The following is a 57,671-nucleotide window of genomic DNA, read 5'->3' as shown; positions in this document are numbered from 1 at the left end:
CGCAAAATTACCTTCCACGACCCCTGCTACCTCGGAAGGGCCAATGGCGTATATGAGGCGCCCCGTGAGGTACTGGAGGCGCTGGACGCCGAGCTCGTAGAGATGAAACGCATCCGCTCCAAGGGACTGTGCTGCGGAGCCGGTGGCGCTCAGATGTTCAAAGAACCCGAGCCGGGCTGGAAAGAGGTGAATATAGAGCGTACCGAAGAGGCCCTCAATACCGGAGCCGATACCATAGCCGTGGCTTGTCCGTTTTGTATGGTGATGATGTCCGACGGAATAAAGAATAAGGAGCGCGAAAACTCCGTAAAAGTACTGGACCTGGCCGAGCTGGTAGCCCAGGGGCAGGGTCTCTAAAAACATACTACTTCATTGGCAAACTGCAAGGCGGGTACCTTAGGGTACCCGCTCTTGTTTTAGAGGTACTTACGCATAAGGTCGTCGGTCTGCGGATCAGTACCGAGCAGGAAGGTGGCTTCGCCTACTTTTTCAAATCCCATCTTCTGGTAAAAGCGCACCGCCCGTGGGTTCTGCGGCCATACGCCCAGCCATACCAGCTCAAAGCCCTGGGCCCGCATCCAGCCCAGACAATGCTGCATAAGCTCCCGCGCCAGGCCGGCTCCTTGGTAAGGGTGGTCTACATAGAAGCGACTGATCTCTACGCCCTTTCGTTCCGGCTCCGGCGGTAGTTGGCTCCCCAGCACCATCTTCATATAGGCCACGATGGTACCCTCATCCACTGCCAGCCAGTACCGCACCTGCGGCCTATGAAAATCAGTTATGAAAGAGAGTTCGGCAAAAGCCTGCTCCACGTACAGCGCCATATCTTCCGGCGTGTTTAGTGCCTGGTAGGTATCAATGAATAGTCGCTGGCTGAAATGGCGTAGGGGTTCTATATCTTCGGGTGAGGCTAATCGGTACTGGATCATTGGTACTATTTTTTCCACAAAATACTTCCATGGCTAAAAAAGCGTACAGCTTAAAGCCTACTGCTTAAAGCTCAATAAGTAGCCCGTCAGGTCAGCCAGAGCCTGCTCGTCCAGCCCCAGTACCGTAGGCTCGGGCATCAGGGACCGGGGCATTTTAGTCCTTTCTTTGATTTGATTGGCTTTGATGGCGTGCTGCTTGCCAGCGGCATCTTTAAGTACCACCGTAGCGCCATCACTGAGCAGAAAGCCAAAGTAGCTATCGCCCTTCTTGGTAGTAACAGTATATGCTTCGTAGCCGAACACCATGCTGGCCGAAGGGTTCACGATGGCATCCAGCAAGGCCAGCTTGTCGAACTTCTGGTGAATCTGCGTCAGGTCAGGGCCTACTTCGGCCCCATTTTCGCCGTGGCGGTGGCAGGTTGCGCAGTTAGTCGCAAATAAAGTTTTTCCTTTCTCAATGTTCCCGTTCATCCGGGCAATGAAGTCTACCTTCAGTACCTTTCCATTCCGGGGGAAGAACTGGCTGGCTAGTACCCGCACGTTCTGGTCAGGATTGGCGAAGATCTGCTCACTCACGGCTCTGGCAATGGTATCCGGTAGCTGCCACTGGGCTTTAAGGTCTACGAGCATATTGCCTCCGTCGGCATCTGACGCCATATTTCGGGCCGCCTCGATACGCGCTGCCAGGGGCTGATTCTTATCCTGTACCTGCTTTTTGAGCTCCAGCATCTGCCGGTAGGCGGGCGTGATGGCCTGCGCCGTGGCCGCCTGCCAGTCGAGCAGCTCGGCCCAGTCGTTGGTCCGGCGGAAGTTGAGCCACCAGCCCGCGCCCGCCGCTACGTCGGGTAGTGGGGAGGATGACAGCGCCATCATGGCCTCCACTGCCTTCCTGTCTTTCACAAAACCCAGTGCCGTCAGGGCCTTCCGCCGCTCCCTAGTAGGTACTTTAGCTGAAGCTGCGCGTACCCTCAGCTCCTCTACAGCCTGTACAGGGTGCAGTCGCCAGGTCAGCCCTACCCGCTGCGGCGACCAGCCCTCCGGCGCCTCTTTGTATAGCTCCTGTACCAGCTGGTATACCTGGCCCTCCTTGCCTTCGGCGGCAGTACCCAGCGCTTCCAAGTACCAGGGGTCCTTTCCGTCGTACTGCCGCAGCAGCTCTGTAAGTACCTGTCCGGATTTCTCGAAAGGTATATCCCGCAGTGCAATAGCGACTTCCCGTCGCACGGCGGCATCCGCATCTGCTGCCACTTGACGGGCATAGGGAAGTACATCCGACGTAGTGGCCCGCAGGGCCCGGAAGGCGGTCAGGCGTAGGTCCGTATCCGGGCTTTGCAGTAGCTTTTCGGTTTCTATTCTCCCTAGTTTCCCCAGTTGTGGCAGCAGCCACACCGCCCGCGCCCGGTGGTAGGGGTTCTCAGCAGTTAGTAGTGCTTTTACTTCACCCACTACGGCTTCGCCCCTACGACGTAGTGCTTCAAAGCCCAGCAGCCGCACGTTCACCGCCGGGCTCTTGAGAGCCTCTACCATACCCGCCGTCGTGGTCAGGTCCAGTCGGGGCGTAGTGAGCTTCCTGCCTTTGGGCGTAACGCGGTAGATGCGGCCGTAGCCCTTGCGATCGTGCATGGCGTGACCACCCACTATCGGATCGTACCAGTCGGCGATGTAGAGGGCACCGTCGGGTCCGGCAGCGATGTCTGAGGGCCGGAACCACTTACGGGTATCTTTATCCGTCTCGAACCACTCGTAGCGCTCCGATGCCTGCGGAAAGGAACTGATCAGGTCGCGGCGCGGCAAGGTAAATCCCGCACCTTCTTTCTGCGGCTGGTAGGCGAATATCACATTACGGCCAGCCTCGCAACTCAGCAACGTACCCCGGTACTGCGGCCCCAGCGCGTCGCCTTCGTAGTAGAGCACGCCGGTAGGGGAGCCCGCGCCGGTGTTATCACCGGCAGGCATGACACCGGGGTCCTCCTGGTGCCAATGCGACGTAAATATATCCTGACCCGGCCGACGGTCTGCCTGCCAGTAGCGGGTACCATCGGCGGAAAAGTACCCGGCGTTTCCATTTTCGGGCAAGAAGGACGTGCGGCAGGTAATGACCTGGTCGTCGTTGTCGTTCTGCCACATGTTGCCGTAGCTGTCCAGCGCCAGTTCGTAGCTGTTCCGGAAGTTGTGCCCCAGTACCTTCAGACCGGTACCATCAGGATTGACCCGCAGGGCCAGTCCACCTACCCATACGCGTCCGTCGTCCGACTTCATGTTGCCCCCATTCTCCTTGTTGTACGGAGTACCGCCCGTGTAGAGACTGCCACTGCGGAGCGTCCAGCCACTACGGTCGGTCACTACATGAGGGCCGGCGTTGCCGGTGTTGAAGTACCAGCGGCCATCCGGCCCGGCCACCACCGCGTGCAGTGAATGGTCGTGGTCGTAGCCTCCAAAGCCAGTCAGCAGTACCTCGCGGCGGTCGGGACGATCGTCGCCGTCCTCGTCGGTATATACCAGCAGATTAGGCGCGCAGGAAACAATGACTTTATTGCCAATCACCGCAATACCTAGCGGCGCCGTCAGCAGCGAGTCCTCTACGAATACTTTGGAGCTTTCGGCCTTACCGTCCCCGTCCTTATCTTCCAGGATTACCACCCGATCCCCCTTGGGCCGGTGCGACAGTCGCTCACCCGGCTTGGTATTGAAATCCCGGTAATTAACCGCCTCCGTCACCCACACCCGGCCCCGGGCGTCGATGTCCATGTTGGTAGGATTGTAGAAGAGCGGTGCCTCGGCCCACAGCGTCACATCCAGGTCTGCGGGTGCGTAGAGGCGGGTGGAGTCTTCCGCTACCACCGGTAAGAAGGCCCGCTGTGGGGCAGAAGGGGGCAGCAGAGTCGTAAAGGCCAGAGCCGTAAGGATAGTAGCCAAGGCAAAGGTGGTACGGGTGCCGGATGGACGGGTGAGGGCGATATACATGACCTGGTTTGGTATAATCAGTTATGAAGTGTCGCCCCTATGGGGGCTTCTGGTAAACTTTGTCTGCTGCTGCTACTAAAGTATCGCCCCTACGGGGCTTTCCTGAGCCCTACTAGTATAGTAGCAACCTAAAACCTAAACAGCTTCTCAAGGTACTGGCGGTTGTGGCGGTAGCATTTTACTATGTCGGCTCCTTTGGGGCTGGCCCATTCAATCTGCATCCAACCCTGGTAGCCCATGTCGTCCAGGACACGGGCAATGCGGGGCCAGTCGAGAGTACCTTCGCCGAGGCGGAAGCCGTTTTCCTTCATGTGTATCTCACAGATCTGCTCCCGGCCCAGCATCGGCAGCTCCTGGTAGATGTCGTAGCCCGCGTCGGTGGCGTTGCGGAAGTCGTAGTATACTTTTACGGCGGGTGAGCCTACGGCTTGAATGATATCCAGATGTTCCTGCGCACTCAGATACGACTCTATCCCCAGCGTCACACCCTGCTTCTCGGCCTGCGGAGCTACTTTTCTGAGTCGCTCTATAACCGCCTTCTTACCCGCTTCGTCCTGCCGCAGATCGCCTTGTGTGAAAAACGCCAGCAGTACCACCGGTGCACCCAGCGCTTTGGCGGCATCCACACTATTCCAGACCCACTCCTCCGTTCGTACCTCCGACTTATAGGGCACCCGGTTGAGCTCACCTATGGCCAGGCTGGATACCCGCACTCCCGTACGTCCGGCGGCTTCACGGATGGTCTGTAGCGTAGCCGGATTGGAGAGCCCAGCCTCATCCTTACCTGTATTATAGCTTACCTGTAGCCCCTGCAGGCCTATTTGCCGGGCCAGGTCAAAAGCCTCCGCACTCATGGCTTTACCCAATGACCAATCACAGGCACCCAGTTGGTAGTGGGCCTTCAGCAGAGATTTGCTATTCAACGTAGCCAGTGCGCCCAATCCCAGGGCAGCTTTCCGGATGGCATCACGACGACTAAGCATATTTTACGTTCTTTTACATCTTAAAAAGGACAGCCGAGCTAACCTTTTACTGCAAACGAACCCGGAGCAGGACCTGCTTGTTAAAATACTAAGAGCCGACAGCCTCTGGCTAGCTTTTTTCTTGTAAATTAGTAGTATTCAAAATCTAACACAGTATGTACATTCCGTTTGACAAGATAGATTTTAATGCCCGCATCTGGATTTACCAGGCTTCGCGCGAGCTGACCCAACAGGAGGCAGACGCTATCACCGAAACCCTGAAAGCTGCACTTGATGGATGGGCTGCCCATAACAAACCGTTGCTATCATCAGGGAAAGTGTTCTATAACCGATTTATCGTCATTGCCGTGGATGAATCGCACGAGCTCCCCAGTGGCTGCTCCATCGACAAAACCACTCACTGGCTACAGGAAATCGGCCAGCAGTTAGGCGTGGATTTCTTTGATCGTTCGGTTGCTTATCTGGACGCGACTAAGAAAGTCAGAACCTTATCTATCAATGAAGTGAAGCAGGCTATCGCTGACGAACAAATCACTCCATCTACTACGGTGTTCGATAACCTGGTCAGTACCAAGGCCCAGTGGATGAATCGGTGGAAAGTACCCGCCGACCGTACCTGGCTCAAACGCTACTTTAAGCAGCAAACGGCCTGAGCGTTTTGAAAGGTGACCATTCGGAATTAGATTTGTCCTGTACTTTATCTGATTCCGAATGAAACTTTTGAAGATTCTGGGAGTAGTAGGGCTAGGCCTGTGGCTGACCGGCTGTAATGACCCGAATACCGTATACAAAGCCTACGAAGACATTGAAGATGGCCTTTGGTACGTCAAGAATACTCCTACTTTCAAGATCGAAATCACGGATACGACTCAGACCTACAACCTGTACTACCTGGTACGTAACAGCCTGCAGTACCCTTACTACAACCTGTACCTGACCCGCAAGATCACCGGGCCCGATGGCCAGATAGTAGCTGCCCGCCTGGAGGAACTGTACCTCTCTAACGAAACTACGGGCAAGCCCTACGGAAGCGGACTGGGTGACCTGTTCGACCACAAGATTTCTTTTCTGCGCAACTACCGCTTTCCCCGATCAGGTACCTATACGCTCACCATTGAGCAGTCTATGCGTCAGAATCCGCTGCCCTTTGTACTGGGCGTAGGCGTAAGTGTTGAAAAAGCTACCGTCGGCAATCCATAAACCATTAATCACTCTGGGATGACTCCAATGCTACCTCTATTCCCCCTGAACCTGGTAGTGTACCCGGGGGAAAAACTCAACCTGCATATTTTTGAGCTCCGCTACCAACAGCTTATCAACGAATGTCTGGAGGAGAAGAAAACGTTTGGGATCCCTGCCTTCCTGAACGACCGGTTGCCCGGCTTTGGTACCGAAGTAGAGGTAGTGGCCCTGCACAAGCGCTACGAGGATGGCCGGATGGACATTTCGACCAGAGGTCTGCGCGTATTTGAGATCGACACCTTCAAGAACCCCCTAAAAGGTAAGCTTTATGCGGGCGGAGTAGTCATGTACCCCGCCGAGTCTATCGACCTGGACCAGCCTTTACCCGAGCTTCTGCGTTTAGTGGATCAGCTCTACGACCTGCTTTCAATTACGGTGGAGTATCAGATAGAGGTAGCTCCGTTTTCCTTTCAGATAGCTCATAAGGTAGGTATGTCAGTGGATGATGAGTACCAACTGCTTACCATACCTCAGGAAAGCCAGAGGCAGCAGTTCCTGATCCGGCACTTACGCAAAGTACTACCCGTAGTGGCCGATATGGAGCAGACCAAGGCCCGCATCCGGCTAAACGGCCATTTCAGGAATCTGGACCCCCTGGATTTTTAGGTCTGGTAGGACGAGGCGGGGGCGGCGGAGTACCCTCAGGTCTGTTATTGGCGTCCGGCTTCTTACGATTCCGGTGGCGGGGTGGCCGACGACGTCTTTGCGGATCTGCTGCACTCTCCTCTTGCTTCACTTCTTTTGCTTTTTCTTCAGCTACTTCCCGCTCCGGCTCGCCCAGCAGGTACCCGTAGGGCTCAAGACCAGGACTGGAATCCAGTACTACTTTTATGATCGCCGTCAGTGGTAAGGCCAGGATCAGGCCCGACAGGCCCCATAGCTGCCCGCCCAGGAACAGAGCTACAATGGCGGCCAGCGGATTGATGCTTATCTTGGAGCCTACAATATTGGGAGTGATAAAATTACCTTCCAGAAACTGCACAAAGGCCATAATACCAATGACTCCTAAGGCATAAATGGGTGAGTCTTCGGTAACAATACTCATCAGGGCTGGTAGTATAGAGCCAATAAGAATACCGATGTAAGGAATAAGAATCAGGAAAGCAGCCAGAAAGCCGAAAAAGATAGCATTGTCAATCCCCAGCAGAAGCAGACCGACGGTATTCAACACCCCCACGATAGCAATTACCAGTACCAGCCCCGCCAGGTAGCTTTTGATCACCTCATATATCTTCATGAGAATACGGTCCAGCTTGTGCCGGGGCACCTGCTTGAACGCCTTGTGCAGAAAGCGCCGGAAAAAGTCGCGGTACAGCAGAAAAAAGAATACGTAGATAGGTACTAATATAGCCGTTGTAAGGGTACCGGTGGTAGCGACTACAGTGCTAAGCAGCATGGCCCGGCTTTCACCCAGGGCGTTCAGCAGGTATCTTTTTCCTTCGGTCACCTGCTGGGTCCGGCTTAGATTAAACTGGCGCTCACCCAACGACAGCATCTGTTCCAGCAGTTCTTCTGCTTTGGCTGTTATACGGGGGATCTCATCGGCGAAGCCTGCAATCTGAATGGAGGCTACATAAATCAGACCAACCAGCACTACAATAAAGATAAGGATACTGATCAGAATAGCCAGTACGCGCGGCACACGCCATTGTTCAAACCGCAGGCATAGCGGATGCAGGAGTATAGCGAACAGTACCGAGAAGGAGAGAGGGATGAGCGTTTCGCGCAGCACAAACAGGATATATACCCCCGCCAGCAACGATACCAGAATACTGGCTATTTTAAGGTACGCAGGGAATCTTGTATCTTTGATTTGGCCAGGCCCCGTAGAGGTGTTCATATTATGAAGATTTTTTATCTGTGGTTTTTATTCAAAACTATGCTGTGCGGCTGCCAAGCCGAGCGTCAACAACATAATAATCTTGCCAAGGTACGCGCCAGGTACAAGATTAGCAAAACAGGCAAGCTTCCGACCGTTGCTCATGAAAGCTCAGGTCTGGCCAGAGGCCAGGGAGGAACTACTTTCTGGACCCATAATGATAGTGGAGGAGAGTCGGTACTGTACGAAATTGATTACAGAGGAGCTTTGGTATCTACTTATCAGGTTTCGGATGTTCCCAACCAGGACTGGGAAGACCTTGCCCAAAGCCCGGAGGGGGTACTCTACATTGCCGACACGGGAAACAACAGCAACACACGCCGCTCCTTCCAGATCTACGCCGTCACGCCCGAAACATCTGCCGTCGAAACCATTACCTTCCGGTATGCTGATCAGGATAGCCTGTCGTCGCTGACTAACGGCTCGCAGCAATATGACTGCGAAGCTATATTTTACTACAACCAGAAGCTGTACCTCTTTTCAAAGAACCGGATCAAAACGGATCATCCGGTCAAGCTGTACGAGATACCGGCAAAGGCTGGCGACTACGTGGCTACTCCCATCGATAGCATCCACATTCAGGGCCAGGTCACAGGAGCGGACATAAGTCCCGATGGTAAAACCTTTGCACTACTAACCTACGGCAAAATAGTATTGTTTGGAGTAGAGTCAGGAAGGATCAGCTTCTGTCAGCCCCAGGGATGCCTCAGACTGGTACGGAAGCAGACCGAAGGCATTATGTTTCTGAATAACAGCGATATATTGGTTACGAATGAGCAAAGGCAGGTGTTTAAATTAATGCTACGCTGATGTTAAATTTGTGTTAAGACTCCACCTCTACGAGTAATATCCATAACACATCCGCTAATTTCGAAACCGAATTAACAAACTTCAATCACCTCACCGTATGAGCGCCAAAGCAGCAACCCAGGTAGCAACTAAAGTACTAGTGGTTGACGACGATCCGGATATTGTAGAGCTACTGGAGTATAATCTTCAGAAGGAGGGGTATTTTGTAGAAACCGCCTCCAACGGTAAAAAAGCCATTGAGATTGCCAAAGATTTTGTTCCGGACCTGATTCTGCTGGACATCATGATGCCTCAGATGGACGGGATCGAGACGGCCCGCGTCCTGCGGCAGACTGCGGAGCTCCGCCACGTGTACATCCTGTTCCTGACGGCGCGCTCCGAAGAGTACTCCGAAGTGGCTGCTTTCGAGATAGGCGCTGACGATTACATTACCAAGCCCATCAAGCCCCGCGCTCTGATGAGCCGGATCAACGCCCTGTTCCGCCGGGAAGCACAAAAGGCCGACCCTGGTGATGAAGTCACCATTGCCGACCTTTCTATTAACCGTAAGAACTATACCGTAAGTCAGGGAGATAAATCCATTATACTCCCCAAGAAAGAGTTTGAGCTGCTGTTCTTCCTGGCCCAGAGCCCCAACAAGGTTTTCAGCCGTGAAGAGCTACTCCAGAAGATATGGGGAGCCGATATCTATGTACTTGAGCGTACCGTAGATGTACATATCCGTAAGCTCCGTGAGAAGCTCGGCGAAGGCTACATCAAGACCCTGAAGGGCGTTGGGTACATGTTTACGGATCAGCCCGAATAAGGCCTTTTACGCTATCCCTTAGCGGGGATCCGCGTCACCGGCTTTGTAGGCGTCGTACTCTTCCAGCACCTTCACAATGTCTACCTCCGACTTCAGGTTAAGCTGCTGTTCCTTTATGTTATGCTCCATCAGGTTCTTCTTGTCGCTGAGCAGGCTTAGAAGCGCCTTTTTATCGCCTTTCTTGATGGGGTGCATCTTGCCCTGCTTATAGACATACAGCTGCTCATTAGGTACAAAGCGACTTACGGCCGTAGCGGAGTTATACTGCTTCTCGTCCCGCTTCTTGCTTTCAAAGCGCTTGAGCAGCTTGGTATTGCCATCGTGCAGTACCCGGTAGAAGCTGCCCTCGGTCTGATCGTCGATGGCCGGAAAGCCGCGTCGGAATATGTACAGAGCGTCACCGGTCGGCATGGCAAACTCTACTATTTCATTAGCTCCCAGTCGGTAGAGCTTTCCATCCTTTTCGTACTCGAGTTCATCCTGGAATATATCGTACTTCATTTTTATTCCGTCTACTACTTTATCACTGGTTGTCCGGACAGTGCCGGTAATCCACTGATCGGCGAGCAGGTAAGGAGATCCCTCCGTATCCGTATATTTGTATTCCGAAACAACCCGACCGTTGACGTCGGTCATGTACTGAGCGTGGGCTGGTATCAGAAACGCCGCCAATACCAGACTGCAGATTAATTTTTTCATGGTCCTTTAAAATTAGAATGTTGTTCTAGGTACTACTGTGACCTTAATTAAGTAATAAATCTATGATTTAGTACGGTGCAGCCCTTAATCTCAGATTTTTTGGTGAGGCCTGCTATCTTGTGTGTACTTTTGTCAAAAAATTGTTCCAACGATTTTGTATCTCAACGAACAGCTACTTCATATTCGTCAGAGTCTGGCCGGTATAGCCCCTGAACTCTTTCTGACCATTTTTTTCCTGCTGCTCCTCACAGCCGAGCTACTACTAACGCCACGGCTCGGAAAAGAAATGGCCGCTCGCTGGCTGCAGACGGGTAGTATCCTGGGTGCTGTAGCGACGCTGGCGCTGGTGATAGGACAGTGGGACACCGAGCCTGCCTTCCGGTTTGAGCCATTACTGTTTTTGGATACCAAGGCAGTCTTCTTCAAAGGTATGGTGGTGGTAGCCTGGCTGGCTACCCTGCTGCATATAAGGTACCTGCGCTATAACTTCCCCAACGAGCTGAACGCGCTCCTGGTAGCCGCCGTACTGGGCATGTGCCTGCTCTGCATGGCTACCCACCTGCTGACGATCTACCTGTCGCTGGAGCTACTATCGATCTGCTCGTACCTGCTGGTGGCCCTTTCGCCGGATCGGAAAGCCACCGAAGGAGGTATGAAGTACCTGCTGTACGGATCAGTGAGCTCGGCCATTATGCTGTATGGTATCTCCCTGATCTATGGCCTTACGGGTACATTGGATATTACCCAACAGGCTATGCAGGCGGGGCTCGCCAATAACCCAACCTTTGTAATGCAGGTAGCCATACTACTTACGCTGGGCGGGCTGCTGTTTAAGCTGTCGCTGGTGCCCTTCCATGTATGGACACCCGATGTGTATGAGGCAGCTCCTACGCCGCTGGTTTCGTTCCTGTCGGTTGCTCCCAAGGCGGCCGCACTGCTGGTGCTTATGCGGCTCACCGGCGCTCTTCCTCCTGAATTACTTCCTACCCTCGGAGGTGTGGCGTTGATAAGTATCACGGCGGGTAATGTGGCGGCACTCTGGCAGCAGAACGCCCGTCGTCTGCTGGCTTATTCTTCCATCGCACAGGCAGGGTACCTCCTCGTGGGCATAGTGGCTTATTCCGAGTCGGGCTTTGAAGCGGCTACGTTCTATACGGCGGCTTATGTACTTACCAACATGGCGGCTTTCTTCCTAATCGACCTCCTCCACCCCCGCACCAGTACTGATCTAAGTCTATACATAGGGCTGGGCCGGCAACAGGTAGGTGTCAGTGTAGCGATCACGGTGGTAATGGTGGCTCTGGCGGGACTTCCTCCTACGGTAGGCTTTACGGCCAAATGGCTGGTATTCTCGGCGCTCTGGGATAGTTTCCAGCAGGCGGGGCAGCCGTGGATGCTCTGGCTCCTGATCGGAGGTATCTTGAACGCTGCCATATCCCTGGCTTACTACCTGCGTATTCCGTTTTTACTGTTTTTCCGCACGAGTGCCGAGCAGGATACCCTTCCCGTTGCTCCCGTTGTCAATCGGGTACTGGCGGGCGTGCTGCTGGCGTTGGTGGTGATTCTTTTCTTCCGGCCCAATTGGCTTATCCACTGGATCGGTCAGATGTAACGCGGGCGCAGAGGAAAGCCCCTACTGGCGTACCGGAACAACTTTGTAGCCCTGTTTCCTAAGCAGGGCAATCACGCCCTCAGTACCTCCCAGATGCGCCGCTCCTACGGCAAAGAAGGTGGATTTCTGCCCCATCATGTTGGCCATGAGCGGGATCCAGCGGCGGTTGCGACCGTAGAGGAGCGTTTCTTCCTGTCCCTGCATATCAAAGTCGCTCTCCAGCGTCATTTTATGAAGCCCAGCTACGTCCTGTTTTTTGTACAGGTTCACCATCTGAGTAAACTCCGTACGGGCTTTGGGTAGATTGTCGATCATCTGCACCAGCATTCGGGCCTGATCCTGGTAGGGTATGGTATCAAATACGGCCATCTGCTCGGCCACGGTTTCCAGCCCTACTACCTCTATCTGCTGCTTTTTGGCCAGGCCCACCAGGGTCATCTCATACGACTGCGGCTGGCAGTTGAGTACCCGGTTGAACAAGAGGCTCATCAGCACAAAAGGTTTGGCGCGCTCAAACGGCGTTATGTTCATCCCCACCGAATCACGAAAGAACTGGTTCAGCCGGAGGTAATCTTCCTGTGGCAGCAGGGTACTTAGTTGCTTATTGTCCTTCATCAGCATGAGCTGAGCCATGGACATCATCATGCCCGGGTCGTCCATATCCAGCTCAAGAGTCAGCTGCTCGGCCTTTTGAAGGCGCTCTTTCAGTACCTCCTCCAGGATAAAGTCACCGGGACAGATCAGGTGAATGGTACCGTACAGGTAGGAGGGCTTCGTGAGTCCTTTACCGGATATCTCCCAAAGTAGTGAGGGCTCCTGCGGAGCCTGGGCACGGGCCGAAGTAGCAGCGATAGACAGTCCTATAAGTAGCCAGCACCATCTTTTTTTAATTATATTTCTCATGCTCTTTTCTCTTAGATTTATAGTAAATATTCAATTTTATGCAAATGGAGCGTAATAAAACTTCCATCTTGTTGCTCATTGCTGCTGTACCCCGAAAAATTAGGGGAGGAACGACAATTTTTTTCCGGTACCTGATCGTTCTTACACACAAAGTAATTTATACCTTTGTAATAATCATCACGAACTAAAGTATCCGGTGGGTAGTTTAGTCTGTATCAAAACGAGAAGAAGTTTTGTAAATTATTGAATACCAGCTTACATACTAACACCTCATCTTCTCATGAGTGACGCCATAAAGCATGAGTGCGGAATTGCCCTCATCCGTCTGCGGAAACCTTATCAACATTACATTGATAAGTACCAGACCCCCCTCTACGCGGTACACAAGCTATCGGTAATGATGGAAAAGCAGGTTAACCGTGGACAGGACGGAGCCGGAGTAGCTAACATCAAGATAGAGGTACCCCCAGGTCGCCGGTATATCAGCCGGTACCGATCAGTTGAGCCCCAACCCGTAGCGGACATCTTCGCTAAAGTCCACAAAAAATTCCGTAAAGCTTTAAAGGATAATAAAGAACGTGCTACTGACGCCCAATGGCTGCAGGAAAACGTAGCTTTTACCGGCGAGCTTTGGCTGGGACACCTTCGCTACGGTACACACGGGGCCAACGAAGTAGAAAACTGCCACCCTATGCTCCGTCAGAGCAACTGGCGCAGCCGTAACCTGGTGATGGCGGGTAACTTCAATATGACCAATGTAGACGAGCTTTTTGGCAAGCTGGTATCACTGGGTCAGCACCCGAAGGAAAAAGTGGATACCGTGACCGTCATGGAAAAGATCGGCCACTTTCTGGACGAAGAAAACCAGCGGGTATTTGATCGCTTCAAGGGTATTTTTGAGAACCCTACGCTATCGGATGTCATCGAGGACAATATTGATCTTCAGCGTGTTCTACACCGCTCGTGCCGCGACTTTGACGGTGGCTATGCCATGTGTGGCCTTACCGGCCACGGCGCCGCATTTGTCATGCGCGATCCGGCAGGTATCCGCCCGGCCTACTACTACGCCGATGATGAGGTAGTGGTAGTAGCCTCCGAGAAACAGGCGATCAAAGCGGCCTTCAACGTAGAATATAATCAGATTCAGGAAATAACGCCGGGTAGCGCCCTTATCATTAATAAGGACGGCGAGTATAATGAGCTTTCGATCCTGCCTCAGCTCGAGAAGCGCTCATGTAGCTTTGAACGGATCTACTTCTCGCGCGGTACTGATCCGGATATATACAACGAGCGTAAAAAACTGGGTAAGCTGCTGATTCCGCAGATCCTGGAAGAGATTGATTACGATCTGGAAAATACCATTTTCTCTTACATCCCTAATACGGCCGAGACTTCCTTTTTCGGTATGATCGAAGGTCTGGAAGAGTACCTGGCCAAGAAGCGTAAGCAGGCGATTATGGAAGGCATCCTGTTTGAGGAAGACCTCGACCGACTGCTCTCGTTCCGCCCGCGTATCGAGAAACTGGTTACCAAGGATGTAAAATCCCGCACATTTATCACAGCTGATGAGCTGCGTGATGATATGGTATCCAGCGTGTATGATACCACTTTTGAAGTAGTTCGTAAGGGTATTGATACTGTAGTGATCATTGACGACTCCATTGTACGGGGTACTACGCTGGAAAAGAGTATCCTTAAGATGCTGGATCGCCTGGGTCCCAAGAAGATCGTAATTGTATCGTCAGCCCCCCAGATCCGCTTCCCTGACTGCTACGGGATAGATATGTCCAAGATGAAGGACTTCGTAGCGTTCAGAGCCACGCTCAAACTACTGGAAGAAAGAGGCCTGGATTATCTGCGGGAAGAGGTATATACCCAATGCGCTTCTTCGCTGGCTTCCCGAAACGCCTACTCGACCAACTACGTAAAGGCCCTATATGAGCCATTTACGGATGAGGAAGTATCAGCAAAGGTTGCCGAAATCATTCGTCCTCATGGATTGAAAGCAGAAGTATCGGTGATATTCCAGACGGTTGAAAACCTTCACAAGGCTTGTCCTGACCATCCCGGAGACTGGTACTTTACCGGTAACTATCCAACGCTTGGAGGTAACAAGGTTGTAAATAAAGCGTACGTCAACTTCCACGAAGGCAAGCTGGTACGTGCTTATTAAGAGATCTGTTATTTAGCTATATAAGAAAAAGAAGCGGTACCTGATGGTACCGCTTCTTTTTCTTAAGTACTTAGGGCACGGCTCCCGGCAATTCCCCAGGTACTTATACAGACTACTTCTTCCAGTTGAGATCATTGATGTTCTGCCCGATCCGGCGGCCTTCTTTTAGCCCGGTATCATTGTCCTGACGGGTATGGATACCACCCAGAAAACGGGAGTAGGCCGATTCTTCGGCTGTTTCCCAGAAGGAGTTAAATCTGCGCGGTTTGAAATCAACGTTTCTGCGGGTATCACGTACGCGGGCCACGTGGGTATCGTCCGTGAACCTGAAGTTGGGACCATACAAGGCGGACAGTACCGTAGCCGCAGCTCCCGACTGCGAAGCATGGCCGGAGGTGTAGCTCGGGAAAGGAGGCGCTGGCCAGAACGGAACCCAGCTGGGATCAATGGCCCGACGAACAAAGGTATAAGGTCGCTCAGCGCTGTACACATACTTACACTTCCAGCAAAGAATAAAAGCATCCGCTACGGCTATACCCGTACGCGCTAAGCTTTCGGCGGCTTTACCCAGATCTGCTTTTGCGGTTATAAGTGCAATTCGCGCCAGGTTGTACGAGTGCCCGGGTGGGGTAAAGGTCTCACTGGGGTCGTCGGCCCACCATACGGCGATCTCCTTCTCTTCCTGCGTAAGAGATTTGTTCTTGGTATATACTTCCAGGTGCTGTGCGTAGTACTGTGAGGTAGGTGAAGTAGATACCACCAGAGGCTGGGGCAGGGGCATAACCGAGTTCTGGATCACAAAGGTACGGTTGCGGCCCCAGTAAGGTTGCATGGGGGTAGTGCGGCCATTCTCAGTAGGTCGCCAGGAGCCGTTGAATACAGGTACTACATAGTCAGCCGGAAAGTTGCGGGAGTACCCCTCGTGCCCGCCGTCACTCCTGGACCAGTCAAAGATAGCCGTAGCAATAGATTTACCGAATGCTTCTGATCGTTCGACTACCTCTGTGTCCTCTTCCTGGGCGTAGCTGGTACGTAGCGCAGCCTCCAGCGAATCAATCGTAGCCTTATTGGCGTCAGAGGTATTGGCGTATAGATTTCTGATGATTTCGGCCTGAGCCGCGTTGGCACTCAACGCCCAGTTATAGGCCTGGCTCACCCCCACCGTGGGCAGACTGGCGAGCTGGTTGAGCTGCCCGGCCATGGATTGATTGGCAGGCATACCCGGTACTACTGCTTCGTAAAGGGTAAGTCCGGCGTACCCCAGCGCCCGGGAGGCTACCGGCGGCGAAAAACCCGGAGTGGTACGGGTAAGCTTAAGTGTAAGTTGGGCCCATTTGTCCGCTACCTCTGCGCTGTACGTGTCAGCTGTTTTCCCGCCGGGGCTGACTTCCTGATTAGAGGGCGAACAGCCGTAGAGCCCCGCCAGTAGTACGGTAGCTATTCCGGTTATTCGTACACGATGTTTTAAAAAAGCAGGTAATGAGTGTGTGAGGATGGATAATGTGACTGTCATATAGTAAGTAATAAGCCCCTTTATCTGGTAATAGCTACGAGTACTTCACAGATGGTCTCCCATACCCGGCGCTACAGCTTCACTTCACCACCTATGTCGTTTATAATCAATAATAATGCCAGTTTTTAGCCCTTATTTACAGCTCTCAACCAGCGGCTTCCGTACAGGTATATACGGGTATAGATTGAGCCTGGGCGTTAAGGTACTGACTATTCGTCAGAAAACCGGTAAACCGCATGGGCGGCTACCGGTTCTGGTACTGTTAGGTATAACTTCTACGTGAGTAGTATCATTCTCTCACGCGAATGATAACCCGCCGGTTGCGATTTCGACCTTCGGTAGTAGCATTGTCGGCCAGCGGCCGCGTATCACCATAGCCAAGGGCGGTCATTTGGGAGCCGCTTACGCCCTGATAAATCAGGTATTGCTGTACAGCCATGGCCCGCTGCTCGGATAGCTTAAGATTAGCCTCGGCACGTCCTGCGTTGTCAGTATGCCCTTCGACCACAAACTGAGCCGTGGGGTACCTTCTCATTATAGTAGCAATGGTATTAAGCGCGTTGTACGATGCTCTATCGATTACATCAGTACCCGTTGTAAACCGAACCGGTGTCGCCAGAACTGAATCCAACTGGCTTTGCAGAGCTTGTCGGGTAGCCGCATTGACAAACGGACAGCCATCCCGGTTACGTGGTCCGGCCTCTTCGGGACACTTATCGATACCATCGTGTACACCGTCTCCATCCGTATCAGGGCATCCTCCGTTGGCGTAGGTACCCGGCCGGTCGGGGCACAGGTCTACGTGATCGCCAATGCCATCTCCGTCGGTGTCGGGGCAGCCTCCGTAGCGGGGGTCACCGGCTATATCCGGACAGGCATCCACGCTATCCGCCACGCCGTCACCATCACGGTCCGGACAACCATTGACGGTACCGGCTTCGTTAGGACAGGGATCCAGCTGATCTACTATACCGTCTCCATCCGTATCGGGACAGCCACGAGCGGCCACCGAGCCTGCCTCCGTAGGGCATCTGTCTACGTAATCGGGGATGCCATCTCCATCGGTATCCGGACATCCGAAAAACTGAGCCGTACCGGGTACATCAGGACACCGGTCACGGTCGTCAGGTACACCGTCTCTATCGGTATCACGGGTATTCTGGCTGAAACGGTAGGTCAGCGTAGCTGCCAGGAAGCTAAATTTATCGTTGGGGGTATCGCTGTAAGAAGTAGATTCCTCAGGGTTGATCAGCCTCTGCCCGGAGGTAGCATCTACTTTATCCGATCTGACAAAATAGAAGCGGTAGTCGAGGCCAAGCTGCCACGCACGGGCCAACTGGTAGTTTAAGTTAAAGCCTACGGGTACTGTGCGTTCGTTGGTCTTGGTAATACCCAGGCGGCCCCGGGGGTTGCCCCAGCGCAGGAAGAGCGGATTACGGCCACTCACGTCGCTATTGGTAAACCGTACCCGCTCGTTGGTGGTGAGGTCATAGGCTTCCGCACTGAAGAACATCATCCCCAGACCCCCGTATACACTGAATTGCAGCCTCGCATTGTCGAACTGCCCAAACTGCTCAGTCAGGTTCCATTTGGCCAGCAGATCCAGCGTGTTGTACTCGTTGATGAAGTACGAATTAAAAAAATCTGTTTTCTGACCTCCTACCTTACCGGCCGTATAGTCCAGACTCATGGTAAAAGCCCGCTGCACCCTTGCGTTAAGGCTAACTCCGAGCATGCTTTGCATATCCTGCTCATTAAGTTCTCCAAAGAACTGCGTCAATCCACCACGTATAGTAACAGAATAAGGTGAAAGCTGACGAGCCGTAAGATTCCGGATCGCTTCTGCATCGGCACGCTGTACGCCGATACGTCCCTGCGCCACTGCTACGAATGACAGGAATACAAACAAGTAAGTGAGTGTAAGTGTAGATTTACGAAGCATAAGACCAAGTATCTGAGTGATAGACATACAGAAGATAAAACCCATGCCTGAACCTTATATAAAATCAGTCAGTTACATATGAACTTTCCTAGTACCGAATAGTTTAGAGATAGAATACCTATTAGTTTTGCCTCCTGGTTAAAACACAATTACGAATGACAGTAGTACCGTATAAGGATAAAGACAATAGTAAAAGAGAGCAAGTGGCCGAAATGTTTGATAATATTTCGCCTAAATATGACTTTCTGAACCACTTACTTAGTGGAGGTATTGATATATACTGGCGCAAACGTGCCATCAAACTACTCCGCAAAGCCCAGCCCCGGACCATACTGGACATCGCTACCGGTACCGGTGATTTTGCCATTGAGGCACTGGCTCTTAAGCCCGAAAAAATCGTTGGGGTAGATATTTCGGAGGGAATGCTGGCCGTAGGGCGCGAAAAAATAAAGAAGCTGGGGAAGCAGGATATCATTGAGTTACGGAGCGGAGACTCGGAAAGTTTGCCTTTCTCAGACAATTATTTCGACGCGGTCATCGTTTCGTTTGGAGTACGAAACTTTGAAAATCTGTTGGCAGGTCTGAGTGATATGAATCGTGTGATGCGACCGGGGGGAACCTGCGTCATTGTTGAGTTTTCGAAGCCACGCTCGTTTCCGTTCAGGCACCTGTACAACTTCTATTTCAAGTACATCCTCCCTACCATTGGTAAGATTGTTTCGAAGGATAGCTCGGCCTATACGTATCTGCCCGAATCGGTACAGGCATTTCCGGATGGTCGCGACTTCCTTACTATTTTTGAACAAGCTGGTTTTAAAAATACTAAATGCATACCATTGACATTCGGAATCTGCTCCATTTACACCGGTCAAAAGTAGTTCTTCTGGTAGCTTTGTGTGGACTGCTTATGGCACACGAGTCCCGGTCGCAGGGGCTGGGATACAAGCGTCGCCACCTGGAGTTCTACGACGACAAGCCTATTCACTATGGCTTTCTGTTCGCCGTCCCCTTTACCCGGTTCAATTTCCAGCGTAGCGAATCCTTTGCCCAGTTGGACTCCGTACTGCTGATCCAGTCGCCGGCCCAGCCTGCCTTCCGGATGGGCGTTATTGTTAATGCGTTTCTGACGGAGCGCTTTGATATACGTACTACTCCGTCCATATCCCTGTACGACCGTCATATCAAATATACCAATCCTTCGGGCAGCGAACGCATCGAAAAGCGGGAGTCCACCTGGGTGGAGATCCCCTTACTGCTGAAGTACAAGTCGGCCCGGCGGGTCAACACCCGTATGTACATGCTGGCGGGGGTTACTCTGGGACTTGAAACCAACGTCAAGCGCCGCGAAGGAGGTAGCTCCACCCGCATCAATACCTCCACCTCGGACCTGACCCTGGACTATGGAGTAGGCTTTGAGCAATTCTTTGAGTATTTCAAGTTCTCGCCGGAGCTGCGTTTTTCGCACGGTTTGGTGAATATGTTGCAGCCAACTCAGCACGCTGGCAGTACCGGACTCAACCGCCTGTCGAGCCACACCGTAACACTCTATATAAATTTCGAATAAGCCACTATTGACAATCAGCCACTTACAAAAACCTTAAAGTTTTTTGCAAGAAATAGTTGCACAACTAAAATTCATCTCCAATATTTGCAGTCCCAAACGACAACAAAGACGGGTTCTTAGCTCAGCTGGTTCAGAGCACCTGCCTTACAAGCAGGGGGTCGGGGGTTCGAATCCCTCAGGACCCACCCTTCAAAGCCGCCAACTTTTTAAGTTGGCGGCTTTTTATTTTTGCTCCCCTTGATGCCCCCAGCCATTCATCTAAGTACATGATTTTCTGAATGAATATAAGATCCTTAATCTATTCTGAAGGCTTATCCAAGCGGACTATTGGTTAGGTTGTGCGTTAATAAGCACAATAGAAACTTGCACAACTAAAATTTATCTTCAATATTTGCAGTCCCAAAGGACAACAAAGACGGGTTCTTAGCTCAGCTGGTTCAGAGCACCTGCCTTACAAGCAGGGGGTCGGGGGTTCGAATCCCTCAGGACCCACCCTACATAAAAGCACTTAGCGGTAACGTTAAGTGCTTTTGTCTTTTCAAGCATTCACCTACTAAGTACCCACGTTCTACCGGACCATTCCTACCGTACTTCTTCCATTCCAGTACACTTCATACTATTCTTTATCAGCAGGAATCACAGACCTATCTTGTCAGCATATTTCAATCGCTGAATCACATGTAGCCCCTGGAGGAGGAGAAATTAATATTCAGAATAGCCTGAAAAGAGAAGAGAGCCAGGTGCTAATAGCTCCTGGCTCCTGCTTCTTTGTTACCAAACGAACTGAATCGTCGGGAATAGTAGAGCAAGCATGGTGCCAGAATGTCTATCCAGAACGTATATATCAGATAAAACAGAAAACGCCGCGCTCTGTATACGGAGGCGGCGTCTCTGTTCCCAAAAAAATAATCGGCATTATCAAGTACACGAGAGCAAGAAGTATACCAAACTCAATATATAACACCCCTACTAAACTACTTATTTACATCAAGTTATAGTAGCCTCTTCGGGCTACCTGATCCCTGGCATGGAGAGCGGCTTATTACATTCTCAACTTCAATCCATTTGCTAAATTATCGGGCTACTGCCTAACCAGTCCCTCACTTTTGAAGTTTACAAGGTAGTGTGAGTCCACAAACAGGCCGCTTAGTGGCTTCTTATTTCGTGTATAGCCTGTTTTTCTGCAACAGATAAGCTCAAAGCGAGTTTAACTTCTCCGGACCCACCCACACCTTAGCCTTGTCCCTGTTTTTCATGAAACAGCTTATCCAGAACCTTAAAACCGGACAAACGATACTACAGGAAGTACCTGCCCCGCAGGTAAAGCGCGGCTGCGTACTGATCAGAACCCGCCGAAGCCTGGTATCATTGGGTACCGAACGAATGCTGGTGGAATTTGGCAAAGCCAATCTGCTGGAGAAAGCGCGCCAGCAGCCGGATAAAGTGAAGATGGTCCTGGACAAGATCCAATCGGATGGGCTGATGCCTACGCTGGAGGCAGTTTTCAACAAGCTCGAGCAGCCGCTGCCCTTAGGCTATTGTAACGTAGGAGAAGTCATCGAGGTAGGGGAGGGCGTACAGGACATACAGGTAGGCGATCGGGTAGCCAGCAATGGTTCGCACGCTGAGGTAGTATGCGTACCACGCAATCTGGTCACGAAAGTACCGGACGGCGTATCTGACGAGGAAGCCGCGTTTACAGTGATAGGTTCCATTGGTCTGCAGGGCATACGCCTGCTGACCCCTACGCTGGGCGAAACCGTGGTAGTCATTGGCCTGGGGCTCATTGGGCTGCTAACGGCCGAGCTGCTCCGCCTCAACGGCTGTCGGGTAGTAGGCATAGATCTGGATGAGCAGAAACTGAAAGTAGCCGCCGCTAAGGGCATTACTACCTGTAACCCCGCCCGTGGCGACGATCCGGTCAAATTTGTAGAAGACCTCACGCTTGGTACCGGTGCTGATGGGGTTATTATAACGGCTTCGGCCAAAACCAATGATATTATATCGCAGGCGGCCCGTATGTCGCGTAAACGGGGGCGAATCGTACTGGTGGGGGTAGTAGGGCTCAACCTCAGCCGGGCGGAGTTCTACGAGAAAGAACTAAGCTTTCAGGTATCCTGCTCGTACGGTCCCGGCCGCTATGACGACGCCTACGAGCAAAAAGGGCACGATTACCCGCTCCCTTACGTACGCTGGACCGAAAACCGCAACTTCCAGACCATCCTGCAACTCATCTCGACGGGCCTGCTGGACGTGAAGCCCCTGATCACCGAAGTAGTACCGCTGGAAGCCTATGATCGTGTATATGGCGATATAGGCTCGTCACAGGCCATTGCCTCTATACTGGAATATCCCGAGCAGGTGGACCTCCGCACGGTAGTTCGTTACCACGATAGCGCATTCTCTGCCCAGAAAGGGGTGGTCGGCATCGTAGGAGCCGGTAACTTTACCAAGATGACGATGCTACCCGCCCTGAAGGGGACTACCATCAAGTACATAGCCAGCGCCAATGGTCTGTCGGGTACGGCCCTGGCGCAGAAGTATGGCATCTCCCATAGTACTACCGACTACCACGAGCTCCTGCGCGACCCGGATGTGGACCTGGTTATGATCACGACCCGCCACAACCAGCACGCTCGCATGGCCGTAGAGGCGCTGCGGGCCGGAAAGCACGTATTTGTGGAGAAGCCGCTGGCCATTTATAAAGAAGAACTGGAGGATATTATAGCTACCTACCTGGACCTTCCCCAGAGCCGCAGCCTCACCGTTGGCTTCAACCGCCGGTTTTCGCCCCACGCGCAGAAGATGAAAGCCTTGCTCGGTAGCGCTCCCATGAACGTGGTGGCTACGATGAATGCGGGCTTTATTCCGGCTAACTCATGGGTACATGACCGTACCGTGGGCGGTGGACGTATACTGGGCGAAGCCTGCCACTTTGTTGACCTGATTACCTACCTCACAGGTAGCCGGGTAGAGGCCGTGTGCATGAACGCTATGGGAGTTCAACCTACTGATACCACCGACAACGCCTCCATCCTGCTCAAATACGAAAATGGCTCTACGGGTGTCATCAACTACTTCGCCAACGGCAGCAAAGCCTACTCTAAGGAGCGCGTAGAAGTATACTCACAGGAACGAACCCTGGTACTGGACAACTTCCGTACGCTGACGGGCTATGGCTTCAAAGGATTTTCGAAAATGCGCACCAGCCAGGACAAAGGCCATAAAGAGCAGTTCCGGCTCCTGCTGGAGCGCATCCGGGCGGGAGGTACATCGCTGATATCCTTCGATAAGCTGGTCAATACCTCAAAAGCCACTTTTGCGGCCCTGGAAAGCCTCAAGCGGGGCGAATGGGTAAAGGTGGTATAAAGCCAGTTGCTGCCTATATAGTCTATGAAGCGTTTATACATACTCTTTCAGATACTCCACAACATGGGCCTGCGCTACGTGCTGTTTCGTACGCTGCACGAAGTACAGGTACGCACGGGACTATTGCGACAACGCTTTCCCATTGATTTGCCCGCTCAGGATTTTATATCCTTGGCGGAGTGGCGCGCGTCTGCCATCCCCTTTTTCTTTGATAGTACTTCCCTGAGTAAGTATACCTTCACCCCATCCGACTTAGGGTCGCTTACAGAGCGGGTAAAGGCCCTGCGGGAGGGGAAGCTGCTATTCTTCGGCTCTACCTGGTACACCGTTACCGATTGGCTTACCAATCCCAAAACTGGCTACCGCTACGACAGCTCCCAGCACTGGACCGAAATCCCCGATCTGTCACCGGAGGCTGGCGATATCAAGTATGTGTGGGAAAAGTCGCGCTTCACGTTCCTGTACGACCTGATCCGCTACGACTTCCACCTCAAGGAAGACCAGTCTGAACTTGTATTCTCTGAAATAGAAAGCTGGATAGAGGCTAATCCGGTCAACTGTGGGCCCAACTGGCGGTGTAGTCAGGAGATCACGCTGCGGGTACTCAACTGGACCTTTGCCCTGCAGTACTACAAAAACTCTCCGCAGCTCACCGAGCAGCGCTTCTCACGCATCCTTAACAGCTTATACCGGCAGATGCAGCACGTGGAGGAGAACATTCATTTCTCACGCATTGCGGTTCGTAACAACCACGCCCTTACTGAGACGCTGGGCCTGTACCTGGTTGGGTTGCTGTATCCTTTTTTTTCTGAGAGTTTCCGCTGGAAAGAGCAGGGGAAGCAGTGGTTTGAAGAGGAAATAGGCTATCAGATCTATCAGGATGGTACCTTTCTGCAATTCTCAATGAACTATCACCGGGTAGTTGTGCAGCTACTAACCTGGGCCATCCAGTTGGCGCACCGCAACGGGGAGCGCTGGTCGGAGACCATCTATGACCGAGCCCGGAAGTCGCTGCAGTTCCTGCGGGCCTGCCAGGATGATACGAGCGGCTGGCTCCCCAACTACGGCAACAACGACGGGGCGCTGTTCTTCCCGCTGAGCGAATGTCACTTTCGTGACTACAGGCCTCAGTTGTATGCCCTGGCTGTTACTCTGGGCGAAGTACCTGACTACGGCTCAGGCCCCTGGCAGGAAGAAGCTTACTGGTTAACCGGCCAGACCTCTACCAGCAAAGCCACAAGACAGACATTGGAAGGATCACCCATTCACGCTTTTCATAAAGGCGGGTACTACATCCTGCGTGACCAGGGTACCCTGACCTTTCTACGCTGCGGTAGCTATCAGGACCGCCCCTTTCAGGCCGACAATCTGCACCTGGATATCTGGGTCAACGGCGAGAACATCCTGCGCGACGCGGGCTCTTACCAATACAATACCGACGAAGAGCTGATACGGTACTTTGCGGGTACCGCCTCTCACAATACTGTTATGCTCGGTGACTCTGACCAGATGCGGAAAGGTCCCCGCTTTATCTGGTACGACTGGATCCGGCGAGCCGGAGCGGAATGGAAGGAGATAGGAGGGAACAGGCAGTTCAGGGGTTGGTTTCGGGGATATAGTCACCTGGGCCCCGGTATTATTCATACCCGAATCGTTACCAAACTGAGCGGTGCACTACACTGGATCATAGAGGACGAAATACCCAACGCTCCCCCTGGTTTGCCTATGCATCAACTTTGGCATCCGTCCGAAGCTTTCTTTAATACCTATGAGATCAAAGCCTATACTTCTCAGGGGCGGTCACTAACACTAACCGAAACAGAAGGATGGTATTCGGGACTGTATGGTACCAAAACCGCCACTCCTCGCCTTGTCTTTACCACCACTGAACGATACATACGGACGGAGATTCGCCTAAAATCGTAAATTAGCCCCCTATGCGGATTCTCCTTATTCATCAGTACTTTCTGGAAGATAATGACGGCGGCGGCTCCCGCTGGAACGAAATGAGCCGAATCTGGACCGAAGCCGGCCACGAGGTAGTGGTACTGGCGGGAATGGTACATTATATGGGCCACCGTCCGGAGCACTACCAGGGCAGGTACTTTTACCAGTACACCAACCGCGACGGCGTACAGGTCATCCGTTGTCACGTGTCGGAGAGCTACAACAAGAGCTTTCTGGGGCGGCTCTGGGCCTACTTCTCCTTCACGTTTTCCAGTATTCTGGGCGGCATCCGGCGCGCTAAAGGCACGTATGACATTATCGTTGTTACATCACCTCCGCTGTTTGTGGGTATCACGGCCGTAGTACTTTCGTGGTGGAAGCGCACACCCTTTCTCTTCGAGATACGCGACCTCTGGCCTGAGTCCGCCATTGATACGGGCGTACTGACCAATCCCTGGATCATCCGGTTTGCGTACTGGTTTGAGAGCTTTGTGTACAGAAAAGCCAGGCTCATCAATGTACTGACTCCCGCCTTCCGCCAGACCCTACTGACTAAGAAGGGGGTACCTGCCCATAAGATCATCTTTATCCCCAATGCTGCTGATTTCGCGCTTTCGGAAGAAGTCATGCAACATTTTGACTGCTGTCAGTTCAGGCGGGAGCATGGGCTGGAAGGGAAGTTTGTGATTACCTACGTAGGTGCACACGGGGTAGCCAATCACCTCGTACAGGTACTGGATACGGCCGAACTCCTGCGCGACACGAATGTACTGTTTCTACTTATAGGAGACGGGATGCAGAAGAAAGAGCTACAGCTTGATGCCCAGCGGCGGGGCCTTACCAATGTACGTTATGTAGATTCGGTACCTAAGCGGGAGGTATTTAAGTACATACTGGCGTCGGACCTGGGGGCTTCGGTGCTAAAAAAAGTAGATACCTTCAAGACCGTCTACTCCAACAAGACCTTTGACTACTTCTCCTGTAAGAAGCCCGTACTGATGGCTATCGATGGTGTATCGCGCGAATTGGTAGAGGAAGCCCAGGCAGGTACCTTCGTAGAACCCGAAAGTCCAGAGGACTTTGCGGAGAAGGTACGGTTTTATATGAATAATCCTGAGCTGATAGTTCAGCAGGGACAAAACGGCTACCGCTACGCCCGTACGTACTTCGATAGGGATGTACTGGCCAAAAAGTACCTGGAACAGATCAAACAGGTTTGATGGCTGGTAGCGGCACCGGATGTACCTCTCTGCCTTATTCTGACTTAAATTTAGACACAGATGACTGTAACACGAAAACTACTATCCCGAAAGCGCATAGCGCTGGTGGCCCACGATAATAAGAAAGATGATATCCTGGACTGGGCTTACTACAACCGGGCAATACTGGCACGTCACCAGCTGTATGCCACCGGCACCACCGGCAAGCTGCTGGAAGAAAAGCTGGATCAACCCATTACTAAGCTACTGAGCGGTCCGCTGGGAGGCGACCAGCAACTGGGCTCACTCATAGCCGAGGGAAAAGTAGATGCCCTGATCTTCTTCTGGGACCCGATGTCGGCCCAGCCCCACGACCCTGACATCAAGGCGCTGCTTCGGTTGGGGGTAGTCTGGAACATACCTATGGCCTGCAACCGCGCCACGGCCGACTTCATGCTTACCTCCCCGCTGATCAATCAGGACTATGAGTCACAACAGACCGATTTCAACGCGTATTTAACCCGCAAAACCTGAACTGAAGCTTCGGGAAGCGGGTTTTGTACCTGAATAATCCATAACTAGTGCAGCAATCGCCGAAGCAGGAAGATTACTGGAGTTCATCCTCTATCTTTGCTTCTTACAGGGTTTTAGTCACTCCCGAAGATTGTTGTTATTGATATATACGATATAATGTCTTCCCCCTATTTTAAAAATATTGCTGAGGGTATTAATACCACACTGACGGGTATGCGCCTGACGCTTCGCCACCTGTGGGATGCACGCAAGCGTCGCCAGTCCATAGATGTGCGCTCAGATAATTATTTTGATCAGGAGAATGGATTGGTTACGATACAGTATCCCTTTGAGACCATTCCTATTCCGGACAACGGACGGTACCGCCTGCACAATGAGATTGATGACTGTATCGTCTGCGACAAGTGTGCCAAGATATGTCCCGTGGACTGTATCGAGATTGAGCCAATTAAGGCCATTGAAGAGGTAGGTAGGGCTTCGGATGGCTCACCGATCCGACTGTATGCGGCTAAGTTTGATATTGATATGGCTAAGTGCTGCTACTGCGGTCTGTGTACAACCGTGTGCCCTACGGAGTGTCTTACTATGACCAAGACTTTTGATTATAGTGAGATAGATGTTCGGGATATGGTATATAGCTACACTAATCTTGCGCCGGAGCAGGCCGAAGAGAAGCGTATGCTGCTTGACCAGTTCCAGCGGGAGAAGGAAGCGCTCAAAGCCAGCAAGAAAGCCGCCGAACCTGCTCCTACCGCCGCTGTGGAAGCCAAGCCCGCGGCACCACGTCCGGCCTTTAAGCCTACGGCTAAGCCAAAACCCGCTGAGGCGGCTACGGAGAGTACTCCCATTGAAAGCAAAGCTGATACGGAGAGTGCACCCAAACCTGCCTTCCGTCCGGGTATGAAGCCTAAGGCAGCTCCGCCACCTGAAAAGCAGGAGCAGGAAGTAGAAGCTACGGCTGAGAAGCCACAGGCTAAGCCTGCTTTCAAGCCTAGTATGAAGCCGACAGAGTCCGTAGAGGCCAAAGCGGCAGAGCAAGAGCAGCCAACGGAAGCGGAATTACCAAAGCCAGCCGCGGCCAAAGCACCTTTCCGGCCTTCGATGAAGCCGAAAGCAGAGGCCGAACCTAAGGCAGAGCCAACCGAGGAAGTACCATCCGTCAGCGCAAGTCCTGCACCCAAGCCCGCCTTTAAGCCTTCTATGAAGCCTAAGGTGGAGGCAGAGACCAAAGCTGAACCCCAGGATGTACCCGAGGCGAAAGCCGAACCGGCAGCGGCTCCCAAGCCAGCCTTCAAGCCTACTATGAAGCCGAAGGGTACCGCAGAAAGCGCTCCGGCACCGGTGGAAGAGCCTAAGACTACCACGGATACTCCTGCGCCCAAGCCGGCATTTAAGCCCACGATGAAGCCCAAGGCAATGCCAGAAGCGGTTACGGATAGTACGCCTGAAGCACCGGTTGAAGCGGCTCCCAGGCCGGCCTTTAAGCCTACTATGAAACCCAAGGCGACGCCCGCGACGGAAGCGGAGGCCAGCCAGCCAGCAAAAAGCCAGGCTCAGCCTGACCAGGTGGAGAATGTGGAGAAGCCCAAAGCGGCCTTCAAGCCCACAATGAAGCCAAAGGCAGACGCACCTTCTGATGCTACTCCTACGGAACCCGTGCAGGCCCAATCGGCGCCGGATGAGCCCGCTCCGGCAGAGGCACAAAAACCCAAGCCGGCTTTCCGGCCTACTATGAAGCCCAAGGGTACACCTCCGTCAGCGGGTACTACGGGGGGTGAAGCCTAAAATATTTTCAGGAAACAGTGCGCTGCAATTTTTGGTACCTTTGCAGCGCACTCTTTTTTTCAACCGGCATGGAACAGGTAGCCTTCTACGGCTTTTCGGCACTAGCCATTATTTCAGCACTGTTTATTCTTCTGACGCGCAACCTTATGTACGCCGCCTTTGGGCTATTTCTGGCTCTGGTAGGTGTAGCGGCGCTGTATGTACTGGCAGGGGCTGATTTTTTAGCCATTACGCAGCTTCTGGTGTACGTCGGGGGAGTACTGGTACTACTAATATTCGGGATCATGCTTACCCGGCCGGCCGATGAGCGGCCCGATGCCGCTTCCAGACCCAATCGCGTAGAGGTTGCCAATCAACGTCGATTCTGGGGAATACTGATAGCCGTTGTTCTCTTTGCCATATTCTCATTCACCATTCTGGCGGGCAACTTTGCTCTCGTTGGCGATGTACTTATCAGTCGCTCAACCATACGTACCCTGGGCGTAGAGCTCATGACGAGTCACCTGCTCCCATTCGAAATCGCCGGTATCTTGTTACTGGTAGCTCTGATTGGGGCTGCTTACCTAGCCATCAACCGTACTCCCTCCGCATAACTTATGATTCCCATTACTCACTATCTGGTTGTAGCGGCAGCTCTTTTTAGCATAGGCCTGGCGGTGGCGGTTACCAAGCGCAATGCCATCGGAGTACTGCTGGGGCTCGAGCTCATGCTCAATGCCGTTAACCTGAACCTGGTGGCGTTTAGCCGACACGATCCGGAGCTGCTGCGCGGCCAATTGTTCGCTTTGTTTGTTATAGTAGTAGCGGCCGTTGAAGTAACCGTAGCTCTGGCTATTGTTTTAAGGGTATACAGCCACTACCGCACCATTGATCCGGATCAGATCAGTGAGCTGAAGAAATAAGCAGGCCCGCTGTAGAATTAACAACCTCTAATGATTGACCACTATTCATGAATTATTTTTACCTGCTTCTTGCCTTCCTGATTGGAGTGGCTACTGCTGTACAGGGTGGAGTTAATTCGCAGCTCAGGCTTTCTCTTGGCAATCCCATTCTTGCTGCTATTTTTTCTTTTGGCGTTGGTTTTTTTATTCTGTTGATTGCCTTTGCCGTATTCAATCAGAATGAGGTACCTTCCCTGCAAACAATCCGGCAGATCAGCTGGTGGAAATTCATTGGTGGCTTATTCGGTGCCTTTTATGTACTGACGGTCATCTTCGTTGTACGTGATATAGGCCAGGGAGCCCTCGTGTGTCTGGCGGTAGCGGGGCAGCTGATTGCCGCCGTGGTCATAGATCATTATGGTTTATTGGGCTTCGCCGTAAACCATCTTACCCTTCCCCGACTTTTAGGTGTAGTACTACTTATTATTGGTGCTGTGTTGATTGTGAAGTACTAACCTCATTAAAAGAATGCCGTATGGTACGCTACCGATTATACCCTACGCTGTTGAATACCTTCGCCCGCTACCAAAGGGGGTACATGAACGAGCAGGAACTCCTAGACTCCATCAATCGGGTACCGGTACCCCAAACCGAGGCTCAGGCCAGAGGCGTATCGTTTGAAGAAGCTGTAATTAAAGGTACTGATGAAGAGTATTTTGATGCTGAGATCCTGCGTAAGGCCCGGGCCCTGCTACCCCGCCCGATGGTAGCTACGCAGGTATACTGCCAGTACGAGCTGGATGAGGTACTGCTGTATGGCTATGTAGATGTAATAGGACGTACCCTGGCCGTAGACCTCAAGACTACCGGCAGCTACTCACCCGGCCGCTTTGTCTATAATCACCAGAACTTCTACCTGCTGGCCCTGCGCTCCAAAGGTATCCGCTCCCTCCGCTATGTAATTACGGATTCTAAGGACGTGTACCAGGAAGACTATAATCTGGATATGGACTTTTCGCGGCAGGAGCAACAGATCAGGGCGTTCTGTGACTTTCTGGAATCCCACCGCGAGCTGATAACGGACAAAAAAGTATTCGTAGAATAAAGAGTCTTATCCTACGAATACCTCTGGTACCTACTTGATGCGGTTGAATACGAAAAGATCCACGAACGACCATTTTCCACCTTCCTGCTTACCCCGCTGGATCACCAGCTGATCGGGGCTTCTCCGTTCGTAAATAATACGTACCTGACCATTCTCCAGCTCAAATAAGGCCTGGTTCTTCTTGGCTTCGATAAACTTGTAGCGGTCAGCCTGCTCTTTCTCCTCTACACTGATCATACCCGGACGAAAGTGCTTTACCATAGCTACCGGGCCGTTCTCGGTTTGTTCAAAAGCGAAGATTTCATAAAGCGTTGCTTTACCATCCTTCATCATCCGGATAAAACCAGCGATATTATCTCCTTCGGGAGCCGTCCAGGAGGCATGTATAGGACCGCCGTTAAAAGTACCCCCCCAGCGTCCTTCCAGGAAGTTGATGTCATTGAGGGTTCCTTTTCCGGAGGTACCTTGTGCCAGGGCTGTACCGTTAGTGAATAAGCTCAGTAGAAAGAACAGAACAACGCTGCTACCAAAAACGCGAAAGTTTTTCATTGTATTCTTAAAATAGGATTTAGGTTTGAACAGAGTGGCAAGATAGGAGGATTTAAGGATTATAAATAAAAAAACAGCCGCCTCTTCGTCAGAGGCGGCTGTTTGTACCTGGTTATATTAGTTGCTCTTACGGCTACTATACAGTAGGGGCAGCTTCCAGTTCCTTCTGATGGGCTTCGGCACCCTTGTTCTTCCGGAACCACTTCTCCCGTATCCGCTCATTGACGTAGTACATACAAGGTACAATTACCAGCGTAAGTACCGTCGAGAACGTCAGACCGAAGATGATGGTCCAGGCCAGGATGTTCCAGAAGTCGGCGCTGTCGCCACCAATGATCAGGTGGGGATCCAGGTCACGGAATAGCCCGACAAAATCAATGGTTAAGCCCAGAGCCAGTGGTATCAGACCCAACACCGCCGCGGAGGCCGTCAGCAGTACCGGATTCAGACGGATAGCACCGCCTTCGATAATCGCATCACGCAACGGATAACCGCGCTCACGCAGCTCATCAATAAACTCAATGAGCAGGATACCGTTTTTCACCACAATACCCGCCAGGGCTATGATACCTACCCCGGACATAATCACCGAGAAGGTCATGTCGAAAAGCATAAAGCCTAACAGTACCCCGATCAGCGATAGTACAATGGTAAAGAAGATAATGAAAGGCTTCACCACCGAGTTGAACTGGGTAGCCAGGATGAGGTAGATCAGCAGAATAGCCGCTCCGAAGGCTCCCATCAGGAACTGCATCGACTCCTGCTGGTCTTCCTGCTCACCGCCCATCTTGATGGTATAGCCGTTAGGTACTTCCATTTCTTCCACAACATCCTGGATCTGCGCTACGATCTCGTTGGCGTTATAGCCGGGTAGTACATCTGATCCGAGCGTTACGATACGCTCCTGGTCCTTACGGTTGATCTGACTGAAGGTAGTCGAATACCGTACATTAGCCACCGACGTGATAGGTACCTGACGAAGCGCACCACCCGAATTCATGTCGCGGTACACGATGTTGAGGCTCAGGAGCCGCTCGATCTGCTCGCGGTCGTCCTTCTTGAGGCGTACCATAATGGGGTACTCATCCTGCGTATCGCGGAACTTGGATACCTCTGTACCAAACAGCGCGGTACGTACCGCAAAGGCAATCTGCTGTGAGCTGATGCCTTCACGCTGGGCTTTGTCACGATCAATATCAATGGTGATCTCGGGCTTATTGGTCACCAGATCCGAACGGAGCTGATCTATACCTTCTATACCTGACTCGTTGATCTTCTTCATCACATCCTTTTCCAGCTGCTGCAGGACCGTGAACTCATCCCCCAGGATTTCAATGGAAATAGGCTTACCCGTAGGCGGGCCATTGGCTTCGCGCTCCACCGAGATTTCCGAACCCGGAATACCCACCAGCGCTTCGCGTATCTTGATAAGCAGTTCCTCGGTAGAACGGCCATCGCGCTCTTCGTTTGGTACGAAAGCCACTGTCACCTTGGACTTGTGAGGCGTGGCCGAACGGTCAGGATTAGACGGGTCACCGGCATTCTTACCTACGTTCGAAATCACGGAGTTGACCATAGACATGGCTTCATTCTTCTCCAGTACCGCAAACACCTTCTTCTCTATCACTTTGGTCACCGAGTCAGTGATCCGGGCATCCGTTCCGACCGGGAGCTTATTATATACATACACATAGTCAGGCTCGCCGCTGGGGAAGAAGATCACCTTAGGCTTGACGATACCCATCATAATAAATGTAAATATCAACAGTACCACCATGGTGGCGATGGCTCCTACCGGCCTCCATCCCTGAATCACCCAGCTGATCACCTTGCGGTAATTGTTCTTAAGCGCCGGTAACAGCCGGTCCTGGAAAGGTACCAGGATACGGGGCGTCAGGATGTAGTGATTGAATATATAAAGAGCCAGAATGAACACCAGGAAGTTACCAATACCCCGGTCGATGAAGTACCCAATCAGAGCGGCGGCTCCCAGTACGATCACAGGGCGGCGAATGGCTCTGAAGCTAGTATCCAGCTTTTCTTTCTCCTCATCATGCCGTCCCATAAACGATACGGCAAATACCGGGTTCATGACGTAGGCGACAAAGAGCGAAGCCATGAGCGTCAGGATCAGCGTCAGGGGCAGGAACTTCATAAATTCACCTACTATACCCGGCCAGAACAACAGTGGGAAGAAAGGTGCGATAGTTGTAAGGGTACCTGACACTACCGGTACAAATACCTCCCCGGCCGCTGCCTTTACCGCCTGCATAATGGTCCAGTCTTTGTGCTGGTTGAAGAGGCGGTGCGTATTCTCGATAACCACAATGGCGTCGTCCACCACCAGACCGATACCCAGCAGGAACGCAAACAGTACAATGGTATTAAGGGTGAAGGCAGTACCTACCATAGGGCCGATGATGGGCATTAGTACCACCGCCACCAGCGCCGACAAGGGCACCGACAGTCCCACGAAGATCGCGTCGCGAACCCCCATGAAGAACATCAGGATCAGTACCACGAAGATAAAGCCCAGTACTACGGTATTGATCAGGTCATGTAGTTCGGCGCGGGTACGCTCCGACTGATCCGCCGTAATCCGGATGTCCAATCCCTGCGGAAAGCGGTTACCTTGGTACTCCTCTATGGTACTTTCAATACGATCTGATGCCGTAATGAGGTTAGCACCGGCGCGTTTGATCACGTTCAGGGTTACCACCGACTTATTATCCAGGCGGGCAAAGTCCTGCTGCTCCTCAAAGCTATCCACTACCTCGGCCACGTCGCCCAGGCGTATCACGGCTCCGGTACTGGTACGAATACGCAGGTTAGCGATCTGGCTTACCTCATTGAACTCACCCTTTACCCGCAGCGTACGGCGTACGCCGTCAACATTCAGATCACCGCCCGATACGTTAATATTTTCGCCCTGAACCGCCGTCTGAATATCATAGAAGGTCAGACCGGAGCTCTGCATGCGGGGCAGGTCCACGTTGATCTGTACCTCGCGGTTGAGGGCACCTACTATGTCCACCCGGCTGATCTCGGGCATAGCCTCGATGGCATCCTGCAGGTCTTCGGCGTACTCTTTTAATTGCTTGAGGGAGTAGTTACCGGCCATGTTGATGTTCATGATCGGGAACTCCGAGAAGTTTACATCCTGAGCCGTCGGACCCGAGTCCAGCTCCTGGGGCAGGTCACGCTTGGCCTTATCAATGGCGTCGCGTACCCGCTGCAGCGCCACGGGTACATCCACATCCGGGTTAAACTCTACCAGGATCACCGATACGTCCTGCAGGGCGTTGGACTTGATGCGCTTTACGCCCGATATGGACTTCAGCTGCTTTTCGATGGGTTTGTTGATGGTGTTTTCGACATCAGCCGGGGCTGTACCGAAATACACTGTATTGATGTACACCTGCGGGATCTTGATATCCGGAAACTGCTCCTTAGGCAGGTTGTTGTACACCATTAGCCCCGCCAGTGTGATGATAAACGTAAAGATGTAGATGGTAGTCCGGTTCTCTACGCACCAGTTGGTGAAGCCGAGGGTTTTGTACTCGTTAAATTTCATTGTTTTTCGTGATTAGCTCCTCCCGGTGCGCACCGGGAGGAGGTGTTGTTTTTTACTTTCTCACAACTGCACGTAATCCAGGTCCTTACTACCCTTAGTAGCTGATGGCCTGTCCGTCGGCTATCTCCTGGTAGCCCAGCGTTATCAGCTGGTCACCGGCCTGAAGCCCTTCTACTATTTCTACCTGTCCGTTATAGCTCAATCCGGTCTTGACGGTTCTGGCTTTGGCTACCTTCCGGCTACCTTCACTGGCAGCTACGTACACCACCTGACCTTTCTCCGTACTTTGTACCAGGTTCTGGTCTATTACCAGCGCATCTTTCTTCACAGCATCGTTGATCTGTACCTGCGCCAGCATATTAGGCTTGATGTCGCTGCTCGATGGCAGATTGGCCTCAATGGTAAAGGTACGGCTGAGCGGGTCAACGGTAGTACTTACAAAGTTTACCCGGGCGTTGTACTCACGGTTCAGGTCCGGAAACTTGATGATCACCTCGTCGCCCTTTCTGACGCTGGCTACGTAGGCATCGGCTACCTTGGCTACTACTTTGAGGTTGCTAAGGTTGACGATACGGGCTACGCCCATACCGGGCGAAGCCATTTCACCTACCTTTACATTAACCTGATCCACTACGCCGGCGATGGGAGATACCACCCGGGCCTGCGATAGCTGCGTATTCAGCGTAACCAGTTTCTTTTCGAGGGACTCTTTATTGTTCTTGGCCTGGAGGTACTGCAGTTCGGTGCCTATCTTCTGATCCCACAGGTTTTTCTGCTTATCATATAGCGTATTAGCCAGCGAAAGCTGGTTCTTTACCTCCTCGATAGACTGGCGCAGGATGCTGTCGTCAACCCGGGCCAGTACGGTACCGGCCTTTACGTAGTCACCCTCTTTGACAAGCATAGCGGTGACGGCACCTCCCATCTGAGGTGTTACGAGTACGTTATTCTTGGCGTCTACGGTACCCTGTACCTCTACGTAGTGGCGGAATGTGTTGTTGGTAAGCGGGGTTACAGTCACCGCCTTTACACGGGCTTCGGCCGCCTTGGCCGGCTCCAGTTTGGCCAGTTCGCTTTCGAGCGACTTTATTTTCTTATCCAGTTCGCGTTGCTCGGTCTTGAGCTGAGCCAGCTCTTCACGCTTGGCTTCCACACCTTCCTTCTTTTCACCCGAACAGGCCGTCAGCAGGAGAGTAGCTGCGGCAACTATGATGATAGTACTTTTCATAAGTGTATGACTAGGAGTTTCTGTAATTTTTAACGCTGTTGTATCTGAGGAGTAGTTGTAGCAGGGGTGGTAGAGCTCGTGGAAGTTACCGGGGTATCGGCATAGAGTACGCCCAGTGCCATGCTCAGGTCTACCTTGGCAATGAGCAGGTCGTACAGTGCCGCGTAGTAGTTGGTCTGGGATTCCCGGAACGACGACTCCGCATTGATCACCTCAATGTTGGACCCGACGCCCTCCTGGTACTTGATCTTGGTGACGCGTACCACCTCCTGCGCCAGTTCTACGTTGCGGCGCTGCGTCTCCAGGGTTTGCAGGAAGTTGCGGAGATTGATGTTGGCCTGCTTGACCTGTAGGTCTATCGACTGCTCCAGCAGGTTCTGACCTATCTTTACCTTATCCAGTGTGATCCGGGCCTGCTGCAGACGGTAGTGCTTCGACATACCATCGAAGATCGGGATCTGTACGTTGATGCCCAGCATGGAGTTGTTGAACCAGCGGGTCGAAAACAGGTCGCCCAGATCGTTGCGGCCGTTGTTATGACCGTAGGTAAGTACTCCCCCCACCGATGGCAGGTACTCACTTCGGATGTTCTTGATATCCAGGTTGGCGAGCTTCTCCTGCGTCCCCAGTATTGAGTACTCCACGCGGTTGGTGTAGTTGATCACTGCCTCTGAGGCAGCCCTGATTTCTTCCAGGTCTACCTCGGTGATTTTATCTTCCAGGTAGATCTTCTCGGTCAGGGGCATACCCATCTGGTACTTCAGCAGCTCGTAGCTCAGCTCGATCAGGTTCTGTACCCGCTGCCGCTCAGTGCGGAGGTTGTTGAGCTGTACTTCCAGGCGGGTTACGTCTATAAGCTCCACGAATCCGCTTTCGTTGAGGATGCGGGTTTCGCGCAGGAGCGTATCCAGCCGGTTGAGGTTGAAGTCCAGTACCTTGGCGCGCTCTTCGGCAACCAGGGCCGAGTAGTACGCTTTGGTCACGGCTTCCGCCACCGCTACTTTCGACTGCGCTACATTTTTCTGAGCCAGCTCCCGGTATGTGGAGGCCGCTTGCAACCCTACCAGATACGAACCGTTGAATATCATCTGGTTGAGCGATACCCCAACGTTACCGGCATACTTTACACCAAACTGGGCTGCGATGGGTGGTGCGTCTTCAGGAGCAGTTGGATCAGCAAACTGGGCAGGTAAGAATACCCTTTGTATAATAAGGTTATCTGTAAAGCCCATCTGACCACTAATCTGAGGAAGTCCCATAGCACGAATCTCGCCGATACGAGCCTCGGCCGACAGCGCATCCAGCTGCGTGTTCTTTATGTTAAGATTCTTGCTGAGCGCGTAGTTGACAGCCTCCTGGAGCGTAAAATTCTGAGCCCGGAGTGGGCCTATACTTATCAGCAGGGTCAGTGCCAATAATCCATTTCGTAGTTGTGTTACATGTTTCATTAGTTTTTAATTTCGATTACTGGTTGGTCTACGTATTGATTATATAGTTGAAATCCTTTCTCGGTCAGCAGTCCCCGCAGGAAGTGGTGTAACATCTGAATCTGCACGTCGATTGGATTGAATTGATTGGGAGGAAAGATGGACGCATCAAAAGCCATCTCTATCTGCTCAATATGGAGTCGCGCCATCATGTTTACATTCAGATCCTGCCGGTATAGTCCCTGTTGTATGCCTCTTTCCAGATTCCAGCTTACCCCCTTTATGATATATTGGTGCTTGTGATTCTGAAATAGCTCCCACCCCTTGTGACAGTACTTCTTGAGGTCAAAGAGTAGCACCGGATTTACATTGTTCCTCTCTCTCTGCAGGCACCTCGACACCTGAAGCATTTGCTCAATCGGGTTATCAGCCTCCCGGTCTATATGCTCCATGTCTCCTCTTAACTTCTCCAGCTCATGCTTTATAACCTCTTCGACAATGGCCTCCTTGTCCTCGAAGTGCTGGTAGATGGTCTTCTTGGATATACCTATCTCCCTGGCAATATCATCCATGGTGACACTTTTGACCCCATACCGCCAGAACAAGTCCATGGCTACCTTTTGTATCCGCTCTTTCACTAATTGCTCTTTCTTTAATTTTTAGGCAAAGAACCGAGGAAACTTTTTAATAATTCTGAGTTTCCAAATTATTTTCAGGTGGATCGTGTTTATACTAATGTATTGGCATTATTCAATGATAAGCGGTTGAATAGGAGGTTGAATGGCTAATATTTTACTAACAAAAAATAGGATTATTTAAGGCTGCACTTGATCATTTAAAAACAAAGCTAAAGCGGCTGATAGCCCCTGTTCAACCTGAAATAGACGAATACATGGTTTTAGCTTATGAACCAGAAAATATTAAGGATAAAATGAGCGGGGGGGAATGATTTATGTTGTAGCTGTGTTTGGAAAAGACGTGGTTTTTGGGGAATTTCGCGTCCCTTAACTGCGAAGGAAATCAACGAATTAACCATTTTATGCACTGAACTGAAGGATGAAAAGCTACATTGACCTGATTCAGCAGACGTTTGAGTTTCCTACCATGGAGTTCAACGTTGACAATAATGAATTGCTGTTCAACAATGTACCTCTGATGGATATCATCAAGGAACATGGTACCCCACTTAAACTGAATTATCTTCCCAAGATTGGAGAACATATCGAAAACGCCCGGATGTTTTTCCGGAACGCTTTTAAACGTCATAACTATAAGGGAAGCTATACGTATTGTTATTGCACCAAATCGTCACACTTTAGTTTCGTGCTGGAAGAGGCGCTGAAACACAATATACATATTGAGACTTCTTCCTCTTTTGATATACCTATCATCAGGGAGTTGTATCGTCGGGGTAAGATCAATAAGTCCACCTTCATCCTGGCCAATGGCTATAAGCGCCCACGCTACACGCAGTACCTGAGCGAGCTGATCAACGAAGGATTTAACTGTATACCCATACTGGATAACCTGAAGGAGATCGAGTCGTATGAGCAGCAGGTGACTGCCGATACCCTGAACCTGGGTATCCGGATTGCTACGGATGAAGAGCCAAACTTTGCATTCTATACCTCACGACTGGGTATCCGGTATAATGATGTGCAGCAACTGTATAAGGATAAGATTGAGCCCAACCCACGGTTTAAGCTCAAGATGCTGCACTTCTTCATCAATACCGGTATCAAGGATAGCGCGTACTACTGGAGCGAACTAACCCGCTTTATGTTTAAGTACTGCGAGATGAAGAAGATCTGTCCGGATCTGGACTCGATTGATATCGGCGGTGGCCTGCCCATTCAGACCTCGCTGCAGTCCAACTACGATTATCAGCAGATGATCGATGAGATCGTAGAGAACATCCAGTGGATCTGTAACAAGAACAACGTACCTGTGCCGCATATCTTCACCGAGTTTGGTAGCTATACCGTAGGGGAGAGCGGCGCGGTGATCTATAAGATCATTGACAAGAAGCTTCAGAACGATAAGGAGCTCTGGTACATGATCGACGGCTCGTTTATAACGCAGCTGCCCGACTCGTGGGGTATGAACCAGAAGTACATCATGCTCCCGATCAACAACTGGGATAACCCGTACCAGAAGGTAAACCTGGGTGGTCTGACGTGTGATTCTCAGGATTTTTATAACACCGAGATGCACAGCGCCGACCTGTACCTGCCAATATTCGGCGACGATGAGGACCAGTACATTGGTTTCTTCCATACGGGTGCCTACCAGGAGTCGCTGGGCGGGTACGGAGGTATTCAGCACTGTCTGATTCCGGCGCCAAGGCACGTACTGGTAGATCGCGACGACGATGGCCGCATTACTACCCGTGTATTTGCGGATGAGCAGGACAGCGAGAGCATGCTCCAGATCCTGGGCTTCCGCGACGAGTCGTATGTACGCTCGGACAGCAACAACAACGGTAATGGTAAAGCCTCCAAAGCCCAAGAGGATGAATCGGTTATAGAAATGGCTGATTCAAAAAATTAAGGCTTCCAGATAAGGTTGAAGTGATGTAACTCGTTATATAAAAAGAGTCAGTACTGACTTACGGTACTGACTCTACTTTTATGTTTATGGCATTATCTTTGTGTCTCAAATCCAACCTGATATATCTCTAACTATACTTCTTACGATGAAAAAGGTGTTATTACTAGCGGCTGTTGGTGGAATGTTGTGGATGTCGTCCTGCGCCCGTAAGGTGTGCCCGGCCTATGGCTCTACGCATAAAGTGGAGAAAGCAGTCTCTCCTCAGCGCGCCTAAGCCTTTGGCTGAGCTCCCTGCTCAACGATCAGACGTGCTGCTTCCAGCAGATTAAGTGCCGTATAATCACCCGCCGGGGTATCTCCCTCGGTCAGGATGTGTATGGTACGTAAGCCTGCTTTCTGTCCAGCCTGCATATCACGCGCCCGATCGCCAATCATCCATGATTGAGCCGGATCTATATTGTACTTGGCCATAGCCCGCTCGATCATGAGCGACTCCGGCTTACGTGACAGTGAGCGGGTGGTATGACGTTCGTGGTGGGGGGCAAAATAAATATCATCCAGCAGGCTGTCGCACTCTTCCTGCATCCGCTGGTGAATAGCGTGTACAGCTTCTTTTCCGTACATTCCCTTAGCAATACCCGCCTGGTTGGTCACTACTATGAGTAGGTAACCTGCCTCTTTCAGCATCTTTATCCCTTCCGCCATTCCATCCGGTATCACCAGGTCCTCAAGCCGGTGCATATAGTCACCAATTTCTTCGTTGAGGACGCCGTCCCGATCCAGGAATACGCATTTACTAACAGGCCTTTTATCGGTTTGTTTCATAGTTTCTGTTGCTGTTTTGGCTTTAACCTGAGCAGATATCTCATCTTTATAAGAGCTTCTTTTGTATCTTCATAACACTCGGCTGCCAACCTGGTTATTCTAGGAACACAAATCCCACTTACCCCTGCCAGCTATGCAGTTTACTCAAATCAAGGAAACCTGCCTGTATGTTAGCAATCTGGAACAATCTCGTGCCTTCTACCAGGGCCTCCTGGGGCTGGAGGTTATTTCCGTGGTAGAGGGTAGCCACGTGTTTTTCCGGGCGGGTACCTCTGTACTACTATGTTTCCTGCCGGAGGTATCTCGGGCCAAGCAGTCGCCGCCTCCGCACTACGCCGAAGGCAGGCAGCACATTGCTTTTGAAGCACCCGCCGGACAGTATGATACCCTGCTCCGGGCTATTCAGGAACAGGGTATCAATGTGTACCACCACGAAGTATGGGCACGTGGCGCCCGCTCTTTCTACTTCGACGACCCCGACGGGCATGTGCTGGAGGTAGTGGAGGCCGGTATGTGGGACCCTTCCTGACGACTACTTCGCCGAAAACTCCTTTACCGCCTCTATGAAGCAACGTACCTTATCCGGATCGGTATCGGGGTATACACCGTGCCCCAGGTTAGCGATGTAGCGCTGGGTACCGAAGGTATCGACCATCTTCTTCACCTCCGCCCGGATCTGATCGTAGGTAGCGTACAGTACGCACGGGTCCAGATTGCCCTGCAGGGTCTTGTTCGGAATGAGCTGGCGCGACTCGGCGGCATCCATATTCCAGTCCAGACCTACTACCTGGCAGTTCAGCTCGCCAATCTCCTGACGGGCAAAGAAAGCGCCCTTGGCAAATACTGTTACGGGTACTTCATTGATCGCATCACATATCTGCTTGATGTAGGGCAGGGAGTACGTACGGTACTGGTCCGGTGACAGGATACCCGCCCACGAGTCAAAGATCTGTACCAGGTCGGCACCGGCTATTACCTGCGCTTTCAGGTAGGCAATGGTACTATCGGTAATCTTCTGAAGCAGGGCGTGGGAGAACTCCGGATCTGTATAGAGTAGCTTTTTGGCTACGGAGAATGTCTTGGAGCCTTTGCCTTCGGTCATGTAGCAGAAGATCGTAAAAGGCGCCCCGGCAAAGCCAATCAGAGGTACCCGTCCGTTAAGGTCACGCTTCACGATGCGGATAGCCTCTAGTACATACCCCAGGTCTCCCTCCGGATCGGCTACACGCAGCTGATCCAAATCGGCGGAGGTACGTACCGTCCGTGGAAATACCGGTCCGCGCTGCTCCACCATCTCGTAGGGGAGGCCCATGCCTTCGGGTACTACCAGGATGTCCGAAAATATAATGGCGGCATCCACACCCAGTAAGTCTACAGGTTGGATAGTTACCTCAGCGGCGAGTTCAGGCGTTGTAGCCAGTTGGATAAAGCTACCCGCTTTTTCGCGTACAGCCCGGTATTCAGCCAGTATACGGCCCGCCTGACGCATCATCCATACAGGCGTACGCTCTACCTCTTCGCCTCGCGCCGCCCTTAATAGTAAGTCATTCTGTAAGTTCATACTGCAAAGGTAGTCAGAAAGGGATTGCCCCCGCCAACCAAATCTTTTAATAAATTTTAGTTAGATTTCCCCTCTAATTGATCCTGACCCTATGAGTACCCAGTTCACTAATGATCTTCAGCGCACCGTACGGCGGTTTATGGAAATGCCAAAACCACTACGCATGCCCATGCTTTCGTACGCTATTGGCAATGTAGTACGGTATGTAGGTACCACCGGCATCCGGTTTGAGACCATGAATGAGCGGGAAGTGGTGGTAGCGCTGTCTAACCGGAAGAAGGTACAGAACCACATCAAGCAGATACACGCCGGAGCTATGATCCTGCTGGCCGAAACAGCCTCGGGCATGGTAGTGGGTATGAATGTAGCGGATGATTCGGTACCGGTGATCAAGAGCATCAAGGCTGATTTTGTGAAACGCTCCAAGGGAGCTATGCAAGCTACCGCCCACCTGACCGATGAGCAGATTCAGTTGATCCGGAGTACCCCCAAAGGAGAAACGACCGTAGAAGTGAAGGTCGTAGACGCCGAAGGCAAGGAGCCTGTTCTGGTGGAAGCGGTATGGGCCTGGGTACCCAAGCAGCGCTCCAATACTAAGTAGTACTACAATCAATTTGTCATAATTCTGACCACACCTATATGGATATGGATTCACTATTTCTTCTGAAAAGCATCAAGTACCACAACCATAAAGTCGCTAAGGCCACTGAGGGGGTTACTCAGGCCGAGGCGCTCTTTCGTCCTTACAGCTCCGCTAACTCGTTGCTATGGGAGATGGGGCACCTGGCTTTCTTTCGCAATAGCTGTATAAAGTTGCTGCGTCCCAACGAACCTCTGCAAAAGCTGGAAAACGAAACCACCCTATTCAGCTTTGGCTCCTCTATCCAGACCGCTGAAATCTATCCCCCGCTGGAGGAGATCATAGCTGCTTTCCTGCAACGGGGCGAGCAGATCCAGCAGCTACTTAGTGAGGTGTCGCAGGAACACTGGCAAAGCAACAGCCCCATCAACTTTCCGGGAGGTACTACGGTAGGTGAGCAGATCGTATCCCTGATGCTGCACGAGGGCCTACACGTAGGCGAGCTAACTTATATCAGTACGTTGATCAGGCGGCTGCGGTAGGAGTTAGCCGCATACAGCAGCGAGTCGCACTCTCACGACTTCCTCGGCTGCCTCAATTTCCAGACGCTTGTGCGGATTGGTAAATCCTGATACTATGTCTACCGACGATCTGGGCAGCCCTAACTGTTTGGCCAGGTACTTTACCAGATAGTCGTTGGCCTTACCATCCTGAGCCGGTGCCTTGATCCTGACGTTCAGCAGCCCCTGCTCATCATAATACAGCTGATCCAGCTTACTTCCGGGTTTTACTTTGACATTAAGCGTCATTGGCTGTTCGCGACTAGTTGTTGATAAAAAAGCGCCGACAGGTACCTGCCGGCGCTTCAAGTTACTAAGATACTAGCTTATCAATGTGTTGTGGTTAGAACCGCAGATCTACACCGATCATATAGTTACGGCCGGCCTGCGGGTAGTAGAAGTTCTCCTGGACAAGCCCACCGGCGATGTACCCGTAGGTATAGCCATTCGATTCGTATTGCTCGTTCAGGACGTTATTCACCAGTGCCTTTAGCACCAGCTGCTTGGACCATGACGGCGTGAGCGTCCAGGTCAGGCGGATGTCGTTGGTCAGGTACGGGTCCAGGCGACGGCCTTCGTTGGACGTATTATCCAGGTACTGTTTGCTTACGTACTTGGTCAGCAGGGTCAGCTCCACATTCTTCGTGGGTAGGTACGAAAGCTGGCTGGCTGCGATCAGGTTGGGTGAGAACGATATATCCGTGTTGCCGTGGGTGATGGTCTGGTAGCCGCCGTTGTCGTAGTCTACGATGTACTCCGTAAAGTTGGCGATCTTGTTCCGGCTGAAGGTAGCATTGGCGTTCCATCTCCACCGGTTGCTCAGTGCTACGGCACCTTCCAGCTCAATACCCATCCGGTAGCTATTGGGTACATTCACACGGATAGAGTTACCTACGTCATTGACCTGCCCGGTCAGCACCAGCTGATTCTTATAGTTCATGTAGTAGTAGTTGGCCGCAAATGCCCAGCGTCCGCGCTGCGTTCGGAAGCCAGCTTCCAGATCCCGCAGCGTTTCGGCCACGGGCCGGATATCGGTAGTAGCTTCGGTGAAGTCGTCTCGGTTGGGCTCGCGGTTACCGATGCTATACGAGGCATAGGCGGTACTGGTCTCCGACAGCTGGTACGTCAGACCCGCCTTAGGATTGATGAAGGTAAAGTGCTCATCAAAATCGTGCTGGCGACGCTGATTGTCATCACCGGCTACGATATAATCCACGGTACGTACCTGTACATCTCCGTAGGCATTCAGCTTCTCCGTCAGCTGGTAGTATACCTTGCCGTAGAGGTTGAAGTCTGTTTTCTGCCCCCGGTTGTAGTAGTAGGGGTGACGGATGTTGCCGGTGCTGGCGTAGCGCGCCCATATTACTTCACCATGGTGATCATTATCGAAGTAGTTAAGTCCCCCGCCTAAGTTAGCCGTCAGCTTTTTGAAGCTGTTGTAATCCAGCGAGAAGGTAGTACCGTAGAAGTAGTTATCGAGCCAGCGGCGACGGATCAGGTCGGTGCGGCTGATGGTCTGCTCGCCGATCACTACATCCGGTAGTTTATAATTCCTCAGCCGGTCATTATCACGATACTGCTCAAAGAAGCCCCGGCCGCGTACCAGAAAACCGTTCAGGTTAAGGGTCCAGTTGTTGCTGAGCGTGTGTGACGATACCAGCTGGTAGTGGTCCTGCTGGTAGTCATCCACCTCGTTGTCGTAGGTATAGTAGTTGTAGGTACGGCTGTCTGAATTGAGCAGGTTCTGGGCATCACGCTCGTTGAGGCCGTTACGCTCGATGTACGCCAGCATACCTTCGCGATCCCCCCGCAGCCGCGACTCGGGAGTACCATACCACGACTGGTACGTAAGCTCTTTACCCGAAAAGGCATTGAACCGGATGAAGCTTTTCTTGCCGAAGTACCCGCCCGACAGGTAGAATGACTTCAGGTTGGAAGAAGCGCGGTCAATAAAGCCATCCGAGGCAATACGCGACAGGCGCGCATCTACCGTGAATTTTCCATTCAGGAGTCCCGTTCCGGCCTTAATGGTATTACGCAGGGTGTTAAATGAGCCGAAAGAGTTGTTCAGCTCCGCGTAAGGTTCAGCCCTGAATTCACTGGTATTGACGTTAACGGTGGCCCCGAAGGCACCGGCTCCGTTGGTAGAGGTACCCACCCCGCGCTGGATCTGAACACTACTGACAGAAGACGCAAAATCCGGCATATTCACCCAGAATACGCCCTGGCTTTCGGGGTCGTTATACGGTATCCCATTGATGGTTACGTTGATGCGGGTAGCATCGGTACCCCGGATACGAATACCCGTATACCCTACACCTGCTCCCGCGTCGGAAGTACTTACCAGCGAAGGGGTGAAGTTGAGCAGGGCTGGTATATCCTGTCCGAAGTTCTGCTTGTTAAGAGCCTCGGCTCCTACGTTGGTGTAGGCCATACCCGTACGCTCATTGACCCGCGTAGCACTTACGATTACTTCATCCGCCGCAAATATGCTGCGGTTGAGTCGAATGGTTAGTGGAGAGGTGGCCTGGGCAGAAGCTACCGATAGCCGTATCGTCTCAAAGCCTACATAGGATACCTCCAGTACCTCTACATTGGCAGGAATATTGGTGAGAGTAAAACGGCCGGACTCGTTGGTAGTGGTACCACGTACCTCACCAGCCCGAATGGCTGCACCAGGCAGTGGGCCTCCGGCTTCGGCATCAATCACCTGGCCCGTAACAGTCACCTGAGCCAGGGTAGTAAGGGCTGACAATAATCCCATTGTCAGCATAAAAAGATAGATCGTAACTTTTCGCATTGCGATTACTAGTTAACGAACAGGCAAGGGGCCAACCCATCCTTTGGTAAAATGTACTTTAAATGAAATCAGCTAAACGAACGATAGTTGCCGCAGAGGTAGGTCTGTTGCTACAAGAGCTTGATTAGCTTTCTCTCCCTTCGCCGGCATTATCCGGATCAGGTGCTATGGGTATGATCTCAGCCCGTCAGGTAGGGCACCCCTTATGAGATTTTGAGCTGCAAAAGTAGGGTATGTTACTAAGTAAACAACATTGAAGAGCCAAATTTGTTACCTCCTGATAGAGTACCTATAATTGATCGTACCTTTCGGGCTGTGGTTTGTACCATCTTATTACCACCTGGGGTTAATTTCGGTACTGCTACACTTGTATGAAAAGATCGGGCAGGTGGAATGAACTAAACCAATCAATTGTATGTATTTACATTAAATGTAATAACATATAATCTCTCATCCCTATGAACACACTGATTAACGGCATCCACCACGTCACCTCACTGGCTAGCGATACCCAGCGCAATGTCGACTTCTACGTAGGTATACTCGGCCTACGTATGGTCAAAAAGACCATCAACTTTGACGCGCCCGACGTCTACCACCTGTACTACGGCGACGAAGTAGGCTCACCAGGTTCTATACTTACGTTCTTCCCCTACGCCGGACTATCCCGCGGACGCAAAGGAGGAGGACAACTGACCTATACCGCATTTTCGGTACCGGCAGGTTCATTGGACTATTGGATGGACCGGCTCACGCAGTTCAATATACCATTTAGCGGCCCCTACGTGCGATTCAATGAAAACTACCTGCGCTTCGAAGACTACGATGGTATGGGAGTAGAGCTGGTAGCCAACAGCGAAGACCAACGCCCAGGCTGGAACAATGGCAAGATACCACAGGAGCACTCGATCCGTGGCTTCCATACCGTTACCCTCAACGAGTTCCGGCTGGATGATACCGTATCTCTGCTTACCGATGTGATGCAGCATACACTGGTAGCGGAAGAGACCGACCTGTTCCGGTTCCAGGCGGGTGCGGGTGGTAGCGGCTCCTACGTAGACGTACGTTTTTCGCCCAAAGACGTAAGAGCACTACAGGGCGCAGGCTCGGTACATCACCTGGCCTTTGCCACCGAATCAGACGATACGCAGCTCGAGATTCGGGAGAAGTTACTAGCCGAAGGTTATAATCCTACGCACGTACTGGACCGTAACTACTTCCACAGTATCTACTACCGCGAGCCGGGTGGAATCCTGTTTGAGATTGCTACCAATCCTCCGGGCTTTGCCATTGATGAGCCCGTAGCCGAGCTGGGTACTACGCTCAAACTACCCGAATGGTACGAGCCGCGGCGTGCACAACTTGAGGCGCAGCTACCCAAGATTGTAGCCGAAGCCAAATAACCCGGTACTATACAGCTCATACAGGCAGGGGAGGGGTATTCACTCTTTCCCTGTCTTACATAAAGAAACTATAGCTACTCGCTAACTACCTACCTATGGTACATAATCCTGATAATATAGCTACTGCCGGAGCCAGGCTCGAAGAAGCCAAAAGAGCTATGGTGATGGTACACGGCCGGGGCGCCTCTGCTCAGAGCATCCTGTCGCTGGCTGAGTACCTCCAGGCCGACGATATGGCCTATATAGCCCCCCAGGCTTCTCAAAACACCTGGTACCCCTACTCGTTCCTGGCGCCCATGGCCCAGAATGAACCCGGACTTTCATCCGGCCTGGAAGTAGTACGCACGCTGGTGGATCGCCTGCACAACGAGTACGGATTTGCCTACAAAGACATCTATCTGCTGGGATTTTCGCAGGGAGCCTGTCTGGCGCTGGAGTATACTGCTCGTCATCCTCAGTCGTACGGGGGGGTGTTTGGCCTGAGTGGCGGCCTCATTGGCCCGGAAGGAACTCCCCGCAACTACGAAGGTACTCTGGAAGGTACTCCCATATTTCTGGGATGCAGTGATATCGACTCCCACATCCCAAAGGAACGGGTACTTGAGTCAGAGACTATATTTAAAAACATGAAAGCTAACGTATTAGCAAAGCTTTACAAAAATTTTGGCCATTCCATCAACGACGACGAGCTAAATATTGTTAATAATGTACTGGCAAATGCCACATTCTAACAATTAACCTTGTCATCATATGAGCCAATACATGGTAGAGATCGCACTTACAGAGGTTATGACGGAGGGATTTGCTGAGAAAATACCTGCCCAGCGTCAGAAAGTAAACGAGATGATGGAGCAGGGAGTACTAACATCTTATGCTTTGGCCGAAGATCGCTCCAAACTCTGGTGCATCGTAAAGGCCGATAGTGAGTATGAAGTGATGTCCATTTTATCAGAGTTTCCACTCATTGACTACATGGACCTTGCCATTTCAGAACTGATGTTCCATAACATGGTAGCACTAAGGCTCCCACTTTTCTCATTGAATTAACCTTTTGTATATGATCCAGAAGCCCTCCAACACATACGGACGGGCTTTTGGTTTTTTAAATATCTTTGGCTTTCAACTCATGCTACTTTGTACCTATGGAAAAAACTAACTTTCTACTCGCCAAAACCGAAGTCAATCCAGTCACTGTTCTGCCCGGGTGGTATGTCGCGGTTATAGATGGAAAACAGACCACTACCTTAAAGGCCTTCTACGAGCAGATAGCCCAGTCGCTGGAGTTTCCGGAAGAGTTCAGCCACGATCTGGAGTCGTTTGATGAAATGATCAATGATCTGGAGTGGATTGAAGAAGATAAAGTAGCCATCTACATCCGTAACAGCAATGAATGGCTCTCACGCGAAAAGTCTGACGACCGCCTCCTGACGATCATCGACCTGCTGGATGCTACCGCCGAAGACTGGAAATGGATGGACGAGGAGGAAGAAGAGGACGTATCACGCAAAGAGCTGTTGATTGTGATAGAGGACACGCCCCGTATCCGTACTTTACTCGAAGACCAGGAAATTCCCTTTGGTACGCTCGACTAACGTCGGTCGTTAAGTATGGCGCGCCTCCACTGAATGTACCCCATCAGGGCCAGAGCCAGAAATACCACATATAGCAGGGCCGTCAGGTGCAGGCCCTTGTATGCATACATGCCTACGTAGCAGGCATCAGCCACAATCCACACCAGCCAGTTTTCGAGGTACTTGCGGGCCATCATCCACTGCCCGATCAGGCTGGCTGCCGTCAGGGCTGAGTCCAGGTAGCTCAGGCTGGCATCGGTGTAGCGGTTGAGCAGGAAGCCCCACAGCAGGGTAGCTGCCACAAACAGGGCCGAAAAAATACCGTACAGCGTCCGTGGTGTAGGTGTTACGGGTAGTTCCTGCCGGTTCTCGCCCCCGTAGAGCCACATCCACCAGCCATAGATACTCGTCACAAAGTAGTACCCCTGCAGCCCCATATCGGCATAGAGCCTCACCTGCCAGAATACTGCCGCGTAAAGTACCGCGTTGATGATCCCAAACAGCCATCCGAGCACGTTCTGCTGGGTGTTGAGGTATACACAAATAGCGCCCGTAACGAAGCCAAATATTTCGAGAGGAGTAGTAGTCAGTCCTGCCAGGGAGAGGGTTTGGTTCAGCCAGTCGAGCATCTAAAGGTTTGTATGTTAATTTTGTGTTTTAGAACCGGTAAGGTGCAACAAAAGTAAAAAAAGCATTGTTACTCTTCTGCCGACGGGAAAAAAGCGCCCGTCGGCTTTTCGCGTTTTTATTTCGGATTTAAAGCAGCAGGATCATATGGTCAGCGGCCTCCTTAGTAACTGTTAGCCTTTGGCTCTTTATCCTGCGTCCTTATTACTATATACAATACTAGTCCCTTGGAAGTAAAAGATTTCATAACCCTATACGGCGGAGACAGCTACATACAGCTTCTTGCAAATAAGATTGAATCTAACTCTCCCGCCGACGCACACGTACAGATTAAGGGCCTCATCGGTAGCCTGGATGCTGTAGTAGCAGCCGCTCTACACCAAAAGCAGCCACGGCCGGCCCTGTACATCCTGAGCGACCGCGAAGAAGCCGCTTATTTCCAGAACGACCTTCAGAACCTGCTCGGAAAGGAAGAGGTACTCTTTTATCCGACCTCTTACAAGCGCCCCTACCAGTACGAGGATGTAGATAACGCCAACGTGCTGATGCGTGCCGAGATCCTGAACAAGCTGAATGTTGCCAAGCCCGGCCCTTTGCAGATCGTTACCTATCCCGAAGCACTCTTTGAGAAAGTAATCAATAAGCGCTCCCTGCTGGCCAATACCTTCTCGGTAAAGGTAGGGGAGAAGCTCGATCCAACCTTCCTGACGGAGTTTCTGAACGGCTATGATTTCGAGCTGACGGATTTCGTGTTTGAGCCGGGGCAGTTCTCGGTACGTGGAGGTATTCTGGATGTGTTCTCCTACGCCAGCGAATACCCGTACCGGATCGAACTCTTCGGTGATGAGGTAGAGAGCCTCCGCTCCTTCGACCCGGATACGCAGCTATCGGTCGAGACCGTGCAGCAGATTAATATTATTCCGGATATTCAGCAGAAGCTCACCTACGAAACCCGTGAGCCCTTCCTGGACTTCCTGCCCGACCACGCGGCCCTGTGGTTTAAGGATACGGAGCTGACCCTCGAGATCATCGAAAACTGTTTTGAGAAAGCCGAGCAGGCCCTTGCTGCCGCCACGGGAGGAGGTATCCAGATCGTGTCTAACCCGCAGGATTTGTTTGAGACGCGTCGTACCTTTCTGAACCACATCAAGAAGTTCAAGACGGTGGAGTTCGGGCGTCGTTTCTATTTCAAGAATGAAAGCCGGACCGTTTATACATCCAGGCCGCAGCCCTCGTTCAATAAAGATTTCAAACGACTGATCGATGATCTGTCCGAGAATCAGTCCAAAGGCTTTACAAATATCATAGCCGCCGAGCAGCCCAAGCAGCTCGACCGTCTGGAACGCATCTTTGCGGATCTGGACCCGTATATCAAGTTCCAGCCGCTCAACATATCATTACGTGAGGGGTTTGTGGATGAGCAGCTCAAAGTGGTCTGCTATACCGACCACCAGATCTTTGCCCGCTACCATAAGTACCGCCTGAAGGAGAAGTTCAGTAAGTCCAAGGCCATCACCCTTAAGGAGCTGCGGTCTCTGCAGCCCGGCGACTTCGTTACCCACGTCGACTACGGCATTGGCCGCTTTGCGGGTATGGAGAAAGTGGACGTAGGCGGCAAAGAACAGGAGGCCATCCGGCTCATCTACCGCGACAACGACCTGCTGTACGTGAGTGTGCACAACCTGCACAAGATCGCCAAGTACACCGGTAAGGAAGGTGCCCCGCCTATTATGAGCAAACTGGGCTCGGGCGATTGGGAAAACAAAAAATCACGCGTTAAGAAGCAGCTCAAAGATATTGCCCACGAGCTTATATCGCTGTACGCCAAGCGGCGCGAGGCGCAGGGCTTTCCCTACTCCCGCGATAACTACATGCAGGCCGAGCTGGAATCTTCCTTTATTTACGAAGATACCCCCGATCAGGCTAAGGCTACCAATGATGTTAAAGACGACATGGAAAAGCCGTATCCAATGGATCGACTGGTGTGTGGTGATGTAGGCTTTGGTAAGACAGAGGTAGCCGTTCGGGCGGCCTTCAAAGCCGTATGTGACAGTAAGCAGGTGGCCGTACTGGTACCTACTACTATCCTGGCTATGCAGCACTACAAGACCTTCGCGGAGCGACTGGCCGACTTCCCGGTACGGGTAGGGTACATCAACCGTTTTAAGTCAACTAAGGAAATCAAGGATACTCTGAAGCAGGCGGAGGAAGGCAAGATCGATATTCTGATAGGTACCCACCGCATCCTGAACAAGGACGTGAAGTTCAAGGACCTGGGCCTGCTTATTGTCGACGAAGAGCAGAAGTTTGGGGTAAAGGCAAAAGATCGCCTGAAGGAAATGCGTGTAAACGTAGATGTACTGACGCTTACTGCTACGCCTATTCCGCGTACGCTTCACTTCTCGCTGATGGGTGCCCGTGACCTATCTGTCATAGCTACGCCGCCACCTAACCGTCAGCCCGTGACCACAGAGGTACACGTGTTCAACGAAGAGTTTATCCGGGATGCTATCAGCTACGAGGTCAACCGGGGGGGCCAGGTGTTCTTTGTGCATAACCGCGTCAACGATATTGAGTCCATTGCCAATATTATCCTGCGACTGGTACCGGATGCCCGCATTGGGGTAGCCCACGGCCAGATGGAAGGCGAGCAGCTCGAGCGGGTCATGATGCGCTTCATTGAAGGGGAGTATGATATTCTGGTTTCGACCAATATCATCGAGTCAGGTATTGATATACCTAATGCCAATACCATCATCATTAACTCGGCACACATGTTTGGCCTTTCGGATCTGCACCAGATGCGCGGACGCGTCGGACGCTCCAACCGCAAGGCTTTCTGTTACCTGCTTACACCGCCTATCTCGGTACTTTCCAATGATAGCCGCAAGCGCCTCCAGACCCTGGAGGAGTTCTCTGAGCTGGGTGATGGCTTCAAGGTAGCTATGCGTGACCTGGATATCCGTGGTGCCGGTAACCTGTTAGGAGCGGAGCAGAGTGGATTCGTCAACGACCTGGGCTACGAGATGTACCACAAGATCCTGGACGAGACGGTAAAAGAGTTGAAAGAAACAGAATTTAAAGACTTGTTTGCCACAGCACTGGGCGTACCTCAGGACCTGCTGCCCGACTGTCAGATCGAAACGGACTTTGCCGTATTGATTCCAGATCAGTACGTGAAAAATATTTCGGAGCGACTCTCGTTATATACTCGTCTTGACAACACTAAGAATGAGGAAGAACTGGCTGCCTTCGAGGCCGAAGTCATCGACCGCTTTGGTCCGATGCCGAAAGAGGTCAAGGACCTCCTCAAGACAGTTCGCTTGCGCTGGGAAGCCGAAAGCCTTCACTTTGAAAAATTGACGCTGAAAAACAATACCATGAAAGGCTACTTCGTTTCATCCCAGAACGACAACTTCTATCAGTCAGCCAAGTTTGGCAATATAATTGATTATATACAGAAGCATCCGAAGCAAAGCTCGCTGAAAGATGTGAAAGGCAAGCTGATACTTACCTGCTACGAAGTTAAAAGTCTGGACCAGGCTCACCAGCTACTTCAGGAAATGAGCAGGTAAATTAATTTTTCGCAATTAGTTAGATCAGTAATTTATATTTGTTGTTTGTTACAATTTGAAAAGTACCTTTAATTATAAAAGCCACAATAAAAGCAATGACTTGCATGCGTAGTATTGGTATCCGGTCGCTGGCGTTACTACTTATGGTTCTGGCAGTTGCCAGCTCCTGTAAGAAAAAAGAGCCAACTAGTCTAAAGCCAGGCAAAACCAGCTCTAAAACTGGCTTGTCGTATAACACAGAGGATGGTTTTGAGGTGAAGCAATACAAAGCTTTACCGGCCGGTCCTGACCTGGTGTTCATTGAAGGAGGTCGTTTTACAATGGGATCGCTGGAAGAGGATGTTATGAACACTCGTGACAACCTGGAGCGTACCGTTAGTATTCAGTCCTTCTATATGGATGAAACCGAGGTCGCTAACATTCACTACCTTGAGTATCTGGATGCCGTTCAGCGCGACTCTTCTGAGGAGTTTTATCGTAAGGCTCTTCCTGACACTGCTGTATGGTACAACCCCCTATCCTTCAATGACTCGTACGTAACCATGTACCTGCGTCACCCGGGCTTCCGTCTGTATCCGGTAGTAGGTGTATCATGGGTACAGGCTAATGACTACTGTACATGGCGCTCCAATGCCGTGAATCAGTCGATGGCCAGCAAGGGTACTACCATTGATGGTAAGAAAAAAGGCTTCTCACTGGGTAAGAGGAAGAATTCAGAAGTTGCTGCTGAAACCGCCGCTGCTTCCGATCCTGCACAACTTTCAGTAGAAAGTGGCTACGTGCTACCTCCTTACCGCCTTCCAACAGAAGCCGAATGGGAGTACGCCGCCAAAGGTATGATTGGTACTCAGTATGCTGACGAAAACCAGTCTAACCAGCGTATCTATCCCTGGGATGGCTCTACTGTACGTCAGCCTCGCGGCCGTAAGCAAGGTACTATGCTAGCCAACTTCAAGCGTGGTCGTGGTGACTACGCCGGTATCGCGGGTCGTTCTAACGACGGTGCCATCATTACCCAAGAGCTACGCTCTTACCCTGCCAATGACTACGGTCTGTACGATATGGCTGGTAACGTAAATGAGTGGGTGTATGACGTATACCGTCCTCTTTCTTACATGGACTTCGCCGACCTGAACTCACTGCGTCGCGATGGCTACATGGACGAAGAGAAAAATTACGATACCAAGAATAGCAACTCTCTGGTGAGTGACCGCCTGCGTGTATACAAAGGAGGTTCATGGTCTGACGTAGCCTATTGGCTATCTCCAGGTACCCGTCGCTTCATGGATCAGGATTCTGCTACCGCTATGGTAGGTTTCCGTTGCGCCATGATCGCCACCGGTCGTAACAAATAAGACCAGACAGATCTGATACTATAATAATGACAATAGCCGCCGCTCAGATTTGAGCGGCGGCTATTGTCATTATATACACCGTACAATTCAGGCCTTTCATGGCTTCTACACAGGCATCCAGGGTAGCTCCGGTGGTAAGTACATCATCTACCAGTATGACCTTCTTACCTTCAACCGCCTCTTTCTGCTCTACTCTGAATACGCCGCTCATGTTCTCGTAGCGTTCCACCCTGCTTTTGCCGGTCTGCGTTCTGGTATAGCGGGTACGGATCAGTACCGTTCCCGACCACGGAATCCCCGTTGCTTCCGAAAGTCCTTTCGCAAAAGCATCACTTTGGTTATACCCCCTTTCTTTTAGCCTTCGGGGATGCAACGGTACACTTATAATCAGGTCAGCCGGCGGCAGCTGATTTTGCTCTATCAGCTCCTGCCCGTACATCAGACCCAGTAACCTGCCCACCTCCTGGTTACCCTTGTATTTAAGAGCGTGTAGTAACTCCTGTACTTTTCCTTTTTTTGTGAATACCAGAAAAGCAAAAGCGTCTTGTACGTCAGGATTGCCTATGAACTTGCTTTTCACCGAAGTGCTGATGATACTATCCTGACTCAGGCGGGGTAGCGTGATCCGGCATGAGGTACAGACTGTTTCCTCCGTGCCTACCAGCGCCTTGCCACAGGCTTCGCAGCAGCGCGGAAAAAGAAGATCCAGGAAATCAGACCAGTAACGCGATAGCTTCATCCCTGGTAAACTCTTTATCGACCCAAACCGTTAGGAAAATACAGTTTAAAATTTAGACAGACCATAAAACTACAACCAGATACTATGAGCCTTGTACAAGACTTCAATGACTACCGCAGCCGGATGAATGATAAGATTATGGATTCGGACAATCTTATTTTGAAAAGAATCTTTAATCTGGATACCAATTGCTATGCTCCCGGTGAAGTAGATCAGGTCACCAAAGAAATGATCGGCCTGGCCTGCTCGATGGTCTTACGTTGCGACGACTGCGTTAAGTACCACTTAGGCAAATGCAAAGAGCTGGGCGTATCGGATAAGCAGATGCAGGAGGTATTCTCTATTGCTACACTGATTGGCGGTACTATTGTTATCCCTCATTTGCGCCGTGCCTTTGAATATTGGGAGGCTCTGTCATCAGAAGAATCACTATCATAATGGAAGACGAACAGCCACTAGATGTCCAGTGGGAACAACTACTGGATACGCTGGAACAAAACATAGGCAAACGCCCCGGTGATTTGAACAGCGTCCTGTTCCTGATAGGAGTACAGGAGCTGGGCCAGGGAATAAAGCATTTTACAAAAGAGCAAAAGCAGGATTTGATGCATATTGGCATCTGTAAGATCCTTAGCGTATCCGGGTACTATGAATATGAAGGTACGGATGCCGACGGCTGGCCACACTGGCGATTGGTCACACCCTTACCCGCCGGAGACCTCCTGTCGCAGGAACTACTACTGAAAATCCACGTGCTGGAATATTTCAAGAGCAATGACCAGTAAAGTTTAGAAAAACCTTCTGCGAACGAGAACCAAAAGCCCTACCAGCGGCGTTACCATATTACCTAAACGAGAAGGCCCTTGTCCAACAAAGACAGGGGCCTTTCTTCGGCTACAAGGACTCCCTTACAAAGCCAGTGGCAAGGACCTGGGGAAGTAACACTAGTGTTATCTTCCCAGTCCTCTGGCGATGTGAAACCTCTAAGAAATCTTTATTTCAAGGGGAACTTCACGAAGAGTAACCCTTGTTATACTTCTGGTCCCGCTACTAAATCGGGGCCCTTTCTCCTATAAGAAGAGAAAGTCCTACAAAAACTTCCCGAGCTAAGGAACTACCAGAGCATCTACCGATGTTCTTTCTTAGGCTCCGACAGGGAAGTAAAAGCCCATCAGCCGCTTTACCCTCACCGTATGAGGTACTTGTGTAAACGCTGAAAAAATATCTGCTAAAACACTTGCAGAAGATGTGGTGGACCTACTACTTTTGCACTCCCAATCAACGGGAAGCAGGCAGGACAGACGGTCCGGCCGGGGCACCAAAAACCCACGTAGTAGTGAAGCAAAAAGTTCTCCATTAGGAGGAACTAAACCAAGCACCAGCGCCGTTATAATAAGGCGCCATGAAGGTAAAGCAGCCAGTCTTCCTGGCTCCACTTCCACGAAGCGATTGAGGTGTCTGAAACAATCCAGCAGGATATACATAAGCCAGAAAGGCTGAGACAGAGAAGAAAATCTCAGAAAATATTTTCGGCCTCTTGTTTGGAAATAAGAGAAGCTTCTACTACTTTTGCACTCCCATTCAGGAAATGAGTGAGAAGTTGAGAGTGAAAAATTAAGAGTAAAGAGTAAAAAAGCAGCTTAGCTGCTATAATACACAGGTAAGACAGACGGTCTTAACCAACTAGTTCAGAAGGAAGAAGTCCTGACGAGCAACGTTCTTTGGCTTAGTGAGAAAAGAGCAAGTAATGCAAGCAGCGTTGTATGAGACAAGTACAACAACAGCTAGTTAGCTACTTTATGTAATGGCTAGACTGAATACAAATATTTACAATGGAGAGTTTGATCCTGGCTCAGGATGAACGCTAGCGGCAGGCTTAATACATGCAAGGCGAGGGGGCCGCAAGGTC

At 51.5% G+C, this 57,671-nt stretch carries 51 protein-coding genes, 2 tRNA genes, 1 rRNA gene and 1 riboswitch (1 of these 55 running past the window's edge); of the genes, 35 read left to right on the top strand and 19 right to left on the bottom strand.

Going from position 1 to position 57,671, the window contains the following annotated elements:
• On the top strand, positions 1-357 hold the 3' portion of the coding sequence (locus JTN23_RS24195; RefSeq protein WP_247237695.1) for a (Fe-S)-binding protein. Its footprint begins 441 nt before the window's first position; only the last 357 of its 798 coding nucleotides appear in the window; its start codon lies off the left edge, out of view; it ends in the stop codon at positions 355-357.
• A 59-nt stretch (positions 358-416) separates the two neighbouring features.
• Here JTN23_RS24195 and JTN23_RS24190 read toward each other — a convergent pair whose 3' ends face one another.
• The 3 genes from JTN23_RS24190 to JTN23_RS24180 form a co-directional block, all read right to left on the bottom strand.
• Entirely contained in the window at positions 417-929 is a 513-nt protein-coding gene (locus tag JTN23_RS24190; protein ID WP_247237694.1) for a GNAT family N-acetyltransferase, read from the bottom strand.
• A gap of 57 nt (positions 930-986) precedes the next feature.
• Positions 987-3,893 carry a PVC-type heme-binding CxxCH protein gene (locus tag JTN23_RS24185; protein WP_247237693.1) on the bottom strand — a complete coding sequence of 969 codons (2,907 nt, stop codon included), beginning with the start codon at positions 3,891-3,893 and terminating at the stop codon, positions 987-989.
• Positions 3,894-4,021: 128 nt separating this feature from the next.
• Positions 4,022-4,876: a sugar phosphate isomerase/epimerase family protein gene (locus tag JTN23_RS24180; RefSeq protein ID WP_247237692.1), complete on the bottom strand. Its 855-nt coding sequence runs from the start codon at positions 4,874-4,876 to the stop codon at positions 4,022-4,024.
• 155 nt (positions 4,877-5,031) lie between these two features.
• Between JTN23_RS24180 and JTN23_RS24175 the strand changes: the two genes are divergently transcribed.
• From JTN23_RS24175 to JTN23_RS24165, 3 genes are read left to right on the top strand one after another with little or no spacing between them, the layout of a single operon-like run.
• Positions 5,032-5,529 (top strand): hypothetical protein, encoded by a 498-nt coding sequence (locus tag JTN23_RS24175; protein ID WP_247237691.1) that lies wholly within the window; start codon positions 5,032-5,034, stop codon positions 5,527-5,529.
• Positions 5,530-5,587: 58 nt separating this feature from the next.
• A complete protein-coding gene (locus JTN23_RS24170; RefSeq protein WP_247237690.1) occupies positions 5,588-6,076 on the top strand; it encodes a gliding motility lipoprotein GldH in 489 nt (162 codons plus the stop codon).
• Between the two features lie 18 nt (positions 6,077-6,094).
• Positions 6,095-6,724, top strand: a complete 630-nt coding sequence (locus JTN23_RS24165) for an LON peptidase substrate-binding domain-containing protein (RefSeq protein ID WP_247237689.1) — start codon at positions 6,095-6,097, stop codon at positions 6,722-6,724.
• Here the strand turns inward: JTN23_RS24165 and JTN23_RS24160 are convergent.
• Positions 6,696-7,958, bottom strand: coding sequence for an AI-2E family transporter (locus JTN23_RS24160; RefSeq protein WP_247237688.1), 1,263 nt, complete (start codon positions 7,956-7,958; stop codon positions 6,696-6,698). The genes JTN23_RS24165 and JTN23_RS24160 overlap by 29 nt on opposite strands.
• 3 nt (positions 7,959-7,961) lie before the next feature.
• Here JTN23_RS24160 and JTN23_RS24155 point away from each other — a divergent pair, with 3 nt between their 5' ends.
• Together JTN23_RS24155 and JTN23_RS24150 are read left to right on the top strand one after the other, a co-directional pair.
• A complete protein-coding gene (locus tag JTN23_RS24155) occupies positions 7,962-8,807 on the top strand; it encodes a hypothetical protein (protein ID WP_247237687.1) in 846 nt (281 codons plus the stop codon).
• Between the two features lie 97 nt (positions 8,808-8,904).
• A complete protein-coding gene (locus tag JTN23_RS24150; protein WP_247237686.1) occupies positions 8,905-9,612 on the top strand; it encodes a response regulator transcription factor in 708 nt (235 codons plus the stop codon).
• A gap of 18 nt (positions 9,613-9,630) precedes the next feature.
• Here JTN23_RS24150 and JTN23_RS24145 read toward each other — a convergent pair whose 3' ends face one another.
• Positions 9,631-10,311, bottom strand: coding sequence for a hypothetical protein (locus JTN23_RS24145; protein ID WP_247237685.1), 681 nt, complete (start codon positions 10,309-10,311; stop codon positions 9,631-9,633).
• Positions 10,312-10,465: 154 nt separating this feature from the next.
• On the opposite strand from JTN23_RS24145, the gene JTN23_RS24140 reads away from it, so the two are divergent.
• On the top strand, positions 10,466-11,923 hold the full coding sequence (locus tag JTN23_RS24140) for an NADH-quinone oxidoreductase subunit N (RefSeq protein ID WP_247237684.1): 1,458 nt from the start codon (positions 10,466-10,468) through the stop codon (positions 11,921-11,923).
• A gap of 21 nt (positions 11,924-11,944) precedes the next feature.
• Here JTN23_RS24140 and JTN23_RS24135 read toward each other — a convergent pair whose 3' ends face one another.
• A complete protein-coding gene (locus JTN23_RS24135; RefSeq protein ID WP_247237683.1) occupies positions 11,945-12,826 on the bottom strand; it encodes a TraB/GumN family protein in 882 nt (293 codons plus the stop codon).
• Between the two features lie 280 nt (positions 12,827-13,106).
• Here JTN23_RS24135 and JTN23_RS24130 point away from each other — a divergent pair, with 280 nt between their 5' ends.
• Positions 13,107-14,999, top strand: a complete 1,893-nt coding sequence (locus JTN23_RS24130) for an amidophosphoribosyltransferase (RefSeq protein WP_247237682.1) — start codon at positions 13,107-13,109, stop codon at positions 14,997-14,999.
• Between the two features lie 112 nt (positions 15,000-15,111).
• Here the strand turns inward: JTN23_RS24130 and JTN23_RS24125 are convergent, their stop codons facing one another.
• On the bottom strand, positions 15,112-16,512 hold the full coding sequence (locus tag JTN23_RS24125) for a vanadium-dependent haloperoxidase (protein WP_247237681.1): 1,401 nt from the start codon (positions 16,510-16,512) through the stop codon (positions 15,112-15,114).
• Between the two features lie 289 nt (positions 16,513-16,801).
• Positions 16,802-18,454 (bottom strand): OmpA family protein, encoded by a 1,653-nt coding sequence (locus tag JTN23_RS24120; RefSeq protein ID WP_247237680.1) that lies wholly within the window; start codon positions 18,452-18,454, stop codon positions 16,802-16,804.
• 155 nt (positions 18,455-18,609) lie between these two features.
• On the opposite strand from JTN23_RS24120, the gene ubiE reads away from it, so the two are divergent.
• The 13 genes from ubiE (at position 18,610) to JTN23_RS24055 (ending at position 30,838) form a co-directional block, all read left to right on the top strand.
• The gene (gene ubiE, locus JTN23_RS24115; protein ID WP_247237679.1) at positions 18,610-19,332 is read left to right on the top strand and encodes a bifunctional demethylmenaquinone methyltransferase/2-methoxy-6-polyprenyl-1,4-benzoquinol methylase UbiE; all 723 of its coding nucleotides are present in this window, start codon (positions 18,610-18,612) and stop codon (positions 19,330-19,332) included.
• A complete protein-coding gene (porT, locus tag JTN23_RS24110; RefSeq protein WP_491630937.1) occupies positions 19,281-20,018 on the top strand; it encodes a type IX secretion/gliding motility protein PorT/SprT in 738 nt (245 codons plus the stop codon). The genes ubiE and porT overlap by 52 nt, the downstream gene beginning before the upstream one ends.
• A 110-nt stretch (positions 20,019-20,128) precedes the next feature.
• A tRNA-Val gene (locus JTN23_RS24105) sits at positions 20,129-20,203 on the top strand.
• 232 nt (positions 20,204-20,435) lie between these two features.
• A tRNA-Val gene (locus JTN23_RS24100) sits at positions 20,436-20,510 on the top strand.
• 762 nt (positions 20,511-21,272) lie between these two features.
• Positions 21,273-23,387, top strand: a complete 2,115-nt coding sequence (locus JTN23_RS24095) for a bi-domain-containing oxidoreductase (RefSeq protein WP_247237675.1) — start codon at positions 21,273-21,275, stop codon at positions 23,385-23,387.
• 24 nt (positions 23,388-23,411) lie between these two features.
• On the top strand, positions 23,412-25,313 hold the full coding sequence (locus JTN23_RS24090; RefSeq protein WP_247237673.1) for a heparinase II/III family protein: 1,902 nt from the start codon (positions 23,412-23,414) through the stop codon (positions 25,311-25,313).
• An 11-nt stretch (positions 25,314-25,324) separates the two neighbouring features.
• On the top strand, positions 25,325-26,554 hold the full coding sequence (locus JTN23_RS24085; protein WP_247237671.1) for a glycosyltransferase family 4 protein: 1,230 nt from the start codon (positions 25,325-25,327) through the stop codon (positions 26,552-26,554).
• Between the two features lie 60 nt (positions 26,555-26,614).
• Positions 26,615-27,067 (top strand): methylglyoxal synthase, encoded by a 453-nt coding sequence (locus tag JTN23_RS24080; protein ID WP_247237669.1) that lies wholly within the window; start codon positions 26,615-26,617, stop codon positions 27,065-27,067.
• A 156-nt stretch (positions 27,068-27,223) separates the two neighbouring features.
• Positions 27,224-28,852, top strand: a complete 1,629-nt coding sequence (locus JTN23_RS24075) for a 4Fe-4S dicluster domain-containing protein (protein ID WP_247237667.1) — start codon at positions 27,224-27,226, stop codon at positions 28,850-28,852.
• A gap of 68 nt (positions 28,853-28,920) precedes the next feature.
• Positions 28,921-29,445 (top strand): NADH-quinone oxidoreductase subunit J family protein, encoded by a 525-nt coding sequence (locus JTN23_RS24070; protein ID WP_247237665.1) that lies wholly within the window; start codon positions 28,921-28,923, stop codon positions 29,443-29,445.
• Positions 29,446-29,448: 3 nt separating this feature from the next.
• The gene (nuoK, locus tag JTN23_RS24065) at positions 29,449-29,754 is read left to right on the top strand and encodes an NADH-quinone oxidoreductase subunit NuoK (RefSeq protein WP_207503375.1); all 306 of its coding nucleotides are present in this window, start codon (positions 29,449-29,451) and stop codon (positions 29,752-29,754) included.
• 47 nt (positions 29,755-29,801) lie between these two features.
• A complete protein-coding gene (locus tag JTN23_RS24060) occupies positions 29,802-30,248 on the top strand; it encodes a DMT family transporter (RefSeq protein WP_247237663.1) in 447 nt (148 codons plus the stop codon).
• A 20-nt stretch (positions 30,249-30,268) separates the two neighbouring features.
• Entirely contained in the window at positions 30,269-30,838 is a 570-nt protein-coding gene (locus JTN23_RS24055) for a hypothetical protein (protein WP_247237662.1), read from the top strand.
• 30 nt (positions 30,839-30,868) lie between these two features.
• Here the strand turns inward: JTN23_RS24055 and JTN23_RS24050 are convergent, their stop codons facing one another.
• The 5 genes from JTN23_RS24050 to JTN23_RS24030 all read right to left on the bottom strand — a co-directional run bounded on the left by JTN23_RS24050 (position 30,869) and on the right by JTN23_RS24030 (position 38,254).
• A complete protein-coding gene (locus JTN23_RS24050; RefSeq protein ID WP_247237660.1) occupies positions 30,869-31,387 on the bottom strand; it encodes a DUF6265 family protein in 519 nt (172 codons plus the stop codon).
• Positions 31,388-31,523: 136 nt separating this feature from the next.
• Complete coding sequence (locus JTN23_RS24045; protein WP_247237657.1) at positions 31,524-34,961, bottom strand: efflux RND transporter permease subunit; 3,438 nt, start codon at positions 34,959-34,961, stop codon at positions 31,524-31,526.
• Positions 34,962-35,055: 94 nt separating this feature from the next.
• Positions 35,056-36,189, bottom strand: coding sequence for an efflux RND transporter periplasmic adaptor subunit (locus JTN23_RS24040; RefSeq protein WP_247237655.1), 1,134 nt, complete (start codon positions 36,187-36,189; stop codon positions 35,056-35,058).
• A 29-nt stretch (positions 36,190-36,218) separates the two neighbouring features.
• Positions 36,219-37,637, bottom strand: a complete 1,419-nt coding sequence (locus tag JTN23_RS24035; RefSeq protein WP_247237653.1) for a TolC family protein — start codon at positions 37,635-37,637, stop codon at positions 36,219-36,221.
• On the bottom strand, positions 37,637-38,254 hold the full coding sequence (locus JTN23_RS24030; RefSeq protein ID WP_247237651.1) for a TetR/AcrR family transcriptional regulator: 618 nt from the start codon (positions 38,252-38,254) through the stop codon (positions 37,637-37,639). Before JTN23_RS24030 ends, JTN23_RS24035 begins: the two co-directional genes overlap by 1 nt.
• A gap of 418 nt (positions 38,255-38,672) precedes the next feature.
• Here JTN23_RS24030 and JTN23_RS24025 point away from each other — a divergent pair, with 418 nt between their 5' ends.
• Positions 38,673-40,166 (top strand): type III PLP-dependent enzyme domain-containing protein, encoded by a 1,494-nt coding sequence (locus JTN23_RS24025; RefSeq protein WP_247237649.1) that lies wholly within the window; start codon positions 38,673-38,675, stop codon positions 40,164-40,166.
• A gap of 145 nt (positions 40,167-40,311) precedes the next feature.
• Positions 40,312-40,440 (top strand): hypothetical protein, encoded by a 129-nt coding sequence (locus tag JTN23_RS25895; protein WP_262918654.1) that lies wholly within the window; start codon positions 40,312-40,314, stop codon positions 40,438-40,440.
• Here the strand turns inward: JTN23_RS25895 and JTN23_RS24020 are convergent.
• A complete protein-coding gene (locus tag JTN23_RS24020) occupies positions 40,437-41,030 on the bottom strand; it encodes a D-glycero-alpha-D-manno-heptose-1,7-bisphosphate 7-phosphatase (protein WP_310586746.1) in 594 nt (197 codons plus the stop codon). The two genes, JTN23_RS25895 and JTN23_RS24020, sit on opposite strands and share 4 nt — an antisense overlap.
• Before the next feature lie 94 nt (positions 41,031-41,124).
• Here JTN23_RS24020 and JTN23_RS24015 point away from each other — a divergent pair, with 94 nt between their 5' ends.
• Positions 41,125-41,520 carry a VOC family protein gene (locus JTN23_RS24015; protein ID WP_247237644.1) on the top strand — a complete coding sequence of 132 codons (396 nt, stop codon included), beginning with the start codon at positions 41,125-41,127 and terminating at the stop codon, positions 41,518-41,520.
• A gap of 3 nt (positions 41,521-41,523) precedes the next feature.
• Here the strand turns inward: JTN23_RS24015 and hemE are convergent, their stop codons facing one another.
• The gene (gene hemE / locus JTN23_RS24010; protein ID WP_247237643.1) at positions 41,524-42,552 is read right to left on the bottom strand and encodes a uroporphyrinogen decarboxylase; all 1,029 of its coding nucleotides are present in this window, start codon (positions 42,550-42,552) and stop codon (positions 41,524-41,526) included.
• A 91-nt stretch (positions 42,553-42,643) separates the two neighbouring features.
• Here hemE and JTN23_RS24005 point away from each other — a divergent pair, with 91 nt between their 5' ends.
• Together JTN23_RS24005 and JTN23_RS24000 are read left to right on the top strand one after the other, a co-directional pair.
• Positions 42,644-43,153 carry a DUF4442 domain-containing protein gene (locus JTN23_RS24005; RefSeq protein ID WP_247237641.1) on the top strand — a complete coding sequence of 170 codons (510 nt, stop codon included), beginning with the start codon at positions 42,644-42,646 and terminating at the stop codon, positions 43,151-43,153.
• A 44-nt stretch (positions 43,154-43,197) separates the two neighbouring features.
• The gene (locus JTN23_RS24000; RefSeq protein ID WP_247237640.1) at positions 43,198-43,674 is read left to right on the top strand and encodes a DinB family protein; all 477 of its coding nucleotides are present in this window, start codon (positions 43,198-43,200) and stop codon (positions 43,672-43,674) included.
• A 3-nt stretch (positions 43,675-43,677) separates the two neighbouring features.
• Here the strand turns inward: JTN23_RS24000 and JTN23_RS23995 are convergent, their stop codons facing one another.
• Both JTN23_RS23995 and JTN23_RS23990 read right to left on the bottom strand, forming a co-directional pair.
• Positions 43,678-43,941, bottom strand: a complete 264-nt coding sequence (locus JTN23_RS23995) for a DUF167 domain-containing protein (protein WP_247237639.1) — start codon at positions 43,939-43,941, stop codon at positions 43,678-43,680.
• Positions 43,942-44,035: 94 nt separating this feature from the next.
• A complete protein-coding gene (locus JTN23_RS23990; RefSeq protein ID WP_247237638.1) occupies positions 44,036-46,492 on the bottom strand; it encodes a TonB-dependent receptor in 2,457 nt (818 codons plus the stop codon).
• A gap of 118 nt (positions 46,493-46,610) precedes the next feature.
• A riboswitch (TPP riboswitch) is annotated at positions 46,611-46,706 on the bottom strand.
• Between the two features lie 244 nt (positions 46,707-46,950).
• Between JTN23_RS23990 and JTN23_RS23985 the strand changes: the two genes are divergently transcribed.
• The 4 genes from JTN23_RS23985 (at position 46,951) to JTN23_RS23970 (ending at position 49,487) form a co-directional block, all read left to right on the top strand.
• The gene (locus JTN23_RS23985; protein WP_247237637.1) at positions 46,951-47,895 is read left to right on the top strand and encodes a ring-cleaving dioxygenase; all 945 of its coding nucleotides are present in this window, start codon (positions 46,951-46,953) and stop codon (positions 47,893-47,895) included.
• 95 nt (positions 47,896-47,990) lie between these two features.
• A complete protein-coding gene (locus tag JTN23_RS23980) occupies positions 47,991-48,626 on the top strand; it encodes an alpha/beta hydrolase (protein ID WP_247237636.1) in 636 nt (211 codons plus the stop codon).
• A gap of 19 nt (positions 48,627-48,645) precedes the next feature.
• Positions 48,646-48,942 carry a muconolactone Delta-isomerase family protein gene (locus JTN23_RS23975; protein WP_247237635.1) on the top strand — a complete coding sequence of 99 codons (297 nt, stop codon included), beginning with the start codon at positions 48,646-48,648 and terminating at the stop codon, positions 48,940-48,942.
• A 95-nt stretch (positions 48,943-49,037) separates the two neighbouring features.
• Positions 49,038-49,487: a barstar family protein gene (locus tag JTN23_RS23970; RefSeq protein ID WP_247237634.1), complete on the top strand. Its 450-nt coding sequence runs from the start codon at positions 49,038-49,040 to the stop codon at positions 49,485-49,487.
• On the opposite strand, the gene pnuC is transcribed toward JTN23_RS23970, so the two are convergent.
• A complete protein-coding gene (pnuC, locus tag JTN23_RS23965; RefSeq protein WP_247237632.1) occupies positions 49,484-50,095 on the bottom strand; it encodes a nicotinamide riboside transporter PnuC in 612 nt (203 codons plus the stop codon). The two genes, JTN23_RS23970 and pnuC, sit on opposite strands and share 4 nt — an antisense overlap.
• Positions 50,096-50,320: 225 nt before the next feature.
• Here pnuC and mfd point away from each other — a divergent pair, with 225 nt between their 5' ends.
• Positions 50,321-53,668, top strand: a complete 3,348-nt coding sequence (gene mfd, locus JTN23_RS23960) for a transcription-repair coupling factor (protein ID WP_247237630.1) — start codon at positions 50,321-50,323, stop codon at positions 53,666-53,668.
• Between the two features lie 104 nt (positions 53,669-53,772).
• The gene (gldJ, locus tag JTN23_RS23955) at positions 53,773-55,023 is read left to right on the top strand and encodes a gliding motility lipoprotein GldJ (protein ID WP_247237629.1); all 1,251 of its coding nucleotides are present in this window, start codon (positions 53,773-53,775) and stop codon (positions 55,021-55,023) included.
• A gap of 43 nt (positions 55,024-55,066) precedes the next feature.
• Here the strand turns inward: gldJ and JTN23_RS23950 are convergent, their stop codons facing one another.
• On the bottom strand, positions 55,067-55,762 hold the full coding sequence (locus JTN23_RS23950; protein ID WP_247237628.1) for a ComF family protein: 696 nt from the start codon (positions 55,760-55,762) through the stop codon (positions 55,067-55,069).
• Between the two features lie 84 nt (positions 55,763-55,846).
• On the opposite strand from JTN23_RS23950, the gene JTN23_RS23945 reads away from it, so the two are divergent.
• The 3 genes from JTN23_RS23945 to JTN23_RS23935 form a co-directional block, all read left to right on the top strand.
• Positions 55,847-56,200, top strand: a complete 354-nt coding sequence (locus JTN23_RS23945; protein WP_247237627.1) for a carboxymuconolactone decarboxylase family protein — start codon at positions 55,847-55,849, stop codon at positions 56,198-56,200.
• Positions 56,200-56,547 (top strand): hypothetical protein, encoded by a 348-nt coding sequence (locus tag JTN23_RS23940; RefSeq protein ID WP_247237626.1) that lies wholly within the window; start codon positions 56,200-56,202, stop codon positions 56,545-56,547. The genes JTN23_RS23945 and JTN23_RS23940 overlap by 1 nt, the downstream gene beginning before the upstream one ends.
• 1,044 nt (positions 56,548-57,591) lie before the next feature.
• Positions 57,592-57,671: ribosomal RNA gene (locus tag JTN23_RS23935) — 16S ribosomal RNA — on the top strand; the annotation flags it as partial.

Source organism: Telluribacter roseus (assembly GCF_017355915.2).
Lineage (GTDB): Bacteria > Bacteroidota > Bacteroidia > Cytophagales > Spirosomataceae > Telluribacter.
Note: the sequence above shows the minus strand (reverse complement) of the source record. Positions and strands in the feature narration are given on the sequence as shown.

What these genes read in the sequence shown, in the direction of transcription:
- JTN23_RS24190 (WP_247237694.1), bottom strand. Translation starts at nt 929, where the DNA reads ATGATCCAGTACCGATTAGCCTCACCCGAAGATATAGAACCCCTACGC.
- JTN23_RS24185 (WP_247237693.1), bottom strand. Translation starts at nt 3,893, where the DNA reads ATGTATATCGCCCTCACCCGTCCATCCGGCACCCGTACCACCTTTGCC.
- JTN23_RS24180 (WP_247237692.1), bottom strand. Translation starts at nt 4,876, where the DNA reads ATGCTTAGTCGTCGTGATGCCATCCGGAAAGCTGCCCTGGGATTGGGC.
- JTN23_RS24175 (WP_247237691.1), top strand. Translation starts at nt 5,032, where the DNA reads ATGTACATTCCGTTTGACAAGATAGATTTTAATGCCCGCATCTGGATT.
- JTN23_RS24170 (WP_247237690.1), top strand. Translation starts at nt 5,588, where the DNA reads ATGAAACTTTTGAAGATTCTGGGAGTAGTAGGGCTAGGCCTGTGGCTG.
- JTN23_RS24165 (WP_247237689.1), top strand. Translation starts at nt 6,095, where the DNA reads ATGACTCCAATGCTACCTCTATTCCCCCTGAACCTGGTAGTGTACCCG.
- JTN23_RS24160 (WP_247237688.1), bottom strand. Translation starts at nt 7,958, where the DNA reads ATGAACACCTCTACGGGGCCTGGCCAAATCAAAGATACAAGATTCCCT.
- JTN23_RS24155 (WP_247237687.1), top strand. Translation starts at nt 7,962, where the DNA reads ATGAAGATTTTTTATCTGTGGTTTTTATTCAAAACTATGCTGTGCGGC.
- JTN23_RS24150 (WP_247237686.1), top strand. Translation starts at nt 8,905, where the DNA reads ATGAGCGCCAAAGCAGCAACCCAGGTAGCAACTAAAGTACTAGTGGTT.
- JTN23_RS24145 (WP_247237685.1), bottom strand. Translation starts at nt 10,311, where the DNA reads ATGAAAAAATTAATCTGCAGTCTGGTATTGGCGGCGTTTCTGATACCA.
- JTN23_RS24135 (WP_247237683.1), bottom strand. Translation starts at nt 12,826, where the DNA reads ATGAGAAATATAATTAAAAAAAGATGGTGCTGGCTACTTATAGGACTG.
- JTN23_RS24130 (WP_247237682.1), top strand. Translation starts at nt 13,107, where the DNA reads ATGAGTGACGCCATAAAGCATGAGTGCGGAATTGCCCTCATCCGTCTG.
- JTN23_RS24125 (WP_247237681.1), bottom strand. Translation starts at nt 16,512, where the DNA reads ATGACAGTCACATTATCCATCCTCACACACTCATTACCTGCTTTTTTA.
- JTN23_RS24120 (WP_247237680.1), bottom strand. Translation starts at nt 18,454, where the DNA reads ATGCTTCGTAAATCTACACTTACACTCACTTACTTGTTTGTATTCCTG.
- ubiE (WP_247237679.1), top strand. Translation starts at nt 18,610, where the DNA reads ATGACAGTAGTACCGTATAAGGATAAAGACAATAGTAAAAGAGAGCAA.
- porT (WP_491630937.1), top strand. Translation starts at nt 19,281, where the DNA reads ATGCATACCATTGACATTCGGAATCTGCTCCATTTACACCGGTCAAAA.
- JTN23_RS24095 (WP_247237675.1), top strand. Translation starts at nt 21,273, where the DNA reads ATGAAACAGCTTATCCAGAACCTTAAAACCGGACAAACGATACTACAG.
- JTN23_RS24090 (WP_247237673.1), top strand. Translation starts at nt 23,412, where the DNA reads ATGAAGCGTTTATACATACTCTTTCAGATACTCCACAACATGGGCCTG.
- JTN23_RS24085 (WP_247237671.1), top strand. Translation starts at nt 25,325, where the DNA reads ATGCGGATTCTCCTTATTCATCAGTACTTTCTGGAAGATAATGACGGC.
- JTN23_RS24080 (WP_247237669.1), top strand. Translation starts at nt 26,615, where the DNA reads ATGACTGTAACACGAAAACTACTATCCCGAAAGCGCATAGCGCTGGTG.
- JTN23_RS24075 (WP_247237667.1), top strand. Translation starts at nt 27,224, where the DNA reads ATGTCTTCCCCCTATTTTAAAAATATTGCTGAGGGTATTAATACCACA.
- JTN23_RS24070 (WP_247237665.1), top strand. Translation starts at nt 28,921, where the DNA reads ATGGAACAGGTAGCCTTCTACGGCTTTTCGGCACTAGCCATTATTTCA.
- nuoK (WP_207503375.1), top strand. Translation starts at nt 29,449, where the DNA reads ATGATTCCCATTACTCACTATCTGGTTGTAGCGGCAGCTCTTTTTAGC.
- JTN23_RS24060 (WP_247237663.1), top strand. Translation starts at nt 29,802, where the DNA reads ATGAATTATTTTTACCTGCTTCTTGCCTTCCTGATTGGAGTGGCTACT.
- JTN23_RS24055 (WP_247237662.1), top strand. Translation starts at nt 30,269, where the DNA reads ATGGTACGCTACCGATTATACCCTACGCTGTTGAATACCTTCGCCCGC.
- JTN23_RS24050 (WP_247237660.1), bottom strand. Translation starts at nt 31,387, where the DNA reads ATGAAAAACTTTCGCGTTTTTGGTAGCAGCGTTGTTCTGTTCTTTCTA.
- JTN23_RS24045 (WP_247237657.1), bottom strand. Translation starts at nt 34,961, where the DNA reads ATGAAATTTAACGAGTACAAAACCCTCGGCTTCACCAACTGGTGCGTA.
- JTN23_RS24040 (WP_247237655.1), bottom strand. Translation starts at nt 36,189, where the DNA reads ATGAAAAGTACTATCATCATAGTTGCCGCAGCTACTCTCCTGCTGACG.
- JTN23_RS24035 (WP_247237653.1), bottom strand. Translation starts at nt 37,637, where the DNA reads ATGAAACATGTAACACAACTACGAAATGGATTATTGGCACTGACCCTG.
- JTN23_RS24025 (WP_247237649.1), top strand. Translation starts at nt 38,673, where the DNA reads ATGAAAAGCTACATTGACCTGATTCAGCAGACGTTTGAGTTTCCTACC.
- JTN23_RS25895 (WP_262918654.1), top strand. Translation starts at nt 40,312, where the DNA reads ATGAAAAAGGTGTTATTACTAGCGGCTGTTGGTGGAATGTTGTGGATG.
- JTN23_RS24015 (WP_247237644.1), top strand. Translation starts at nt 41,125, where the DNA reads ATGCAGTTTACTCAAATCAAGGAAACCTGCCTGTATGTTAGCAATCTG.
- hemE (WP_247237643.1), bottom strand. Translation starts at nt 42,552, where the DNA reads ATGAACTTACAGAATGACTTACTATTAAGGGCGGCGCGAGGCGAAGAG.
- JTN23_RS24005 (WP_247237641.1), top strand. Translation starts at nt 42,644, where the DNA reads ATGAGTACCCAGTTCACTAATGATCTTCAGCGCACCGTACGGCGGTTT.
- JTN23_RS24000 (WP_247237640.1), top strand. Translation starts at nt 43,198, where the DNA reads ATGGATTCACTATTTCTTCTGAAAAGCATCAAGTACCACAACCATAAA.
- JTN23_RS23995 (WP_247237639.1), bottom strand. Translation starts at nt 43,941, where the DNA reads ATGACGCTTAATGTCAAAGTAAAACCCGGAAGTAAGCTGGATCAGCTG.
- JTN23_RS23990 (WP_247237638.1), bottom strand. Translation starts at nt 46,492, where the DNA reads ATGCGAAAAGTTACGATCTATCTTTTTATGCTGACAATGGGATTATTG.
- JTN23_RS23985 (WP_247237637.1), top strand. Translation starts at nt 46,951, where the DNA reads ATGAACACACTGATTAACGGCATCCACCACGTCACCTCACTGGCTAGC.
- JTN23_RS23980 (WP_247237636.1), top strand. Translation starts at nt 47,991, where the DNA reads ATGGTACATAATCCTGATAATATAGCTACTGCCGGAGCCAGGCTCGAA.
- JTN23_RS23975 (WP_247237635.1), top strand. Translation starts at nt 48,646, where the DNA reads ATGAGCCAATACATGGTAGAGATCGCACTTACAGAGGTTATGACGGAG.
- JTN23_RS23970 (WP_247237634.1), top strand. Translation starts at nt 49,038, where the DNA reads ATGGAAAAAACTAACTTTCTACTCGCCAAAACCGAAGTCAATCCAGTC.
- pnuC (WP_247237632.1), bottom strand. Translation starts at nt 50,095, where the DNA reads ATGCTCGACTGGCTGAACCAAACCCTCTCCCTGGCAGGACTGACTACT.
- gldJ (WP_247237629.1), top strand. Translation starts at nt 53,773, where the DNA reads ATGCGTAGTATTGGTATCCGGTCGCTGGCGTTACTACTTATGGTTCTG.
- JTN23_RS23950 (WP_247237628.1), bottom strand. Translation starts at nt 55,762, where the DNA reads ATGAAGCTATCGCGTTACTGGTCTGATTTCCTGGATCTTCTTTTTCCG.
- JTN23_RS23945 (WP_247237627.1), top strand. Translation starts at nt 55,847, where the DNA reads ATGAGCCTTGTACAAGACTTCAATGACTACCGCAGCCGGATGAATGAT.
- JTN23_RS23940 (WP_247237626.1), top strand. Translation starts at nt 56,200, where the DNA reads ATGGAAGACGAACAGCCACTAGATGTCCAGTGGGAACAACTACTGGAT.